Here is a 57671-nt window from a genome sequence, read left to right on the forward strand (position 1 = left end):
GGCCGGTGAGCCGAGGGCGTCCAGGTGGGCGCAGCGGATGCCGGTGAGACGCTCGGCCTCCGCCAGGTCCGGCCGGCGGCCCACCCAGAACTCCCCGTACCTGCGGTCCCGGAAGAACTCCTCGTTCCCGCCCGCCCGCGGCGAGCGCGGCCGCAGGTACAGCACCGCCTCGTGGGCGTGCGGGCCCGACGGCTCCATGACCAGGACGTGACCCGCCTGGTCCTCGCCCGTGAGGCCCGTCAGCCAGGCGTACGCGCTGTGCGGGCGGAACCGGTGGTCGCAGTCGTTGGAGCGGACCTTCAGCTCGCCGGCCGGGACGATCAGCCGTTCGCCGGGGAAGCGGGCCGAGAGCCGTGCCCGGCGGGCCGGGGTGACGGCGTACGCCGGTACGCGCGCGGAGTCGGGGAGCGGGGAGGCGGCCCAGTCGCCCGCCATGAAGCGGGACAACTCCGGGGAGACCGGGCGGTCGTGACTGCCCGTGTGGAGGATGGCGGGGGTCTCGGTCACGAGGCTCCTTCAAGAAAGATGCGAACTGATGGGCGCACAGGTCTTGTCAGTGCAATTTCACATTACTATGTTACAGCTCACACCGCGGCACGTTAACCCCCGTCAAACGCCGTGTGACCCAGGGCAGTTCACGCACCACCCCCCACCTCACCCTCTCCAAACAGGAGTTCTCGGTGTTCCAGCACAGAGCAGTGCGCTCTTCCCTCCTCGCCTCCGCCGTGGCCGTGACCCTCCTCGCCACCGCGGGTCAGGCCAGCACACAGGCCGCCACGCCGCAGGCCCCTGCCCCGGCCGCCTTCGCCGGCGCCCAGGCCGCGACCGCCCCCGGCCCCACGGGGAACCCGTTCGACGAGGTCGACCGCCTCGCCAACGCGAAGGACAACGCCCCGGCGCCCGCCCCGGCCCCCGGCGGACAGGCCATCACCGGCCAGGTGCCCGGCGCCGCGACCGCCGCCGCCCCCGCCGACGACCTGGAGAAGCGCGGCAAGGCCGCCAAGGCGGCCCCCACCGCGAAGAGCGTCGCAGCCGGCGTCCCCTGCACCCTCGACGGGATCACGAACCTCACCCCGGAGCAGTTCGCCGACTTCCTCGGCGACCAGGCCGTCCTCGCCGACGGCTGTTTGCGCGGTCTCATCTGGACCTGGGACGCCCGCCTCGCCCCGGTGATGTCGGACGCGCACGTCCAGGCCGTCTCCCGCCGGATATCCGCCCTGGCCGCAGCCCACGACGGCCGCAACTCCTCGCACCTGGAGGAGATGTTCACCTACCTGCACGCGGTCGCCTACCACGACTTCTCACGCGACGAGATCGACGTCACCGACGCCCCGACCGTCGCCGCGACCCGCAAGGCCATCGACGACTTCGGCAACGCCGCGCGGACCTTCGACGTCACCCCCTCCAACGCCCGCACGCTGCGCGAGGCCCTCTACGCCGCCGGCCCCGGCCTGCGCCAGCACCAGCTCGGCCTCATCAAGAAGGTCCTGGCCACCATGGACCCGGCGCACCCCGCCACGAACCTCGACGCCACCTGGGCCGGCGCCGTCCTCGCCGCGCTCTCCACCAACTACCTCGGCGTCTACCCGGGCAACCAGGACACCGCCTTCCACGCCGCCGTCTCCGCCGACCCCGCCTACCGCGCCGCCTTCAAGGCCTTCGCCGGCTACACCCACCTCAAGGGCACCGGCAACGCCTGGGTGGCCCGCGACGCGCTGGGCGAGTACGGCCGCTTCGGCCAGATCGACAGCCTGCGGGGCCAGGTCACCGCCGACCTCGGCGCGCTGCTCGGGCCCGTCAAGGCCGGCTTCGGCGACGGCAGCGAGCCGTGGGCCAAGCTCGTCTCCTGGCTGAACTTCTACGAGGCCTGCAAGCCGTACGGGGTGTGCAAGGAGGACATCGAGAAGCAGCTCTTCCCCTACACGTACTCCTACGACAACGGCGCCATCAAGGTCCGCACCGCCCTGGACCGGGCCACCGTCGACCAGCTGTACTACGCGAGCAAGCAGGTCAAGTCCCAGTACCACCGCGTGCTCGGCACCGAGCAGCCGCTCGCGGGCGACCCCAACACCACGCTCAACATCGTGCTCTACGCCTCCCGCGCCGACTACGTGAACTACCACCCGATCCTGACCGGCTACGGCACCGAGAACGGCGGCATCTACATCGAGAACGGCGCCACCTTCTACACCTACCAGCGCCGCGTCCCGCAGGACTCCTCCCTCACCCTGGAAGAGCTCTTCCGCCACGAGTACACGCACTACCTCAACGGCCGCTACGCCGTCCCCGGCTTCTTCGGCGAGGGCCCCTGGTACGAGAGCGACCGTACGACCGCCATGGACGAGGGCACGGCCGAGTTCTTCGACGGCGCCACCCGCGACAACGGCATCGCCGTCCGCAAGTCCCTCGTGAAGAGCATCATCAGCGACACCTCGGGCGGCGGCCCGCGCATGAGCGTCGAGCAGCTGCTGAACGCCACCTACGACGGCGACGGCTTCCGCTTCTACAGCTACGCCGGCACCTTCTTCGAGTTCCTGTGGACCGAGAAGCCCACCCTGCTGCGCGAGATGTACACCCACCTGCGCAACAACGACGTGGCCGCGTACGACTCCTGGCGCCACCGGATGGGCGCCGACACCTACCTCCAGCGCGACTACGACCGCTTCCTGGACGCGCAGATCGCCAAGGTCGACCAGCTCTACGTGCCGAACACCTCCTTCACCCCGAACGACCAGCTGCGCGACTCCGCGCTCGCGTCGGTGAAGTCGGCCTTCGCCACGGCCACGTACAACACCCCGGACTGCGTGGAGAACGGTGACGCCGGCAAGCGCCGGTTCACCTGTACCGGCCGGATCACCGCGAACCTGAAGAACTGGCGCAGCGACGACCAGAACTTCAAGGACGTGTCGGAGACGGTCGACTACTTCATCCTCGACCGGGCGGGCGCGGCCTCCAACAACCTCGCCGACATGAACTGCTCCTTCGGTCCGCTGGAGATCTGGACCAACCACAAGGCGGGCACCTCGAGTTACAGCTGCGAGGGACCGCTCCGCAGCTGACCCGGCACCGGACCGGTCCCGCACCCGAGGGGGGTGTGGGACCGGCCTGGGCAGCCATTAAAGAATGTGACATATTACTGCCGTGCTCAAGAGACACTCCCTGGACGCCGTGATCATCGGCGCCGGCGTCGTCGGGGCGGCCTGCGCGTACTACGCGGCCCGCGCCGGACTCTCCGTGGCCGTGGTCGACCGCGGGGCCGTCGCGGGCGGCACGACCGGCGCCGGCGAAGGCAACCTGCTCGTCTCCGACAAGGAGGCGGGACCGGAACTCGACCTCGCCCTCCTCTCCACCCGCCTCTGGACCGAACTCGCCGCGGTCCTCCCGCGCGCGATCGAGTACGAGCCCAAGGGCGGCCTCGTCGTCGCCCCGGACGACACCACCGTGCGGGCCCTGCGGAGCTTCGCCGAGGGCCAGCGCAAGGCCGGGGTCGACGCGGTGGAAGTGCCCGCCGACGCCCTGCACGAGCTGGAACCGCACCTGGCCCCGGGCCTGGCGGGCGGGTTCCACTACCCGCAGGACGCCCAGGTCCAGCCGGCCCAGGCGGCGGCGCGGCTGCTGGCCGCGTCCGGAGCCGAGGTGTACCTCGGCGAGGAGGTGACGGGCGTGCTGCTGGACCGGGGCGCCGTACGAGGGGTCAGCACCCCGCGCCGCGAACTCCTGGCCCCGGCCGTGGTGAACGCGGCCGGCACCTGGGGCGGCCGCATCGCCGAGCTGGCCGGCGTCACCCTGCCCGTCCTCCCGCGCCGCGGCTTCGTCCTGGTGACCGAACCGCTCCCGCGGGTGGTCCGGCACAAGGTCTACGCCGCCGACTACATCGCGGACGTCGCCAGCGGCTCCGCGGCCCTGCAGTCCTCGGCCGTGGTCGAGGGCACCCCCTCGGGCCCGGTCCTGATCGGCGCCACCCGGGAGCGGGTCGGCTTCGACCGCTCGCTCTCCACGGAGGCCCTGCGCCGGCTGGCCGCGCAGGCGGCGGCGCTCTTCCCGGTGCTGGCCGACGTCCGGGTCCTGCGCACCTACCACGGCTTCCGCCCGTACCTCCCCGACCACCTGCCCGCCATCGGCGCGGACCCCCGCCGCCCCGGGCTGCTGCACGCCTGCGGCCACGAGGGCGCCGGCATCGGCCTGGCCCCGGCCACGGGCGCCCTGATCACCGCCGCCCTGACGGGCGATGAGCCCCCGCTCCCGCCGGCCCCGTTCGACCCGGCCCGCTTCGACCAGGACCCGGCCCGATGACGGGCCGGGGAGCAGGCCCGCGCGGCGGAACCCGGAACCGGCCCACCACCCGCACCACGCCCAAGGAGAACCGCCGATGAGCCGGACCCCGCGCAGCCTCGTCGGCGGAGCCCCCTCGGCCACGTACGCCCTGCGCTTCGACGGCCGCGAGCTCACGGCCCAGGCGGGCCAGAGCATCGCCGCCGTGCTCTGGGGCGCCGGGATCCTGGCCTGGCGGACCACCCGCGAGACCGGCGCCCCGCGCGGCGCGTTCTGCGGGATCGGCAGCTGCTACGACTGCCTCGTCACCGTCAACGGCCGCCCGAACCAGCGCGCCTGCCTGGTCCCGGCCCGCCCGGGGGACACCGTCACCACCCAGGAGGGAACCGGCCGTGCCGACCTCGCCGTCTGACCCCGCCGCCCCGGCCTCGGCAGGGGCCTCCACCGGCGCTTCCACCGGCGCCGCCTTCGACCTCGCCGTCGTCGGGGCCGGGCCGGCCGGGCTGGCCGGGGCCGTCACGGCCGCCGGGCTCGGGCTGCGGGTCGCCGTGCTCGACGCGGGGGACCGCCCCGGCGGGCAGTACTACCGTCACCCCGCCCCGGGCCTGGGCGCGGCCCGCCCCGAGGCCCTGCACCACGGCTGGGCCGAGTTCGCCCGCCGCGAAGCCGCCCTGCGCGCCCACGAATCGGCGGGCCGGATCACGTACCTGCCCGCCCACCACGTCTGGGCCGTGGTCCCGGACGGCGGCCCCGGCTGGACCCTGCACGCCGTCGCCGGCCCCGAGGAGGCGGCCGCCGCCCTGCACGCCCGGGCCGTGCTCCTCGCCACCGGGTCCTACGAGCGGCAACTGCCCTTCCCCGGCTGGACCCTGCCCGGGGTGGTCGGGGCCGGCGGGGCCCAGGCCATGCTCAAGAGCGGGCTCGTCCTGCCCGGCAAGCGGGTCGTCGTCGCCGGCAGCGGCCCGCTGCTGCTCGCCGTCGCCGGGTCGCTCGCCGCCGCCGGGGCCCGGGTGCCGGCCGTGGTCGAAGCCGCGGCGTACACCGCGTACGCCGGCCATCTCCCCACCCTGCTCCGCAACCCCGGCAAGCTCGCCGAGGCCGCCACCCACGGCAGCGCCCTCCTGCGCCGCCACATCCGCCTCCTCACCCGGCACGCCGTGACCGAGGCGCACGGCACCGACCGGGTCGAGGCCGTCACCGTGGCCCGCCTGGACCGGGACTGGCGTCCGCTGCCCGGTACCGCCCGCCGGATCCCCTGCGACGCCCTCGCCGTCGGCCACGGGCTCGTCCCGCAGCTGGAGCTGGCGACCGGCCTCGGCTGCGCCACCCGCCCGACCGCCGACGGCGCCGTCGCCCTGGTACTGGACGCCGAGCAGCGGACCTCCGTCCCCGGCATCTGGTCCGCGGGCGAGACCGGCGGCATCGGCGGCGCCCAACTGGCCCTCCTCGAAGGGGAGATCGCCGCCCACGCGATCGCCGGCCGGCCCGCGCCCACCGCCCTCGCCGGCCGTCGCGCCCGCCTGCGCGGCTTCGCCGAGGCCATGGGCGCCGCCCACCGCCCCGGCGAGGGCTGGACCGGCTGGCTCCGCGACGACGCCGTCGTGTGCCGCTGCGAGGAGGTTCCGGCCGGCCGGATCCGCGAGGCCGTCGCCGACCTGGGCGCGCGGGACGCCCGTACGGTCAAGCTCCTCACCCGCTGCGGAATGGGCTGGTGCCAGGGCCGCATGTGCGGACCGGCCGTCGCCGCACTGGCCGGCGGCGAGGCCGGGCCCGACCGGCGGCCCCTGTCCTGCCCGGTCCCGCTGCGCCACCTCGCCGAACTTCCCCCGGCGGACGGCTGATCGGGCGGCCCGGGCCCTTGTGGCCGCTCCACACCCACTAGTAAAATGTCACACACCACTCTAGGGAGCTCTCTCATGACCGACGCGCACACCCCCGCGCCCACCACCGGTACGGACACCCGCACCCGCCCCTGGCACGGCATCATGGTCGCCACCGCACTCCCCCTGCGCGAGGACCTCACCGTCGACTACGACGCCTACGCCGAACACGTGGCCTGGCTGATCGCCAACGGCTGCGACGGCGTGGTCCCCAACGGCTCCCTCGGGGAGTACCAGACCCTCACCGACGAGGAGCGCGCGCGGGTCGTGCGCACCGCCGTCGAGGCCGCCGGCGACGGCGCCCGCGTCATGCCCGGCGTCGCCGCCTACGGCAGCGCCGAGGCCCGCCGCTGGGCCGAACAGGCCGCCGAGGCCGGCGCCGGCTCCGTACTCCTCCTGCCGCCCAACGCCTTCCGGGCCGACGAGGAGACCGTACGCGCCCACTACGCCGAGGTCGCCCGCGCCGGGCTGCCCGTCGTCGCGTACAACAACCCGTACGACACCAAGGTGGACCTGACCCCGGCCCTCCTCGCCCGGCTGCACACCGACGGCTCCATCGTCGCCGTCAAGGAGTTCAGCGGGGACGTGCGCCGCGCCTACGAGATCGCCGAGCTCGCCCCCGGCCTCGACCTGCTCATCGGCGCCGACGACGTCCTCCTCGAACTCGCCCTCGCGGGCGCCGTCGGCTGGATCGCCGGCTACCCCAACGCGCTGCCGCAGTCCTGCGCCACCCTCTACCGGGCCGCCGTCGCCGGGGACCTCACCACCGCCCTGCCGCTCTACAAGTCCCTGCACTCCCTGCTGCGCTGGGACTCCAAGACCGAGTTCGTCCAGGCCATCAAGCTCTCCATGGACCTGGCCGGGCGCCCCGGCGGCGCCACCCGTCCGCCCCGCTTCCCGCTCACGGGCGAGACCGAGGCCGCCGTCCGGGCCGCCACCGAGAAGGCCCTCGCCGAGGGCCTCAACTAACCGACCGGAGGGGACGCGCCAGATGCGTACGCGCCACGTCTACCACGCGGTGGACTCGCACACCGAGGGCATGCCGACCCGGGTGATCACCGGGGGAGTCGGGGTGATCCCCGGTGCCACCATGGCCGAGAAGCGGCTCCACTTCATCGAGCACACGGACCACGTCCGCACCCTGCTCATGTACGAGCCGCGCGGGCACTCCGCGATGAGCGGCGCCATCCTGCAGCCCCCCACCCGCCCGGACGCCGACTTCGGCGTCCTCTACATCGAGGTGTCCGGCCTGCTCCCCATGTGCGGGCACGGCACCATCGGTGTCGCCACCGTCCTCGTCGAGACCGGCATGGTGCCCGTCGTCGAGCCGGTCACCACCGTCCGGCTCGACACCCCCGCCGGACTGGTGAGCGTCGACGTCCGCGTCGAGGACGGTGCGGCCACCGCCGTCACCCTCACCAACGTCCCATCCTTCAGCGTCGGCCTCGACCTCAAGGCCGAGGTCCCCGGCTTCGGCACGGTCACCTACGACCTCGCCTACGGCGGCAACTTCTACGCCTTCGTCGAACTCGACGCCCTCGGGCTCCCCTTCGACCGCGCCCGCAAGGACGACCTGCTCGCCGCCGGACTCGCGGTCATGGACGCGATCAACGCGGGCGACGACCGTCCCGTCCACCCCGAGAACCCCTCCATCGCCGGGGTCAAGCACGTCTACCTCGCCGCCCCCGGCTCCGACGCCCGCCGCTCCCGGCACGCCATGGCCATCCACCCCGGCTGGTTCGACCGCTCGCCCTGCGGTACGGGCACCAGCGCGCGGATGGCCCAGCTGCACGCCCGCGGCCTCCTGGAGCTCGGCACGGACTTCGTCAACGAGTCCTTCATCGGCACCGAGTTCACGGGCCGGCTGGTCGCGGAGACCGCCGTCGGCGGACTCCCGGCCGTGGTGCCCACGGTCACCGGCCGGGCCTGGATCACCGGCACCGCCCAGTACTTCCTCGATCCGGCCGACCCCTTCCCCGGAGGCTTCCTCCTGTGATCACCGTCAGAACGGCGGACTACCACACCGCCGGCGAACCCTTCCGGATCGTCGACTGCGGCACGCAGGGCCCGGCCGTGCCCGGTGACACCGTCGCCGAGCGCTGCGCCACCGCCATCGGCCCGGGAGGGTCGGGGACCGCCCCGCGCCGGGGCGCACTGGACGACGTACGGCGCCTGCTCGTGCAGGAGCCGCGCGGACACGCCGGGATGTACGGGGGGTTCGTGGTCCCGGCCGACGACGACGGGGCCCACTTCGGCGTGCTGTTCTGGCACAAGGACGGCTACTCCACCGCCTGCGGCCACGGCACCATGGCCCTCGGGGCCTGGGCCGTGGACACCGGCCGGGTCGCCGCCCCGGACCACGGCGACGCCCAGGTGCGCATCGACGTACCGTCCGGGCGGGTCACCGCGACCGTGCACCGGGACGGCGGCCGCACCACCGGGGTCACCTTCCGCAACGTGCCGGCCCGGGTGGGCGCCCGCAAGGTCCCCGTCGCCACCACCCTCGGCCTCGCCGAGGCGGACATCGCGCACGCCGGGGCCTGTTACGCCTCCGTCCGCGCCCGCGACCTCGGCCTGGACGTCTCCCGGTCCTCCCTGCCCGCCCTGGTGCGGGCCGGCCAGGAGATCCGGGCCGCGCTCGCCACGCACCCCGCCACCTGGCACCCCGACGGCCCGCTGCTGTCCGGGGTGTACGGGGTGATCCTCCACGAGGAGCTCCCCGGCACTCCCTTCGGGCCGCACGAGCGCAACGTCACCGTGTTCGCGGACGGCCAGATCGACCGCTCGCCCTGCGGCTCCGGCACCTCGACGCGGCTCGCGCTGCTCGCGGAGGACGGGCGGCTCGGCCCCGGCGAGGACCTGCTGAACGAGTCGGTCACCGGCACGATGTTCACCGGGCGGATGCTGGACGGCGGGGTCACCGAGGTCACCGGCACCGCCTACCGCACCGGCGAACACACCTTCGTGCTCGACCCGCACGACGCCCTCGGCAGCGGGTTCTCCCTGTGAAGGGGCCCGTTCTCCCCGTGCAGGGGACCGCCGCCGGCGGCCTGCGGCAGTTCGGCGCCGAGGAGACGGCCGCCCTGCTCACCCCGGCCGGGGCGATCGAGGCCCTGGCCGCCGCCCTGCGCGGCGGCCTCGACCCGGAGAGCTGTCCGCAGCGCAGCGTGGTCTCCGTACCGGGCGGTGGCGAACTGCTGCTGATGCCGGCCGCGTCCGGCTCGTACGCCGGGGTGAAGATCGCCGGGGTGGCGCCCGGCAACCCGGCCCGCGGGCTGCCCCGAATCACCGGCTCCTACCTGCTGCTGGACGGGCCCACCCTGCGCCCGGTGGCCCTGCTCGACGCGGCCGCCCTGACCACCCTGCGCACGCCGGCCGTCTCCGCCCTCGCACTGCGCCACCTGGCTCCGGCCGGGCGCCCGCTGCGGCTGGTGCTCTTCGGCTCCGGACCGCAGGCGTACGGGCACCTCGAAGCGGCTTTGTCCGTACGGGAGTTGGCCGAGGTGGTGGTGGTCGCCCGCGACCCGGCGGGCGCGGAGCGGCTCGCCGCGCACGCCCGCGGCCTGGGGCTGCCCGCCCGGACCGGCACCCCGAAGGCGGTGGCCGACGCCGATCTGGTCATCTGCTGCACCTCCGCCCGGGAACCGCTCTTCGACGGGCGCCTCGTCGGCCCGGGCGCCACCGTCGTCGCCGTGGGCTCGCACGAGCCGACGGCCCGGGAGACGGACACGGCCCTCGTGCGACGCGCGGCCGTGTACGTGGAATCCCGTGCGGCGGCCCTGCGCGAGGCCGGTGACCTGCTGATCCCGGAGGCGGAAGGGGCGATCGGGCCCGGCCACATCACCGGCACCCTCGCCGACCTGGTCGCGGGGCGGATGCCGGCGGGCGGAGCGCAGAGTTGTCCACAGCTCTTCAAGAGCGTGGGCATGGCCTGGGAAGATCTGGCCGTGGCGGTCGCCCTGTGGGAGGCCGCCGGAGTGTGAGCAGCGCAACGTGACATTGTACGCTGTTCCTCTGCGCGTCGGTGGTGTCGGGGGTCTCGGAGGAAATGCAATGGGTGACCTGAAGCAGCACAGTCTGATCAAGGCCCAGGAACGGCTCCGCGACCAGGTCGGCCACGCCCTCCGAGCCGCCCTGATAGCGGGTGAGCTGCGCCCCGGCAGCGTGTACTCGGCTCCCGGCCTCGCGGCCGAACTCGGCGTCTCGGCCACCCCGGTGCGCGAGGCCATGCTCGACCTGGCGCGGGAGGGGCTGGTCGAGCCGGTCCGCAACAAGGGCTTCCGGATCACCGAGGTCAGCGAGCGCGACCTGGACCAGTTCACCGAACTGCGCACGATGATCGAGGTGCCGACCATCGGCCGGATCACGAAGATCGCCACGACGGAGCAGCTGGAGGCGCTGCGGCCGATCGCGGAGGAGATCGTCACCAGCGCGCGCGAGCACAACCTCATCGGGTACCTGGAGGCGGACCGCCGCTTCCACCTGTCCCTGCTGGCCCTGGCGGGCAACGACCGGCTCGTCGAGACCGTCGGCGACCTGCGCAAGCGCTCCCGGCTGTACGGGCTGACCGGTCTGGACGAGGCCGGCAAGCTCGTCTCCTCGGCGGAGGAGCACATCGAGCTGCTCGACCTGATGATCAGCGGCGACGCGGCGGCGGCGGAGGCCTGCATGGTCCGCCACCTCGGCCACGTCCGCTCGCTCTGGGCCCAGGGTCGCGACGAACCGGTGGGCCGCACCCCGGGCGGCCTCGGCTCCGGCCTCTAGCCCCTGGCCTCCGGTCTCAGGCCTCAGGCTCCAGACCTCTGTTTCCTCGGCTCCGAAGGGGCCCGCTGCGGCGGGCCCTTTCGCGTATCCCGGCCCAACTGCCCTACAGGTAGCCGGATTTGGACACGGCTGGATAACGGGCCGCTCAACCCCTTGTCAGTACAATTTCACATTACTATGTTACCGGTCACATCCTAGAGCGCGGCCCTTCACTGGAGTGACCCATGACCAAGCGCACCCAACTCGCCCTCGCCACCGCCCTGGTGGCAGCACTCGCACTCGGCGCCTCGGGCTGCTCCGACACCAAGAAGGGCTCCGCGGGCGGCGGCGCGTCCAACCCGGCCGCCGCCAACGACGGCAAGATCCTCGGCGGCACCCCGGTCAAGGGCGGCACCCTCACTGTCCTGTCCAATCAGGACTTCGCCCACCTCGACCCCGCCCGCAACTGGGTCATGCCGACCATGGACTTCGGCACGCGCCTCCTCTACCGCACCCTCGTCACCTTCAAGGCCGAGCCGGGCAAGGCCGGCAGTGAGCTGGTCCCCGACCTCGCCACCGACCTCGGCACCCCCTCCAACGGCGGCCGCACCTGGACCTTCACCCTCAAGGAGGGCCTGAAGTACGAGGACGGCACGCCGATCAAGGCCCAGGACGTCAAGTACAACGTCGAGCGCTCCTTCGCCCCCGACCTCACCGGCGGCCCCGACTACGCGGCCCAGTACCTGGCCGGCACCGAGGGCTACAAGGGCCCCCTCCAGGGGCAGCACCTGGACTCGGTGAAGACCCCCGACGACCGCACGATCGTCTTCGAACTCAAGCGCCCGGTAGCCGAGTTCTCCGCGACGGCCACCCTGCCGACCTTCTCGCCCGTGCCCCAGTCCCAGGAGAAGGGCACCCAGTACGACGCCCGCCCGTTCTCCTCCGGCCCGTACAAGATCGAGTCGTACGACCGAGACAAGAAGCTGGTCCTGGTCCGCAACGAGCACTGGGACGCGAAGACCGACACCGTGCGCAAGGCCTACCCCGACAGGTTCGTCGTCGTCATGGGACTCAAGGGCGGCCAGGTCGACGACCGCATCATCGCCGGCGAGGGCGCCGACGCCTCCACCGTCCAGTACGCCGACATGCGCCCCGAGAGCGCCCCCAAGGTGCTGCCCAAGCCGGACGTCAAGGCGCGCCTGATCGCGGAGTCCAAGGGCTGTACCGAGATGCTCTTCCTGAACAACTCCCGCGCCCCCTTCGACGACCCCAAGGTCCGGGAGGCCATGCAGTACGCCGTCGACAAGGAGGCCGTGGTCACCGCGGGCGGCGGCCCGGCCCTCAACGAGATCGCCACCGCCTACCTGCCCCCGGCACTGACCGGCGGCAAGCAGGCCGACACGCTGAAGATCGCCCCGGCCGGCGACCCGGCCAAGGCCAAGGAACTGCTGAAGGCCGCCGGCAAGGAGAAGCTCAAGGTCTCCCTGTCCGTCTCCACCGGGGACAAGGGCGCCGCCGAGGCCATTCAGCAGGGCCTGTCCCGCGCGGGCATCGAGGTCGTCATCGACACCGTCGACCCGGGCGCGTACTACGACGTCATCGGCGACCTCTCCACCACCCCCGACATGACCTTCACCGGCTGGTGCCCCGACTATCCGTCCGGCTCCACCTGGATCCCCTTCGTCTTCGACGGACGCACCATCAAGGAGAAGGGAAACCAGGGCAACTACAGCCAGTTCCGCGACGAGGCGACCATGAAGCGGATCGACGAGATCAACAACATGGCCGACGCGAAGCAGGCCAACCAGGCCTGGATCGACCTGGACGCCGAGCTCATGAAGAAGTCCCCGTCCATCCCGGTCCTGCTGGAGCGCAAGCCGCTGCTCGTCGGCCCCAACATCGCCGGCGCGTTCGGCCACCCCGTGTGGACCGGCGAGATCGACTACGCGACGGTCGGCCTCAAGGACCCGTCGAAGAGCCAGGGCTGAGGACGACGGAACCCCCGACACCATGACCACCACCGCACCCGGCGCCGGCGGCCAGGAGGCCCCGGCTCCGGTCTCGGCCCCGGGCGGGGCACCGGCCCCCGACGCCGTCAAGGACGGTCCCGCGGCAGCGACCGGCAGCAGCCCCTGGCAGCTCGCCCGGCGGGAACTCCGCCGCCGCCCCGCCGTCCGCGTCAGCCTCGGCGTCGTCCTCCTCTTCGTCCTGATGGCAGCGACCGCCCCCTGGCTGGGCGCCCTCGGCGGCTGGTCACCCGAAGAGTTCGACAAGTCCGCCATCGACCCCTACCTCGGCGGCCAGCCCCTCGGCTCCTTCGGCGGGATCAGCCCCGAGCACTGGCTCGGCGTCGAACCCGTCACCGGCCGCGACCTGTTCGCCCGCGTGGTCCACGGCGCGCAGGTCTCCCTGCTCATCGCCTTCGCCGCGACCGCCATCGTGGTCGTCGCCGGCACCGCCGCCGGAATCGCCGCCGGCTACTTCGGCGGCCGCACCGACGCGGTCCTGTCCCGGCTCATGGACCTCACCATGTCCTTCCCCTCCCTCATCTTCATGATCGCGATGCTGTCCGTGGCCAAGGACGTCAACCGGATCGTCCTCATGACCTCCGTCATCGGAGTCTTCGGCTGGCCCGGCGTCGCCCGCGTCGTCCGCGGCCAGACCCTCTCCCTCAAGCACCGCGAGTACGTCGACGCCGCCCGCGTGGGCGGCGCCGGCCCCTGGCGGATCCTGACCCGAGACATCCTCCCGGGCGTCTCGGGCCCGGTCATCGCCTACACCACCCTGCTCATCCCCGGGATGATCAGCACAGAGGCCGCGCTGAGCTACCTCGGCGTCGGAGTCCGCCCGCCCACCCCCTCCTGGGGCCAGATGATCGCCGAGTCCGTCGCCTACTACGAGACCGACCCCATGTACTTCGTCATCCCCAGCGTCTTCCTCTTCCTCGCGGTCCTCGCCTTCACCCTGCTCGGCGACGCGCTGCGCGACATCCTCGACCCGAGGGGCGGCCGCACGTGATCGCCTACCTCGCCCGCCGGCTGCTCGCCCTCGCCGGCGTCCTCCTCGCCATCGCCGCCGTCACCTTCCTCATCTTCCACGTCCTGCCCGCCGACCCGGCCGCGGCCGCCTGCGGCAAGACCTGCAGCGTCGAGCGCCTGGCCGACGTACGGACGTACCTGGGCCTCGACCAGCCCCTGTGGCGGCAGTTCGCCGACTTTCTGACCGGCATCTTCACCGGCCGCACCCTCGGCAGCGGCCAGTACGCCGTCGCCTGCGACTTCCCGTGCCTGGGCTACTCGTACGAGAACTCCCTGCCCGTGTGGGACCTGCTCATGGACCGGCTCCCGGTCTCCGCCTCCCTCGCCGTCGGCGCCGCCGTGCTGTGGCTGGTCCTGGGGCTGGGCGCCGGCGTCACCGCCGCCCTGCGCAAGGACACCGCCACCGACAAGGCCCTGATGGTGGGGGCGGTCGCCGCCGCCTCGCTGCCCGTGTACTTCACCTCGGTGATGCTCATCTACGGGGTCATCCGCATCGCCGGCCTCCTGCCCTACCCCACCTACCAGGCCTTCACCGACAACCCCTTGGGGTGGGCCTCTAACCTGCTCCTGCCCTGGACCGCGCTCGCGCTGCTGTACGCCGCCATGTACGCACGCCAGAGCCGCGGTTCGATGATCGAGGCGATGGCCGAGCCGTACATCCGCACCGCCCGCGCCAAGGGCATGCCCGAACGGACCGTCGTCGTCAAACACGGGCTGCGCTCCGGGATGACCCCGATCCTCACCATCTTCGGCATGGACCTCGGCGGCCTGCTCGCCGGCGCCGTCATCACCGAGTCCATCTTCGGACTCCCCGGCATCGGGCGGCTGTTCTACGGCGCCCTGGTCAGCTCCGACCAGCCCGTGGTCCTCGGGGTCACCCTGCTCGCCGCGTTCTTCATCGTCGTCGCCAACCTCCTGGTCGACGTCCTGTACGCCGTCATCGACCCGAGAGTGAGGTACTGATGGCAGCCGACACCGGCGCTCCGCTCCTCGAAGTGCGCGACCTGCGCGTCACGTTCACCACCGAGCGCGGGACCGTACGGGCCGTCGACTCGATCGGTTTCACCGTCGAGGCGGGACGCACCCTCGGCATCGTCGGCGAGTCCGGCTCCGGCAAGTCCGTCACCTCGCTCGCCGTCATGGGCCTGCACCGCGGCCCGGTCGAGGTGGGCGGCTCCGTGCGGCTGTCCGGACAGGAACTGACCACCCTGTCCGAGCGCGAGCTCTCCCGGGTCCGCGGCCGCCGCATGGCCATGATCTTCCAGGACCCGCTCTCCAGCCTGCACCCCTACTACACGGTCGGCGAGCAGATCGCCGAGCACTTCCGGGTGCACTTCAAGGCCGGCCGGGCCGCCGCGCGCAAACGGGCCGTCGACATGCTCGGCGAGGTCGGCATCCCGGAACCGGCCCGGCGCGCACGGGAGTACCCGCACCAGTTCTCCGGCGGCATGCGGCAGCGGGCGATGATCGCCATGGCCCTGGCCTGCGAGCCCGACCTGCTGATCGCCGACGAACCGACCACCGCCCTGGACGTCACCGTGCAGGCGCAGATCCTGGAACTGATCGCCCGGCTCCAGCAGGAACGCGGCCTCGGCGTCGTGATGATCACCCACGACCTGGGCGTCGTCGCCCGCGTCGCCCACGAGGTACTCGTCATGTACGGCGGCCGGGCCGCCGAACAGGCCCCGGCCGACGACCTGTTCGCCGACCCCGCCCACCCCTACACCCGCGGCCTGCTCGACTCGCTGCCCCGCCTCGACACCGCCGACGACGAGCCGCTGCCCTTCATCCCCGGCTCCCCGCCGTCGCTGCTCGCACCGGCCCCCGGCTGCGCCTTCGCCCCGCGCTGCCCCCGGGCGGCCGCGCGCTGCACCGACGTACGGCCCGAGCCGGCGGCCTACGGGGACGGACCGGAGCGTACGGTCGCCTGCCACTTCGCCGGGGCCCCGACCCGTACCGCCGAGGAGGCGGCCCGATGACCGAGACCGCCGCACACGAGAGCACGGGACGAGGCACCGCCACCCCGCTGCTGTCCGTACAGGACCTCACCATGACCTTCCCCGGCAGACGATCCGTGACCGGGCGCCGGGGGGCGCCCGTGCGCGCGGTCGACGGGATCTCCTTCGACCTGGCGGCCGGGCAGACCCTCGGCCTGGTCGGGGAGTCGGGCTGCGGGAAGTCCACCACCGGACGGATGCTGGTACGGCTGCTGGAACCCACCTCGGGCCGGATCGCCTTCGACGGCAAGGACATCAGCCGGCTGTCCCAGGGCGCCCTGCGCCCGCTGCGCAAGAACATCCAGATGGTCTTCCAGGACCCGCACTCCTCGCTCAACCCGCGCCAGACCGTGGCCCGGATCATCTCCGACCCGCTGCTGGTACAGGGCTGGAGCGCGGCCGACGCCCGCCGCCGCGCCGCCGAACTGATGGAGCTCGTCGGGCTGATCCCCGAGCACATCGACCGCTACCCGCACGAGTTCTCCGGCGGCCAGGCCCAGCGCATCGGCATCGCCCGCTCGCTGTCCACCAGCCCCCGGCTGATCGTCGCCGACGAGCCGGTCTCCGCGCTGGACGTCTCCGTACAGGCCCAGATCGTCAACCTGATGGAGCGGCTGCGCACCGAACTGGGCCTCGCCTACGTGTTCATCGCCCACGACCTGTCGGTGGTCAAACGGGTCAGCGACCGGGTCGCCGTCATGTACCTCGGCCGGATCGTCGAGATCGGGGACAAGAAGTCCCTCTACGAGAACCCGCAGCACCCGTACACCCGGGCGCTGCTGTCCGCCGTCCCGCTGCCCGACCCGGCGGCGGAACGGCGGCGGGAGCGGATCGTGCTGCTCGGCGACCCGCCGAGCCCGGCCGCTCCACCCCCCGGCTGCACCTTCCACCCCCGCTGCCCCAAGGCACAGCCGATCTGCCGCACCGAACGACCCCTCCTGCGGCCCACCGCCGCCCGCGAGGTGGCCTGTCACTTCCCGGGAGACTGACGGGGATCCAGGGGAAGGTGAGGGCCCCGGAGACAAAGGCGTCTCCGGGGCCCCTCCCGCCGTCCGCGGCCGTACTCGGCCCGGTGCGCGTCGGCGCAGCTCGCGTCAGCCCAGTTCGCGGCGGAAGAACTCCAGTTCCAGGGCCATCAGCTTTTCGCGGGTGCCGCCCGGGGTCATGTGGGTGATGCCCGGCAGGGCCAGGAGCTGGTGGGGGCGGCCCGCGTCGGTCAGGGCCTGCGAGAGGCGCAGGGTGTGGGAGGGGTGGACGTTGTCGTCGGCCAGGCCCGTGATCAGCAGCAACGGGCGGGAGAGCCCGGGGGCGTCGGGGATGAGGGAGTCGCGCGCGTAGACGTCCGGGTGCTCCTGCGGGAGGCCGAGGTACCGCTCCGTGTACGCGGTGTCGTAGTGCCGGAAGTCCGTCGGCGCGGCGCCGGCCGCCGCCGCGTGGAAGACGTCCGGGCGGCGCAGCACCGCCATGGCCGCGAGGTAGCCGCCGTAGGACCAGCCGCGCACCCCCACCCGGCCGAGGTCGAGGTCGCCGTGGCGGGCCGCGAGCGCGTGGAGGGCCGCGACCTGGTCGTCGAGGGTGACCTCGGAGAAGCCGCGGTACATCGCCTGCGTGTAGGAGGGGGAGACGTGCGGGGTCCCGCGGTTGTCCACGGTCACCACCGCGAAGCCCTGATCGGCCCACCACTGGCGGAGCTGCCAGCGGCGCGGGTCGACGGTGATGTCCTGCATGCCGGGACCGCCGTAGCTGTCCATCAGGACGGGCAGCTTCCGGCCCGGCACGTGGTCGCGGGGCAGGACGAGGGCCGTGGGGATGCCGTGCTCGGTGACCCGCTCCAGGAGGGGCGCCGTCCGGTAGGGCAGCGGCTGGGACAGGTCGGCGGGGGTGAACTCCCGCCCGTCGGGGGTGCGGAGGGTGCGCCGGACCCCGTCGGCACCGGCCGAGGTCAGCAGCAGGATCCCGGCCGAGGCCTGGACGCTGTGCACCCCGGGCCCGTCGGCCACCGGGGTCAGCTCGCCGGTGGCCGGGTCCAGCAGCAGCACCTGTTGCTCGGCGGGGTCGCGCAGACCGGCCTCGATCAGCAGCCGGTCCTGGTGGACCCCGGCCACGCGGCGGACCTGGATCCCGTCCCCGGTGAGCAGCCGGCCGTCCACCGCGAGGGCCCGGGCGGCGCCGCCCTCGGTGTCGGCGGCGGTCAGCATCCGCCCGTCGGCGAGCCGGGCCGGGGTGCCGGGGAGGTCCGGGTCCACCCACTGCGGGTGCGTGGTGCGCGACAGTTCGGTGGTGCGGCCGGTGGCCGGGTCGGCGGAGAGCAGCAGCACGTTCTGCTGGAGCCGGTCCTGGACGGTCAGCAGGATCTCCCCGTCGGACTCCCAGCCCGCGTCGGAGACGTAGGGGTAGGTCTCGGCGTCCCAGTCGAGCCGGATCCGGGCCGGGCGGCCGGCCCGGCCTTCGCCCGAGCCTTCGCCTTCGCTTTCGCCTTCGCCCGCGCGGAGCACCCACAGCTGGACGTCGGCGTTGGGCCCGCCCGCCTCGGGATAGGCGAAGTCCTCGGCCGGCAGCTCGGGGTGCGCCGGGTCGGCGAACCAGCGCCGCTGGAGGGCGGATTCGTCGACCCGGGCGGCCAGCAGGGTGACCCCGTCCGGGGACCACCAGTGGCCCCGGGAGCGGCCCAGTTCCTCGGCGGCGGCGAATTCGGCGAGCCCCCAGCGTGCCCCGTCGTCCGGGCTGACCCGCCCGCCCGGGGCGACGTACAGGACGTCGTCGGCCACGTAAGCGGTGCGCGAACCGTCGGTGTCGGGCCGAGGGTCCACGACGGGTCCGGCGGCCGGGATCTCCTCGGGCTTCCCGTCTCCGGCGGCGGTGACCCCGTAGAGCCGCCCGTACAGCGCGAAGACGGCGCGCCGGCCGTCGCCGGAGAGGGCGTACGAGCCGATCCCGGCGGCGACGAGCCGGGTCCGCTCGCGCAGCCGGCGTTCGGCGTCCGGGAGGGGCCCCGGCTCGGGGCACAGCTCGCGCGGATCGGCAAGCCGGGTCTCGGCTCCGGTGGTGGTGTCGAGCACCCAGAGGCCGTCGAAGGCGTCGGTGGGACCGGTGGAGCGGAGGAACCAGAGGAGCCGGCCGTCGTCCCCGAAGGAGAACGCGCGCGGGGCGCCGTAGGAGAAGCGGGCCGTGCTCGCGGAGAGCCTGAGGAAGTCATCCATGATCGTAGTGTGACATGTGCAATGTCACCACCACTAGGCCGTTCGAGTGGTGACCCCAGGGGCGCGGGCTTAGCGTCGAAAGGGTGGACCCGAACGTATCGCCGAGCAGCAACGGGACCGATGGCAAGGTCCGAGGGGGCGGCCACGGACTCGCCCTGTTCGTCATCGCCTCCTGTCAGCTCATGGTGGTGCTCGACATCACGATCGTGAACATCGCGCTGCCACACATCCAAACCGCGCTCGACTTCTCCACCGAGAGCCTTTCCTGGGTCGTCAACGCCTACACCCTCGCCTTCGGCGGCCTGCTGCTCCTCGGCGGCCGCACCGGCGACATCCTCGGCCGCAAACGGGTCTTCATCTTCGGTGTCCTGCTGTTCGGTCTGGCCTCCTTCCTCGGCGGACTCGCCCAGAACGAGGGTCAGTTGATGGCGGCCCGCGCCCTCCAGGGCGTCGGCGGAGCCATCGCCTCCCCGACCGCCCTCGCGCTGATCACCACCACCTTCCACGAAGGCCCCGCCCGCAACCGGGCCTTCGGCGTGTTCGCCGGAGTCTCGGCGGCCGGCGGCGCGATCGGTCTGCTCGCGGGCGGCATCCTCGTCGAATGGCTCGACTGGCGCTGGGTGCTCTTCGTCAACGTCCCCATCGCCGTGGTGATCGCGGTACTGGCCACGAAGGTCCTGCGCGAGTCCGAACGCCATCCCGGACACTTCGACTTCGCCGGCGCACTGCTGTCCACCCTGGGCATGGTCGCGCTGGTCTACGGCTTCATCCGGGCCTCCCAGGAGGGCTGGCGCGACCCGGTGACCCTCGGCTCCTTCGGCGCCGCCGTCGTCCTGCTGACCCTGTTCATCCTCAACGAGCGGCGCTCGCCCCAGCCCATCACCCCGCTGCACATGTTCGCCGACCGCAACCGGGCCGGGACCTACGGGATCATGCTCATGCTCGCCTGCGCGATCTTCGGCATGTTCTTCTTCCTGACCCTCTTCGTGCAGATCGTGCTCGGCTTCAGCCCGATCCAGGCCGGCCTCGCCTTCCTCCCGGTCAGCGTGATGATCGCGGTGGGCGCCGGGCTCACCTCGCAGCTGCTCCCGAAGTTCGGGCCCAAACCGTTCATGGTCGGCGGCGCCCTGTTCTCGGCGGCCGGGCTTGCCTGGCTGACCCAGACGGACGTCCACTCCACGTACCTGGGCAGCATCCTGGGCCCGATGCTGCTCTTCGCCCTCGGCATGGGCCTGCAGTTCGTCTCGCTGACCCTGATGGCGCTGTCCAACGTCCCCGAGCGGGAGTCGGGAGCCGCGTCCGGACTGCTCAACACGATGCAGCAGGTGGGCGGTTCCCTCGGCCTGTCCATCCTGGTCACGGTCTTCGGCACGGCCAGCCGCAACGAGGCCAAGGACCAGGTGGCCGGCTTCCTCGGCACGGCCACCCCCGCACAGCGGCTGGCCTTCCGGCAGACCGGCCAGGTCCCGAAGCCGTGGAGCGACCAGATCCTCACCTCGGGCATCAGCGCGGCCTTCATCGTGGCGGCGATGTTCACCCTGATCGGGGCGGCGATCGCGCTGCTCGTCATCCAGGTGCGCCCCTCGGACCTCGCCCGCCTCCAGGGCAACCACACCCCGGCGGCGGACCGCACGTAGTGGAACCCGTGCAGGGCCGGCGCGAACCGGCCCGCCTCGCCCGCCGGACGGCAGGACGGCCGCTACCCGTCCACGCGACGGACCCGGCAGCGCGCCGGGCCGTCCGTCCGCAGGGTGATCCCGGCCCCGACCGGGATCTCGGTGTCCACGGCCTCGAACGCGTACGCACGCAGGATCATCGCCAGCGCGACCACCGACTCCAGCATCGAGAAGTGCTGCCCGATGCAGGCGCGCGGGCCGCCGCCGAAGGGGAACCACGCGTAGCGCGGCCGCGCCGCCTCCGCCTCCGGGGTGAAGCGCTCGGGGTCGAAGCGCTCCGGGTCCGGCCAGTGCTCCGGGTGGCGGTGCGTCACCCAGGGCGCCACGATCACGTCCGCGCCCGCGGGGACGGTGTGCTCCCCGATCCTCGTGTCGACGACGGCCTTGCGGCCGATGACCGGCGCGGCCGGATACAGGCGCATGGCCTCTTTGAGCACCCGGGTGAGGTACGGGAGCCGGTCCAGGTCGGCGGCCTCGGGCGTACGGTCGCCCAGGACGCGGGAGATCTCCTCGCGGGCCCGGCTCTGCTCCTCCGGATGGCGGGCCAGCAGGTGCAGGGCGAAGGAGAGGGAGGTGGCGGTCGTCTCGTGCCCGGCGAGCAGGAAGATCAGCACCTGGTCGCGCAGCTCGGAGGCGTCGAACTCCTTGTCGTCCGAACTCCGGGCGGCGGCGAGCAGCGTCAGCAGATCGTCACCCTCGCCGTCCTGACCGGCGGTGTCCGCGCCGGCCCCGCCCCGCCGCTCCGCGATGATCTTGTCGCACACCCCGTAGAGCTCGTCCATCGCGGCGGCCGCCCGCCTGTTGCCCGGGGTGGGCCAGTGCCGCGGGATGTTGGCGGGGGAGTAGCCGCGGCGCAGCACGTAGTCCGTGATGACCGGAAAGCATCGGGCCACGACGTCGGCGGTGGCCTCGACGTCGGTGCCGAAGAGGATCCGGGCCACGGCGCGCAGGGCGAGGTGCGTCATCTCGTCGGAGACGTCGACGACGCCGTCCACGGCCTCCTCCCACGCGGTGATGACCGACGCGGTCTCGGCGGCGACTGCCCCGGCGTAGCCGTCCACCCGGCGCCGGGTGAAGAGCGGCTGCACCAGCCGGCGCTGGCGCAGGTAGTCCTCGTCCTGGCTGGTCAGCAGCCCGTTGCCGAAGGAGTCCCGGACCTCCTGGTAGAAGGCGTTGTCCTTGCGGAAGTTGGCCGAGTCGGAGGCGAGCACCTGCTGGGCGCCCTCGGGCGAGAAGACGCAGTACAGCTCGGCCCGCATCCCGGGCGGGCCGGCCGTGACCCGTACGACGTCGCCGTGCCGGTGCTGCGCCCGCAGATAGGTGCCGAGGGAGTCCGACCTCAGGTCGAAGAGCGACCCGAACAGCGGAACCCCGACGAGTTCGGGAACCTCCGGCCCCGGACCGGCCCCTGCGTCCGCACCACCCGCCATGCCCGCTCCCTCGTCCCGCTCCCACGCCCGGTACCGGTACCGGAGGCCCGATTCTGCCGGTCCCCCGGCCCGTATGACCAGGAGTCCCGCCCCATCCGGCCGAATACCGACGAGCCCCCGGGACCCCGTGCGTGACGCGGCATCACCTACCCTGGCCCAAAGTCGGCCAGCGTCAGGAGTTCCCGATGTCCGTCGTCGTCACCGCCGTGGTCCACCCGAAGCCCGGGCTGCTGGAGGAAGCGCTGGCCGTGTACGCCCGCCACATCGACGCCGTGCACGCCGAACCCGGCTGCGAGCTCTACGCACTGCACACCGACGGGACTTCGATCGTGGTCATCGAGAAGTGGGCCGGCCGGGCGGACCTCGACGCACACGCGAGCGGCGAGGTGATGGCGAAGCTCGGACCCGAGCTGAACGCCCTGCGCGACCAGCCCGCCGACGTCACGATCCTCCAGCCCCACCCGACAGGCACCACCGCACAGGGCGCGCTGTAACCGGGCGCGAGGTCAGGGACGCCAGCGCTCCTGGCCCGGGCCCTTGCAGGTGTAGAGCCTGCCGTTCTTCTTGCCGATCCCGGTCGCTCCGGGCGTCGAGCAGAAGGCGCCCGGGGTGACGGTGCCGGCGCTTCCGCCGCCCGTACTCGATCCGCCGGACGAGGTGTCGTCGTCGTCCTCAGGCGTCGGCGTGGGCGCCGGCGGGGGTGTGGGCGTGGGAGTGGGCTTCGGGCGGAGGGTGGTGTTCTTCTCGGCCGGACACCGCGTGCCGGGCGCGACGAGGTGCACGCTCGTGTCCGCGTCCTTCGGAACGAGCATCGTGCCTTCCCCGGGGCTCTGGAAGCAGGCGATCCAGTCCGTGTAGGCGGCGGGGAGCTCCACGTCGTTGTACGCGCTGAGCGCGGTGAGTTCCTTGTCGATCAGGTCCTCGACGGCCTTCTCCGCCTCCCGGAAGGGCTTGCCCACGACGGCGGGCATCTGCGGGTCCGGGCTCTTCGTCGGCGTGGGTGCCGTCGAGGCGGCGGCCGGAGGCGTGGCCGTGGCGGCCACCGGCTGGGTCGCGGCGGGCTGCGGCTTGGCATCGGCGGCGGTCTTCTTCGGTGGATCGCCCAGGAACGGGGTCAGGAACCAGAGGCCTGCCAGCACCGTTGCGACGACCTTCTTCACCTGGCTCCACGGACTCAGCCAGGCGAGGGCTATGCCGACGGGCGGTATGAGGACCAGCAGGGAAATGATCAGTGCCGGATGCTGCCACCAGCGCCGTACGGGCGCTTGTGCCTGCGGGTTCGGGTAGTACGGCGGCGGGTAGGTCACGTGGCGTCCTTCTGGCGGTACCTGATGGGCCCGGCGAGCGTACAAAAGATTGAATCTTGTACCGGTGGGTACGCGGAATGAGCTCTGGGAACGGGCCGTCACCCCCGAAAACGGCGAAGGCCCGGCGGGCTGCAGACGACGTCGTCGCCGGCTCCGAGCCTCCGAGCCTTCGGGGGAAATCGGGCAAGCCCGTGGTGCTGCTCAGCTGTAGGCGCCACAATCGGTCGGATGATCGGACAGCTGTGCGCCATCGTCATCGACTGCCCCAACCCATCCGAGCTCGCCGACTTCTACGGGAAGTTGCTGTCGCTCTCACGGATCGATGACACTCCGGACTTCGTCGTGCTCGGCACCCCGGAGCGCAAGGAAGTCGTCTCCTTCCAGCGGGTCCCCGACTTCCGACCGCCACGGTGGTCCGTCCCCGGCCATCCTCAGCAGATGCACATCGACGTGATGGTCGCGGATCTCGACGTGGCCGAGCCGCAAGTCCTGGCGTTGGGCGCGACCTTGCTCGACGGGTCGGACAAGCCGGTGGGATACCGGGTGTACGCCGACCCCGTCGGCCACCCCTTCTGCCTCCTCACACCAATGGAGTGAACGGCAGAGCGCCTGCACCACCGGTCAGGCACCGACGAAGGTGATCAACAGCCGCCGGTTGGGGTTCGTACAGGGGTTGGGCTTCTCGAACCACTGCCCGTAGACCGGGCCTGAGGTGACGACGTTCCCGACGAAGGCGCGCATCCTTGCCCCGGTGTCGGGGCGCCGCAGACCGGACTCGGTGCCGGTCAGCTCGATGATCAGGCGGACGAGGCCGCCGGCGGTGAACAGCACGTGATCGCACGCCTCGACCTTCGCGGGGTCGAAGGCCCAGATCCCGCGGCTGCTGCGGTAGATGTCCTCCAGGGCCATCCCGTCCTCCCAACCGTTGACCTCACGGCCGAGCGGGTCCTGCTCGGCGCTCCACGGGAGCGGTGCGACGTGGGCGTGGAGCTTGACGACGGCGATCTTCTTGTTGCTGTTCATCAACGGGTTCCGTAGGTCGAGGTTCGGGAGGGCGCGGGTTCTTCGTCCGGGCCGTCGCAGGCGCTGCTGATCAGACCGATAACGATCAGGATGCCGAAGAGGACCCCGAGGCAACTGTCGCGGTCCTTCTTGGCCTGGCGCTTGGCCTCTTCGGCGGCGACCACGGCGGCGAGGCCGAGGGCGGCCACGCCCATGATCGCGTCGCCGACGGTGAGGTGGCCGTCCTGCTTGGGGTCGTTGCCCGGCTCGGGCTTCGTGGGGTCCGGGGGAGGCTTTTGGGAAGGAACCCCGGACATGTTGAACGGGTCGTCAGAAGTCACTGCCGGAGGCTGGCTTCCGCAGGTCGAAGAGGGGAGCCCCGTCCCAAGGGGCGGTCCGCCGGCACATCGCTTGACTAAGGGGTTTGACGGTCCGACGGCCTCAGGCGCACCCCTGCCGTGGCGCGGCGTCTGCCACGTGAGGGAGGGGCTTCTGATGCTCCGCCAGGCCTTTCGACAAGTCGTGTGGTGGCAGCGGATGGGGGCCACGCCGCCACCTACCTGGTGGTGAGTGGTTCAAGGTCTCGCGGCCGCGGTACTTGCCCGTGGAGACGCGTGGGGACAGGGCAGTCGCGGACGGCCTTACCTCCGACGTGTCCCACGCCTTCGGTAGCTCCGGCATGACGTTGTGCGGGATCCAGGAAGCCGGCATGTCGCCGTCCTGCCGGGAAGCGGCGGGCGTCATCGATGGCCGCCGGCCGCAGGCGATGAGGGGCGAGCAAGCGCGCGTCAGCGTGGCTCGGCGGCGAACCGGCGCGACCTCCGGCCGGCGGCTTCATCCCTCGTCGGATGTCTGACGCAAGGCGGTGAAACGCCAGTCGAGGAGGTCCACGCACTCGTGAATCCCCGGCTGGGGGCCGTCGGCGTACTCGCGCATCACCAAGATGGCCTGCACGTTGCGCCCCGTGGTGATCAGGCGGTCTACCTCCCGCCGGCCCTCGGCCGACAGCCGGCACCACAGAGACCGGATAACCGCCTCCCGCGGCCGGCCAGAAGGCAAAACGCTCCTTCAGTCTGCGTCAGGCCCGGCCTTCAGGCCTTCGGGCTTTCGTGTCGAGCGTGCCCACTCCCACACCGTGTGCGCTACGAGAGCCACGGCCGTGAGGACGGCGAGCACGCGGATCGTGCTCCAGGTGACTTCGACGAAGTGTCCCGCAGTGGCCGCTTCCACCTTCAGGCGGGCGGAGGTCTCGACATAGGCGATGAGCGGGACGAGGAGGCGGAAGGCGAGTCCGCCGATTCCGGGGATCCGTGCCAGGTTCCCGAAGAGGCCCATCGGGGCGCCGAAGAGAAGGGCGGCGATTCCCCAGGCCAGAATTCCCGACGAGATGCCCTCCCCGCTCATTCCGTCGGATGTCATTCCGATCGGTGCGGCGGGCCTCAGATGTTTGAGCACGTAGTAGACGGTCACACCGATGGCCAGTGCCGAAGCGGCCAGCCACGCCGACTCCGTCTTCGACGGCCGGGTGTATCCGATCAGGAAGGCCAGGCACGCCCACGACCATCCCGCGGAGAACACGAGGTTCACGATGTGAAAGACCGGGCCGTCGAAGGTGCCCGCGAGCGCGCCCAGCGTGCCTATCGCCGCGCCTGCTCCGAGAGCTGAAAGTAAGGACATGGTGCGCGTGCGCGGAAGATTCACTCTACGTTCCCTGTCTGCGATCGCCCCGGGCCGGCGACGGCCCACAGGCGCAGGCGGGCCAGGGGACGGGAAAGCGTCCCCTGGCCTGCGGTTCGGCGGTCAGATGTCGCGGAAGATTTCGATCTGGGCGCCTACCGAGTTGAGGCGTTCCGCCAGTTCCTCGTAGCCGCGGTTGATCACGTAGACGTTGCGCAGGACCGAGGTGCCCTCCGCGGCCATCATCGCGAGGAGGACGACCACCGCCGGGCGCAGGGCCGGGGGGCACATCATTTCCGCGGCGCGCCAGCGGGTGGGGCCCTCCACCAGGACGCGGTGGGGGTCCAGGAGTTGGAGGCGGCCGCCGAGGCGGTTGAGGTCGGTCAGGTAGATGGCGCGGTTGTCGTACACCCAGTCGTGGATCAGGGTCTGGCCCTGTGCGACGGCGGCGATGGCCGCGAAGAACGGGACGTTGTCGATGTTCAGCCCGGGGAACGGCATCGGGTGGATCTTGTCGATCGGGGCTTCGAGCTTCGACGGGCGGACGGTGAGGTCCACCAGGCGGGTGCGGCCGTTGTCCGCGACGTACTCCGCCGAGCGGTCGTGGTCGAGGCCCATCTCCTCCAGTACCGCGAGCTCGATCTCCATGAACTCGATCGGCACCCGGCGGATGGTCAGCTCCGACTCCGTGACGACCGCCGCGGCGAGCAGGCTCATCGCCTCGACCGGGTCCTCGGAGGGGGAGTAGTCCACGTCCACGTCGATGTTCGGGACGCCGTGGACGGTGAGGGTGGTGGTGCCGACGCCCTCGACCTTGACGCCCAGCGCCTCCAGGAAGAAGCAGAGGTCCTGGACCATGTAGTTGGAGGAGGCGTTGCGGATGACGGTGACGCCGTCGTGCCGGGCGGCGGCCAGCAGCGCGTTCTCGGTGACCGTGTCCCCGCGCTCGGTCAGGACGATCGGACGGTCGGGGGAGACCCCGGCCTCGACCTTCGCGTGGTAGATCCCCTCGGTCGCGGTGATGTCCAGGCCGAAGCGGCGCAGGGCGATCATGTGCGGCTCGACGGTGCGGGTGCCGAGGTCGCAGCCGCCGGCGTACGGGAGGCGGAAGCTGTCCGTCCGGTGCAGCAGCGGGCCCAGGAACATGATGATGCTCCGGGTCCGGCGCGCCGCGTCCGCGTCCATGGCCTCCAGGTCGAGGCGGGCCGGCGGGATCAGCTCCAGGTCCACGCCGTCGTTGATCCAGCGGGTGCGGACGCCGATGGAGTTGAGCACCTCCAGGAGGCGGTAGACCTCCTCGATGCGGGCCACCCGCCTCAGCACCGTGCGGCCCTTGTTGAGGAGCGAGCCGCAGAGCAGGGCGACACACGCGTTCTTGCTCGTCTTGACGTCGATGGCGCCCGACAGCCGGCGGCCGCCGACCACTCGCAGGTGCATCGGGCCGGCGTAGCCGAGGGAGACGATCTCGCTGTCGAGCGCTTCGCCGATGCGGGCGATCATCTCAAGGCTGATGTTCTGGTTGCCGCGCTCGATCCGGTTCACGGCACTCTGGCTGGTGCCGAGTGCCTCGGCGAGCTGACTCTGTGTCCAGCCCCGGTGTTGACGGGCGTCACGGATGAGCTTGCCGATGCGTACGAGGTAGTCGTCTGCCATGGGGGCACGTTATCTCAGATATGAGATGACTCCCGCGCTGGGTATGCCAGATGGGTGTGTCAGATGGTCGATTTGGGGGTTATTGACCGTCAGGTCCCATAGTCGCTCCCCGTGTGTGTGATGCCTCGGCGGTCCGGCCGGGCAGACGGGTGAGCCGCTGTGCCGCCCCCTGTGCGCGTGGTCGCCGCCCCCCTGTGCGTGAGGGGGAGGGGTCGGCGGCTCCCCCCGGGTCGCGTCGAGGAGGCGCCGCGGCGGCGTGCCCGACACGCCCTCGCGTGTCGGCGGGGCGCGCGCCCGACGCGGCCCGAAGCGCCCCCTCGGCGGCGGGCCGGCGGCGGGGCAGCGGCGCGTCGGCGGCAGGCCGGAGCCGGTCCGCAGGTGCGCGCCTCGTCCCCGGACCCGGACATGTACTAGAGTTATCTCGACATCGAGATATCTGCCGAAGGCGTACCGCAGCCGCCCCCGCTGGTAAGGGTTACCTAACTTAGCCCTACCTTAGCGGATTGGCCAAGGGGCGTGGCGGCAGGATGCGGTTATACGCGCGAATTCATGCATGAAGGAGACTGTCGTGTCGGCGAACAGCTTCGACGCCCGCAGCACGCTGCAGGTGGGCGACGAGTCGTACGAGATCTTCAAGCTGGACAAGGTCGAGGGCTCCGCCCGCCTTCCCTACAGCCTGAAGGTCCTGCTGGAGAACCTGCTCCGTACCGAGGACGGCGCGAACATCACCGCCGACCACATCCGGTCGCTCGGGAACTGGGACTCGCAGGCCCAGCCCAGCGAGGAGATCCAGTTCACGCCGGCTCGCGTGATCATGCAGGACTTCACCGGCGTCCCCTGCGTCGTGGACCTCGCCACCATGCGCGAGGCCGTGAAGGCCCTCGGCGGCGACCCGGCGAAGATCAACCCGCTCTCGCCCGCCGAGATGGTCATCGACCACTCGGTCATCGCCGACAAGTTCGGCACGAAGGACGCCTTCGCGCAGAACGTCGAGCTGGAGTACGGCCGCAACAAGGAGCGCTACCAGTTCCTGCGCTGGGGCCAGACCGCCTTCGACGACTTCAAGGTCGTCCCCCCGGGCACCGGCATCGTCCACCAGGTCAACATCGAGCACCTGGCCCGCACGGTCATGGTCCGGAACGGCCAGGCGTACCCCGACACCCTCGTCGGCACCGACTCGCACACCACCATGGTCAACGGCCTGGGCGTGCTGGGCTGGGGCGTCGGCGGCATCGAGGCCGAGGCCGCGATGCTCGGCCAGCCGGTCTCCATGCTGATCCCGCGCGTCGTGGGCTTCAAGCTGACCGGCGAGCTGCCCACCGGCACCACCGCCACCGACCTCGTGCTGACGATCACCGAGATGCTGCGCAAGCACGGCGTCGTCGGCAAGTTCGTCGAGTTCTACGGTGAGGGCGTCGCCGCCACCTCCCTCGCGAACCGCGCCACCATCGGCAACATGTCGCCGGAGTTCGGCTCCACCGCCGCGATCTTCCCGATCGACGACGAGACCCTGAAGTACCTGCGCCTGACCGGCCGCGACGCCCAGCAGGTCGCGCTCGTCGAGGCGTACGCCAAGGAGCAGGGCCTGTGGCTGGACCCGGCCGCCGAGCCGGACTTCTCCGAGAAGCTGGAGCTCGACCTCTCCACGGTCGTCCCCTCCATCGCCGGCCCGAAGCGCCCGCAGGACCGCATCGTCCTCGCGAACGCCTCGCAGCAGTTCGCGCTCGACGTGCGCAACTACGTCGAGGACGACGACGAGGCGGGCAAGGAGTCCTTCCCGGCCTCCGACGCCCCGGCCTCCGCCAACGGCGTCCCGAGCCGCCCGACCCAGGTCACCCTGGCCGACGGCACCTCCTTCGAGATCGACCACGGCGCCGTCACCGTCGCCGCGATCACCTCGTGCACCAACACCTCGAACCCCTACGTCATGGTCGCCGCGGCGCTCGTGGCCAAGAAGGCCGTCGAGAAGGGCCTGACCCGCAAGCCGTGGGTCAAGACCACCCTGGCCCCGGGCTCGAAGGTCGTCACCGACTACTTCGACAAGGCCGGCCTGACCCCGTACCTCGACAAGATGGGCTTCAACCTCGTCGGGTACGGCTGCACCACCTGCATCGGCAACTCCGGTCCGCTGGACGAGGAGATCTCGAAGGCGATCAACGAGCACGACCTCGCGGTCACCTCGGTCCTCTCGGGCAACCGCAACTTCGAGGGCCGGATCAACCCCGACGTCAAGATGAACTACCTGGCCTCCCCGCCGCTGGTCGTCGCGTACGCCATCGCGGGCTCCATGAAGGTGGACATCACCAAGGACGCCATCGGCACCGACACCGAGGGCAAGCCGGTCTTCCTCGCGGACATCTGGCCCTCCGAGGCCGAGGTCAACGACGTCGTGGCGAACGCCATCGGCGAGGACATGTTCAGCAAGTCCTACCAGGACGTCTTCGCGGGCGACGCCCAGTGGCAGGCGCTGTCCATCCCCACCGGCAACACCTTCGAGTGGGACCCGCAGTCCACCTACGTCCGCAAGCCCCCCTACTTCGAGGGCATGACGATGGAGACCACCCCGGTCTCCGACATCGCCGGCGCCCGCGTGCTGGCGAAGCTGGGCGACTCGGTCACCACCGACCACATCTCCCCGGCCGGTGCGATCAAGGCCGACACCCCGGCCGGCAAGTACCTCACGGAGCACGGCGTCGAGCGCCGCGACTTCAACTCGTACGGTTCCCGCCGCGGCAACCACGAGGTCATGATCCGCGGTACCTTCGCCAACATCCGCCTGCGCAACCAGATCGCGCCGGGCACCGAGGGCGGCTTCACCCGCGACTTCACCGTCGAGGGCGCGCCGGTCGCGTTCATCTACGACGCCTCGCAGAACTACCAGGCCGCCGGCATCCCGCTGGTCATCCTGGCGGGCAAGGAGTACGGCTCCGGCTCCTCCCGCGACTGGGCCGCCAAGGGCACCGCGCTGCTCGGCGTCAAGGCCGTCATCGCCGAGTCCTACGAGCGCATCCACCGCTCCAACCTGATCGGCATGGGCGTCCTGCCCCTGCAGTTCCCGGAGGGCGCCACCGCCGCCTCCCTGGGCCTCACCGGCGAGGAGACCTTCGCCTTCACCGGTGTGGAGGAGCTGAACAACGGCACCACCCCGCGCACCGTCAAGGTGACCACCGACACCGGTGTGGAGTTCGACGCGGTCGTCCGCATCGACACGCCGGGTGAGGCGGACTACTACCGCAACGGCGGCATCATGCAGTACGTGCTCCGGAACCTCATCCGAGGCTGAGGACCGTAGCGGCACCAAAGGGCCGTATCCCCGTTAAGGGGGTGCGGCCCTTCCGCCTTTTCCGGCCGGGGCCAGGTTTCGGGGAGGTCTCAACTCGGAAAAGCTGACAGGTAACCGTGTGCATGATCTTGCTCACACGAGCGGAAGTGGACTATACCTGTGCCCGTCCGGATCGCCGCGGTACTGGGCGGCACCGGACCGGGGGATGGCGGGGACCTGCGGTGATGTCCGCATGCGCGGTGCCGTCGTGATTTCCGGCCTCCTTCACACTTCTGACGAAGGCGAGGACATGAGCATGGGATCCACTGGTGAGGGCCTCGGCCGCCGTGACCTGATCAAGCGCTCCGCGGCGCTGGGACTGATCTCGGTGCCCACGATGAGCTTCCTGTCCGCCTGCGCCTCCGGCGGTGAGGACACGACGAAGGGGCCGGACAAGGCCGCGGTGACCAAGGAGAACCCCTTCGGCGTCGCCAAGGGCGGCAAGCTCGACGTCGTCGTCTTCAAGGGCGGGTTCGGTGACGACTACGCGAAGGCCTGGGAGGCCGCCTTCGACAAGAAGTGGGGCACCACCAGCTCCCACCTCGGCACCCAGGAGATCACCGGCAAGCTCCAGACGCGCTTCAACGGCGGGAACCCGCCGGACGTCGTCGACGACTCCGGCGCCCAGAAGATCAAGCTGGACGTGCTCTTCAAGAGCAACCAGCTCGCCGACCTCACCCCGGTGCTCGACGCGCCCTCGCTCGACGACCCGAGCAAGAAGGTCCGCGACCTGCTGATCGCCGGCACCATCGAACAGGGCACGCAGGGCGGTAAGTTCGTCTCCCTGAACTACGTCTACACCGTCTTCGGCTTCTGGTACTCCGGGAAGCTCTTCAAGGAGAAGGGCTGGACGCCGCCCAAGACCTGGGACGAGTTCCTCGGGGTCTGCGCGAAGGCCAAGGAGGCCGGCATCGGCGGACTGGCCCACCAGGGGAAGTTCCCGTACTACATCAACGTCGTCATCATGGACCTGATCGCCAAGAAGGGCGGTCTGGACGCCATGAAGGCGATCGACAACCTGGAGCCGAACGCCTTCGAGGGCAGCGCGGCCGCCCTCGCCGCCGTCGAGGCGGTCTACGAGGTGGTCGAGAAGGACCTGCTGCTGCCGGGCACCAACGGCCTCACCCACACCGAGTCCCAGACCGCGTGGAACCAGTACAAGGCGGCTTTCATCCCCTCCGGCTCCTGGCTGGAGAACGAGCAGCTCAAGCAGACCCCCGACGACTTCGACATGCAGTTCCTGCCGGTCCCGCTGCTGGCCGACAGCAAGCTGCCCTTCGAGGCCATCCGGGCCGGCGCCGGCGAGCCCTTCATCGTGCCGGAGAAGGCGGCCAACAAGGCCGGCGGCCTGGAGTTCATCCGCTCGATGCTCTCCCGCGAGTGGTCGACGATCTTCGCCCAGCAGGCCAACTCGCTCACCGTGGTCAAGGACGGCGTGGATCCGAACGTCAAGCTGCGGCCGGGCACCCAGTCCGCGGTGACCGCCCTCAAGGCGGCGGGGACGAACACCTTCAACTACCTTTACCCCGACTGGTACAGCGAGATGGACACGGCCCTCCAGGACGCGTCCAATGAGCTGATGGCCAAGCGGATTCAGCCGAAGGAGTGGATCAAGCGGGCTCAGGCTGCGGTAGACAAGGCGGCGCAGGACCCGAACGCCAAGAACAACCGTCGCAGCTGATCGCGCGCCCCACCGGTCACCGGCACACCAGGGACGGACACCATGAGCCAAGTAGCCCAGGGCAGAGGACGGAGCGGCTTCATCGCCGGCTTCCTCCTCGCACCCCTCGCGCTGTACCTGACCTTCGTCATCTGGCCGTACGTACAGACGTTCGGCTACTCCTTCACCAACTGGACGGGCCAGTCGCCGACCTTCGACTTCGTCGGGGTGGACAACTACACGGCCCTGATGAAGGACGAGGTCTTCCGCGGCGCCCTGTGGCACAACCTGCTGCTCCTGGTGTTCGTCCCGGCGGTCACCATCCTGCTCGCCCTCTTCTTCGCCTTCATGGTGAACGCGGGCGGGCGGGGCGGGGCCGGCGGGGTGCAGGGCGTGCGGGGATCGGGCTTCTACAAGATCGTCTACTTCTTCCCGCAGGTGCTCTCGCTCGCCATCCTCGCGGTGCTCTTCGGGGCCGTGTACCGCACCGACGAGGGCGGCCTGCTCAACGGCGTCCTCATCAAGCTCGGCCTGGTCGACCGGCTGCACCCCATCGAATGGCTCAATGAGCCGAGGCTCGTGCTCTGGTGCCTGCTCCTCGTGGTCGTCTGGCACGGCGTCGGCTTCTACCTCGTGCTCTTCTCGGCGGCCATGCAGTCCGTCCCCAAGGACATCTACGAGGCCGCCCTGCTCGACGGGGCGGGGCGCGCCCAGACCTTCTTCAAGGTCACGCTGCCCCTGCTGTGGGACTCCGTGCAGACCTCCGCGGTCTACCTGGGCATCGCCGCGATGGACATGTTCGTCCTCGTGTCGACCATGACCTCGGGCCAGTTCGGCGGCGGCCCCGACCACCACAGCGAGGTCATGGCCACGGTGCTGATGAGGAACTTCCTCTACTTCGGCAAGAGCGGCTACGCCTGCGCCATGGGCGTGGTCATGCTCGTCCTCACCATGATCCTTTCCGTCATCACGCTGCGCGCCACCCGCCGCGAGCGCATCGAGTTCTGAGCGGGAGACCCTCATGACCACAGTGATCAAGGCTCCGGGCGAAAAGGCCGCGGAGCGGTCCGGGGGAGCCGGCCCGAGCGGGGAACGGGGCGGCAAGGGCTCCGAGGGCATGGTCCTCAACGTCTTCTCCCACGGCTTCCTCGCCGTCTGGGCCATACTGATCGTCCTGCCCCTGATCTGGCTGGCGCTCGGCTCCTTCAAGACCGACGCGCAGATCGGCGGCTCGGCCCTCAGCTGGCCCTCCAACTGGAACGTCGACGCCTTCGGCCGGGCCTGGGACAAGGGCATCGGCGACTACTTCGCCAACACGCTGATCGTGATGGTGTTCTCGGTCCCGCTGACGATGCTGCTCGGCTCGATGGCGGCGTACGTCCTGGCCCGCTACCCCTTCCCGGGGAACCGGTTCATCTACTACTTCTTCGTCAGCGGGGCGATGTTCCCCGTGTTCCTCGCGCTGGTCCCGCTGTTCTTCATGGTCAAGCGCTTCGACATGCTGAACACGTACCAGGGCCTGATCCTCGTGTACGTCGCCTACTCGATGCCGTTCACCGTCTTCTTCATGCACTCGTTCTTCCGCACGCTGCCGACGGCGGTGCACGAGGCGGCGGTGATCGACGGGGCCTCCGACACCCGGATCTTCTTCCAGGTGATGGTGCCGATGGCCAAGCCCGGCCTGATCAGCGTCGGGATATTCAACATCCTGGGCCAGTGGAACCAGTACATCCTGCCCTCCGTGCTGATGCAGCCCCAGACGGGATCGGACCCCGAGCGCTACCTGCTCACCCAGGGTCTGATCCAGCTCCAGCAGCAGCAGGGCTACGAGACCGACCTGCCCGTGCTGTTCGCCGGCGTGACGATCGCGATGATCCCGATGCTGGTGGTCTACCTCTCCTTCCAGCGCCAGATCCAGGCCGGCCTGACCTCCGCCACCCTGAAGTAGGTCACGCGGGGACCACCGACCAGCCGACCGCCGAGACCGAGGGGTCGAGCGAGAGGGTGCTGACGGCCTCCTCCAGCGCCCGGGCCCCCTCGCCCTCGGCGGTCAGCAGCGCGGACACGGTCACCTTGCCGGGGTCCGGCCCGTCCGCACTGCGGATCTCCCGGAGCTGGTACCCCGGCCGGGCGAGCGCGTCCGCCAGCCGGTGCCGGATGTGGGCCTCCTCCGTCTCCAGGCACACCGCCTCGAAGTGGTAGTCGGTGGCCACCTCGGCCCCGCCGCGCGGCTCGCGGTCCAGCCGCCGGCCCAGCGGGCGCAGCAGGAGGTTCGCCCCCACCACGCCCACCGTGCCGAAGGCGGCCAGGACGAACAGTGCGGCGCCGCCCGCCACCAGGGCATTGGTCCGCAGCCCCGCCATGCGCGCCCGCCACTGCCGCTCCACTCCGATCGCGGCCCCGAACCCGAGGGCCGCGGCCATGTGACCGGCCATGATCCACTCGCTGGTCATCGGCTTTTCCTCCTCTCGGGGATCTCGGGGTTCTCAGAGCCAGGTGTCGAAGGTGCGGATGTACCAGGTCTTCACGAGCTGGGTGAGCGTGCAGTAGGCGAGCAGCACGCCGATCAGCCACGGGAAGTAGCTCGCCGGCAGGGCCACGAAGCCGAGCGTGGGAGCCAGCGGGGAGAAGGGCAGCCAGAGCCCGGTCAGCACCGCGAGGACCGTCGTCACCATCACCGGCCAGGAGGCGCGGGACTGGATGAAGGGGATCTTCCGGGTACGGATCATGTGGACGATCAGGGTCTGCGAGAGCAGGCCCTCGATGAACCAGCCGGACTGGAAGAGGGACTGGCTCGCCTCGCTGTCGGCCGCGAAGACGTGCCACATGATCAGGAACATCGAGATGTCGAAGATCGAGCTGACCGGGCCGATGGTGATCATGAAGCGGCCGATGCCCTTGGCGTCCCAGTTCCGGGGCTTGCGCAGGTACTCCTCGTCCATCCGGTCCCACGGGGTCGCCAGCTGCGAGATGTCGTAGACCAGGTTCTGGACCAGCAGCATGATCGCGAGCATCGGCTGGAAGGGGATGAAGGCGCTGGCCACCAGCACCGAGAAGACATTGCCGAAGTTCGACGACGCCGTCATCTTGATGTACTTGATCGTGTTGCCGAAGGTGGTGCGGCCCTGGACCACGCCCTGCTCCAGGACGGTCAGGTCCTTCTCCAGCAGGATGATGTCCGCCGACTCCTTGGCGATGTCGACGGCGGTGTCCACCGAGATGCCGACATCGGCGTCGCGCAGCGCGGCGGCGTCGTTGATGCCGTCGCCGAGGAAGCCGACCGTGTGGCCGTCGGCCTGCAGCGCCCGGACGATCCGGGCCTTCTGGACCGGGTTGACCTTGGCGAAGACCGTCGTACGGGCGGCCAGCGCGCGCAGTTCCGGCTCGTCGAGGCCGTCGATCTCGGTGCCGAGCACCACGTGCCCGACCTCGATGCCGACGTCGGCGCAGACCCGGGCGGCGACGAGGTCGTTGTCGCCGGTGACCACCTTGACGGCGACGCCCTTGTCGGCCAGGCCCTGCAGGGCGCGTCCGGCGTCGGCCTTCGGCGGGTCGAGGAAGGCGAGGAAGCCGACCAGGGTCAGCCGGTCCTCGTCGGCGACCGTGTAGGTGTCGCGCGGAGTGCCGACGGTGCGGGTGGCGACGGCGAGGACGCGCAGGCCCCGGCGGTTGTTGTCCTCCGCGATCCGGGTGACGTGCCACCGCAGCTGCTCGGTCAGCTCTACAACGGTGCCGCGGTCGGTCATGTGCGTGCAGAGGTCCAGGACCTCCTCGACGGCGCCCTTGGTGATCATGACGTGCTCGGCGCGGCCGGCGTCGCCCACCATGCTGTTCCGGTTGAGGATCACGGACATCCGGCGCCGGGCGAAGTCGAAGGGGATCTCGTCGACCATCGAGAACCGTGCGTCGACGACAACCTCCTCGGCCTCGTTGACGCGGTCGATGACCGCCTGGTCCATGAGGTTCCGCAGGCCCGTCTGGAAGTGCGCGTTGAGGTAGCCGTACTCCAGGACCTCGTTGTCCTCGTTGCCGTGCACGTCCAGGTAGCGGTCCAGGACGATCCGGTCCTCGGTGAGGGTGCCGGTCTTGTCCGTGCAGAGCACGTCCATCGCGCCCAGGTTCTGGATCGCGTTGAGCCGCTTGACGACCACCTTGCGCTTGGCCATGGCGACCGCGCCGCGCGCCAGGTTGGCTGAGACGACCATCGGCAGCATCTCGGGGGTCAGGCCGACGGCGACGGCGATGCCGAAGAGGAAGGCCTCGTCCCAGTCGCCCTTGGTGAAGCCGTTGATCATGAAGACGACGGGGACCATCACCAGCATGAAGCGGATCAGCAGGAAGCTGACCTTGCGCACGCCGGTGTCGAAGTTGGTCTGCGGGCGCTCGCCCACCAGCGAGCCGGCCATCGAGCCGAAGTACGTGTCGGCGCCGGTGGCGACGACGACGCCGGTGGCGGTGCCGGAGGTGACCGAGGTGCCCATCAGCACCAGGTTGTCGGCCTCGACCGGGTCGGTGGCCGGCTGCCGGCCGAGGTCCTCGCCGCGGGTGCCCGTGTCGGCCTTGGCGACCGGCAGGGACTCGCCGGAGAGGGCGGCCTGGCTGACCATCAGGTCCTTCGCGCTGATCAGCCGCAGGTCGGCCGGGGCCAGGTCGCCGGCGGCCAGCCTGACCACGTCGCCCGGGACCACCCGGTCCATGGGCACCTCGAAGGTGGTGGGCCCGGAGCCGCTGCCGGCCCGGCGCTGCACCGCGCAGGTGGTGGTGACGAGCCTCTTCAGCGCGTCGGCGGCGCGGCCCGAGCGGTACTCCTGCCAGAAGCGCAGCAGCCCGCTGATCCCCACCATCACGGAGAGGATGACGACGCCCGGGTCCGCGGGGTCCTGCCAGTACATGACCGCGGCCAGGAAGACCAGGACGGCGATGAACGGGTTCCAGAAGGCCTTCGCCAGCTGGACGTACCAGCGCGGGGCGCGCTCCTGGGCGACGACGTTGGGACCGTGGCGCTCCAGGCGCAGCGCGGCCTCGGCGTGGGTGAGGCCGTGGTGCGAGGCGTCCACGGACTGCAGGACCCGGACGACGGGCCGGGCGCTCGTCTCGGCGAGGCGCTCGCCGACGAGCCGGGTACGGGACTCCAGCTCGGCGCTCCTGCGCTCGCGGCGGGACCGGCCCGGCGGTGCGAGCTTCGTCGGGGTACGGGGGGTGAGCATGGTCATGACGAATACCTCCCTCCACGGCGTCCGGGCAGCGCGAAGCCGCGCGGTCACGTGGAGTGATCACAGGTCGGCGCGGAGCGGCCGGGAGGGCCGCGGGGCGCGCCGGTGGGCATGGTGAGTGGTCCCGGGACACGCCTCGGCGACGGCCGAGGGGGGAGCCGGGGGTGAGCGTGGCCGACGGAGCTGCCGGGGCACGCGGAAGGAAGAGAATGGAAAGAAACGCGACCGCGCACGGGACAGCGGTGATCCGCGGCCGTGCGCACTCGGGTACGGGTCAGCTGATCAACAGGTCAGCCGACGAGAGCGCGGCAAGGACTTCGATCGGGACTCATCCCGAACACCTCCTCGCGTAGCGCTGTCATGACGGGCGCCCGATCCGGCCGGAAAGGCCGCAGAGGACCGGCGCCTCAGCGACCGTAGCACGATCCAGGGGGACGGTTCCCTCCCCCTTTCGGCCAGTACGGCCGTTTCGTGCCGTGTCAGCCTCTTGACGTGTGGATGCGCAAAGGCTCGACTTAAGGTTCACAAGTTGGAGAGACGCCGGGGTCTCGAAGCGCGAAACCGCGACGTGTCCCGGCCGGGGGGCGACGGCTTGCCGTCGCTTATGGGCAGGAGTGGATGAGTCGTGCAGACTCCCGGATCGCAGTCCTCGCTGCATCGCGCGAATCTCGAACGGGTCGTGCGGGCGGTGCGGCTCGCGGGATCGCTGACCCAGGCGGAGATCGCCCGCACCACCGGACTGTCGGCGGCCACGGTCTCCAACATCGTCCGGGAACTGAAGGAAGGCGGGACCGTCGAGGTCACCGACACGTCGGCGGGGGGCCGGCGTGCGCGCAGCGTCTCGCTCAGCGGTGACGCGGGGATCGTCATCGGCGTCGACTTCGGCCACACCCACCTGCGGGTGGCGGTGGGGAACCTGGCCCATCAGGTGCTGGCCGAGGAGTCCGAGCCGCTGGACGTCGACGCCTCCTGGGCGGACGGCTTCAACCGGGCGGAGGCCCTGGTCGGGCGGTTGATCGCGGACATCGGGGTGGGGCTGGAGAAGGTCATCGGCGTCGGTCTCGGCGTGCCGGGCCCGATCGACGTGGAGTCCGGGACCCTGGGCTCGACCGCGATCCTGCCGGGCTGGGCGGGCATCAACCCCCGCCAGGAGCTCTCGCAGCGCCTCGGCGTGCCGGTGTACGTGGACAACGACGCGAACCTCGGCGCCCTCGGTGAGCTCGTTTGGGGGAGCGGGCGGGGAGTAAAGGACCTGGCGTACATCAAGGTGGCCAGCGGCGTCGGCGCCGGCCTGGTCATCAACGGCCAGATCTACCGCGGACCGGGGGGCACCGCGGGCGAGATCGGGCACATCACGCTGGACGAATCGGGCCCGGTCTGCCGCTGCGGCAACCGCGGATGCCTGGAGACCTTCACCGCCGCCCGGTACGTCCTGCCGCTGCTCCAGGGCACGCACGGACCGGAGTTGACGATGGAGCGGGTGGTCGAACTGGCCCGGGACGGGGACCCGGGCTGCCGCCGCGTGATCACGGACGTGGGCCGCCACATCGGCAGCGGCGTGGCCAGTCTGTGCAACCTGCTGAACCCCAGCCGGGTGGTGCTGGGCGGCTCGCTCGCGGAGGCCGGTGAACTCGTGCTGGCGCCCATCCGTGAATCAGTGGGGAGGTACGCGATTCCCAGCGCGGCGCGGCAACTGTCGGTGCTGACCGGGTCCCTGGGCGGACGGGCCGAGGTGCTGGGCGCGCTGGCGCTCGTACTCAGCGAGATGGGCGATTCGACGCTTTTGTCAGACCATGGAAGTGGAGTGCGAGCTCCCGCCGTCTTGCCTTCAGGTAGATAACGGATGGCACCGTTGTCATCTCGTTAAGGATTCACTCCTTGACGGCAAAACGCGGCCGGGGTTGACTCACATCCACCTCGGCCGCAGTGCTGCGGCCTCGTCAGGGAGGTTCAAGTAATGAACACGCGTATGCGCAGAGCCGCCGTAGCTGTTGCCGCCGGTGCCATGGCCGTTTCGCTCGCCGCTTGCGGCAGTGCGAAGGAGGCCGGCGACACGACGAAGGAGTCCTCCGGCGCTGCCAAGGGCGACGCGATCAAGGTCGGTCTGCTCCTGCCGGAGAACCAGACCGCGCGTTACGAGAAGTTCGACAAGCCGCTCATCGAGAAGAAGGTCGCGGAGCTCACCGGCGGCAAGGGCAAGGTCGTCTACGCCAACGCCAAGCAGGACGCGACCACGCAGAACTCCCAGGTCGACACGATGATCACCAACAAGGTGGACGTCCTGATCGTCGACGCGGTGGACTCCAAGGCCATCGCCGGCTCGGTCAAGAAGGCGAAGGAGGCCGGTATCCCGGTCATCGCCTACGACCGCCTGGCCGAGGGCCCGATCGACGCGTACACCTCCTTCGACAACGAAGAGGTCGGCAAGGTCCAGGGCAAGGCGCTGCTGGAGGCGCTGGGCGACAAGGCCAAGGACGGCCAGATCGTCATGATGAACGGCTCGGTCACCGACCCGAACGCCAAGCTCTTCAAGTCCGGCGCGCACTCCGTCCTCGACGGCAAGGTGAACGTCGGCAAGGAGTACGACACCGTCGAGTGGAAGCCGGAGAACGCCAACACCAACATGGCGGCCGCGCTCTCCGCGCTCGGCAAGGACAAGGTCGTCGGCGTCTACTCGGCCAACGACGGCATGGCGGGCGGCATCATCACCGCCCTCAAGGCCGCCGGCGTCGACCCCCTGCCGCCGGTCACCGGCCAGGACGCCGAACTCGCCGGTGTGCAGCGCATCGTCGCGGGCGAGCAGTTCATGAGCGTCTACAAGCCCTACGCTCCCGAGGCCGAGGCCGCCGCGAAGATGGCCGTCGCCCTCGCCAAGGGCGAGAAGCTCGACGGAATCACCACCTCCACCGTCGACAGCCCGACCACCAAGGGCGTCGCGTCCGTGCTGATCCCGGTCGTCTCGCTGACCAAGGGCAACATCAACGACACGGTCGTCAAGGACGGCGTCTACTCGGTCGCCGAGATCTGCACCGACAAGTACGCGGCGGCCTGCGCCGCGGCCGGTCTGAAGTAGCGGCCCCCGTCGCCTCCTCGCGAGGCGGCCCCCCGTGCCTGACCGGCGCCCCGCCCACTCATCCCCGCCACGCGGCGGGGCGCCGGGCAGAAACGATCCTCCCCCCATTCGCCCCGCTCCTGCTCTTTTGCACGACATCCCCGCCGGTCAGGCGGCGAAGGAGATGGTTCATGTGTCCGCTGCGCCCGTGCTGGCGTTGCGAGGGGTCTCGAAGCGGTTCGGCGCCGTTCAGGCCCTGACCGACGTAGAACTCGAGATCCACTCCGGTGAAGTGGTCGCCCTCGTCGGCGACAACGGTGCCGGAAAGTCCACGCTGGTCAAGACGATCGCCGGCGTGCACCCCATCGATGAAGGTGTCATCGAGTGGGAGGGCCGCCCGGTCTCCATCGGCAAGCCCCATGACGCCCAGAACCTGGGCATCGCGACGGTCTACCAGGACCTGGCGCTGTGCGACAACATCGATGTCGTCGGCAACCTCTTCCTCGGCCGCGAACTCAAGCGCCACGGCGTCCTCGACGAGGTGGAGATGGAGCGGCGCGCCCGCGAGCTCCTGACCACCCTGTCCATCCGGATCCCCAGCGTCCGTATCCCCATCGCCTCGCTCTCCGGCGGTCAGCGCCAGACCGTGGCGATCGCCCGCTCCATGCTGGGCGAGCCCCGGCTCGTCATCCTCGACGAGCCCACCGCCGCGCTCGGCGTCGAGCAGACCGCACAGGTGCTCGACCTGGTGGAGCGGCTGCGCGAGCGCGGTCACGCCGTCATCCTCATCAGCCACAACATGGCCGATGTGAAGGCCGTCGCCGACAAGGTGGCGGTCCTGCGGCTGGGCCGCAACAACGGTGTCTTCAACGTCGCCGACACCTCGCAGGAAGAGATCATCTCCGCCATCACCGGTGCCACGGACAACGCCGTGACCCGCCGGGCGGCCCGCACCTCGGAGGCCGGCAAGTGAGCACCCAGAACCCCGCCACCGACCCACTGGGCAAGGGCGGCCCCGCCGGATCGCAGGAGTACATCGACCCGGTCAACCCGGCGGCCGCCCACGACGCGATCCCGGCCGTGGACCCCCGCCTCCTCGTCAGGGAGCAGGGCCTCGCCGGGTACGTGGGCGAGTTCAAGCGCAAGATGAAGGCCGGCGACCTGGGCTCCATCCCGGTCGTCATCGGTCTGATCGTGATCTGGTCCATCTTCCAGGGCCTGAACTCGAACTTCCTCTCCCCGGAGAACCTCACCAACATCGCGATCACGATGACCGCCACCGGCATGATCGCCATCGGCATCATCTTCGTGCTGCTGCTCGGCGAGATCGACCTCTCGGTCGGCTCCGTCAGCGGCGTCTCGGGCGCGATCGTCGCGGTCCTCGCCGTCACGCACGGCGTGAACGAGTGGCTGGCGATCCTGGCGGCCGTGGCCGGCGGCGCCGTGATCGGCTCCATCCACGGCTTCTTCTTCGCCAGGATCGGCGCCCCGGCCTTCGCCGTCACCCTGTCGGGCCTGCTCTTCTGGCTGGGCGCGATGCTGCAGATCCTCGGCAGCAACGGCACGATCAACATCGACTCCGACGGCGTGGTCGGCCAGCTGACCACGTACTTCTTCTCGGACGTGGCCGTCGCCTACGGGCTGGCCGCGCTCGCGGTGGCCGGCTACTTCCTCGCGGCCTACTTCGACGCGAAGCGCCGCGACGCCGCCGGGATGCCCTCCCGGCCGCTCGCCGAGATCCTGCTGCGCACCGGCCTGCTCGCCGTGTTCACCTTCGGCCCCGCCGTGGTGTTCAACCAGTACAAGGGCCTGCCGCTCGCGGTGGTGCTCTTCCTGCTGGCGCTGGTCGTCACGGACTTCGTGCTCCGTCGCACGACCTTCGGGCGAAACGTTTTCGCACTGGGTGGCAGCGTCGAGGCCTCCCGCCGTGCGGGCATCAACGTCACCCGGATCCGGATCACGGTCTTCGCGATCTCCGGCACCTTCGCCGCCATCGGCGGTCTGTTCTGGGCCTCCAAGATCGCGGCGGCCAACCAGAGCGCCGGCGCCGGCGACCTGCTGATGAACGTGATCGCGGCGGCCGTCATCGGCGGCACCAGCCTCTTCGGTGGCCGGGGCCGGACCTGGAACGCCCTCCTCGGCGTCATGGTCATCATCTCGATCCAGTACGGTCTGGCACTGGAAGGCATCGCGACGCCGATCCAGTACATGATCACCGGTGCGGTGCTGCTGACCACCGTGGTGATCGACTCGGTCTCGCGCAAGACCCAGAAGACGGCCGGACGCGCCTGACGGCGCGGCCGACTGCCCGCCGGAGCGGCATCCGGCGGTAAGACCGGTCACAGTGCCCGGCGCCACTTCACGTGGCGCCGGGCATCCGTGCGTACATGTGCGGGTACTCCTGTGCGGGTATACGCCCGTATGTGATGTGTGGCCGCGCGGTCGTGCGTACATGTATGACAAAGGTGTGACTCCGCCGGGACGGCCCGATGACCGCGCCGCGCAGCGGAACATTAGACTCGACAGACCAGCAAGCAACTGCAAGGAGGCACGGGTGCTGCTGACCCGCATCAAGGGACCGCGCGATCTGGACCGGCTCAGCCAGGAGGAGCTCGACCAGCTCGCCGCAGAGATCAGGTCCTTCCTCGTCGACGCCGTCTCCAAGACCGGCGGGCACCTCGGCCCCAACCTCGGCGTGGTCGAACTGACGATCGCCCTGCACCGGGTCTTCGAATCGCCCAAGGACAAGGTCCTCTTCGACACCGGCCACCAGGCCTACGTCCACAAGCTGCTCACGGGCCGCCAGGACTTCGGCAACCTGCGCTCCAAGGGCGGCCTGTCCGGCTACCCCTCGCGCGCCGAGTCCGACCACGACGTGATCGAGAACTCGCACGCCTCCACCGTGCTGGGCTGGGCCGACGGCCTCGCCAAGGCCAACGAGGTGCTCGGCCGCGAGGACCACCACGTCGCCGCCGTCATCGGCGACGGCGCGCTGACCGGCGGCATGGCCTGGGAGGCGCTGAACAACATCGCCGCCGCCAAGGACCGCCCGCTGGTCATCGTCGTCAACGACAACGAGCGCTCGTACGGCCCCACCATCGGCGGCCTCGCGAACCACCTGGCCACCCTGCGCACCACGGACGGCTACGAGCGCTTCCTGGCCCGCGGCAAGGAGATCCTGGAGCGCACCCCGGTCGTCGGGAAGCCGCTCTTCGAGACCCTGCACGGCGCCAAGAAGGGCCTCAAGGACTTCATCGCCCCGCAGGGCATGTTCGAGGACCTGGGCCTGAAGTACATCGGTCCCATCGACGGCCACGACATCGTGGCGCTGGAGTCCGCCCTGCAGCGCGCCAAGCGCTTCAGCGGCCCGGTCATCGTGCACTGCCTCACCCAGAAGGGCCGCGGCTACACCCACGCGGAGCAGGACGAGGCCGACCGTTTCCACGGCATCGGTCCGATCCACCCCGACACCGGCCTGCCCGTCTCCACCGACGCCGCCAGCTGGACCTCCGTCTTCGCCGACGAGATGGTCAGGCTCGGCAAGGAGCGCAAGGACATCGTCGGCATCACCGCGGCCATGCTCCAGCCGGTCGGCCTGAAGAAGTTCGCGGACGCCTTCCCGGACCGGATCTACGACGTCGGCATCGCCGAGCAGCACGGCGCCACCTCGGCGGCGGGCCTGGCCACCGGCGGCGCCCACCCGGTCTTCGCGGTGTACGCGACCTTCCTCAACCGCGCCTTCGACCAGGTCCTGATGGACGTGGCCCTGCACAAGTGCGGGGTCACCTTCGTCCTGGACCGAGCCGGTGTCACCGGCACCGACGGCGCCTCCCACAACGGCATGTGGGACATGTCGATCATGCAGGTCGTGCCCGGTCTGCGGCTGGCCGCCCCGCGTGACGCCGAGCAGCTGCGCGCCCAGCTGCGCGAGGCCGTCGAGGTCAAGGACGCGCCGACCGTCGTCCGCTACTCCAAGGGCGTCGTCGGCCCGGCCGTGCCGGCCGTCGGCAAGGTCGGCGGCATGGACGTGCTGCGCGCTCCCGGCGCCGACGTCACCCGCCCGGACGTACTGATCGTCTCGGTCGGCGCGCTCGCCCCGATGTGCCTGGAGATCGCCGACCTGCTCGACAAGCAGGGCATCACCTCGACCGTGGTCGACCCGCGCTGGGTCAAGCCCGTGGACGAGGCGCTGCCCCCGCTGGCCGACCGCCACCGCGTGGTCGTCACCGTCGAGGACAACGGCCGCACCGGTGGCGTGGGCTCCGCCGTCTCGCAGGCCCTGCGGGACGCGGGCGTCGACGTACCGCTGCGCGACTTCGGCATCCCGCAGCGCTTCCTCGACCACGCCTCCCGCAAGGAGGTCATGGCCGAGATCGGGCTGACCGCTCCGGACATCGCACGGCAGGTCACGGGCCTGGTGGCGAAGCTGGACGGGCGCTACGACAGCGAGCCGGCCGCCGCCGTCGACTAGGACGGGTACCGGCCACTAGATCGCCGCGCGGTTGCACGTCACGGGCCGGGAGATCACCCTTGAAGGGGTGGGCCTCCCGGCCCGTTCGCGTGCGTCGACACCTGTTTCGGAGGTGCGTCGGTGAGTAGGGATATGAACAGCCCCTTCCGCACCAAGACGGTGGAGCAGTCCATCCGCGACACTGAGGAGCCGGAACACGCGCTCCGGAAGTCGCTCTCCGCCTGGGACCTGACGGTTTTCGGTGTGGGTGTCATCATCGGCACCGGCATCTTCGTCCTGACGGGCATCGCGGCCCGCAACAACGCCGGACCCGCCACCGCCCTCGCCTTCGTGGCGGCGGGCATCGTCTGCGCTCTCGCGGCGCTCTGCTACGCCGAGTTCGCGTCCACCGTGCCGGTGGCCGGATCCGCGTACACCTTCTCGTACGCCTCCATCGGTGAGCTGCCCGCGTGGATCATCGGCTGGGACCTGGTGCTGGAGTTCGCCCTCGGCACCGCCGTCGTCGCGGTCGGCTGGTCCGGGTACGTACGCCACCTGATGCACACCAACCTGGGCTGGGACCTGCCCACCGCGCTGTCCGGACCGGACGCCGGAGGACACTTCGACCTGCTGGCCTTCCTGCTGATCCTGGCGCTGACGGCGATCCTGGTCGTCGGCACGAAGCTCTCGGCGCGGATCACCGCGGTCGTGGTCGCCATCAAGGTCTTCGTGGTCCTGCTGGTGATCATCGCGGGCCTGTTCTTCATCAAGGCCGACAACTACTCGCCGTTCATCCCCCCGGCCCAGCCACAGGAGGCGGGCAACGGCCTGCACGCGCCACTGGTCCAGCTGATGTTCGGGTACGCGCCCACCAACTTCGGCGTCATGGGCATCTTCACCGCGGCCTCGCTCATCTTCTTCGCCTTCATCGGCTTCGACGTCGTGGCCACCGCCGCCGAGGAGACCAAGAACCCCCAGCGGGACATGCCGCGCGGCATCCTCGGTTCGCTGCTGATCTGCACGGTGCTCTACGTCGCCGTGACGCTGGTGGTCACCGGCATGCAGAAGTACTCGGAGATGTCACCGACGGCGCCACTGGCCGAAGCGTTCAAATCGGTGAACCAGCCCTTCTTCTCCGGTGCCATCAGTCTGGGTGCGGCCGTCGGCCTGATCACCGTGAGCATGATCCTGCTGCTGGGCCAGACCCGCGTGTTCTTCGCGATGAGCCGTGACGGACTGCTCCCGCGCGTCTTCTCGGTCACCCACCCCAAGTACCGCACCCCCTACCGGGCGACCCTCCTGCTCGGCTGCATCATCGCCGTCGTCGCCGGCTTCACCAGTCTGGAGAAGCTCGCGGAACTGGTGAACATCGGCACCCTGTTCGCCTTCGTGCTCGTCGCCCTCGGCGTGATCATCCTGCGCCGGACCCGCCCCGACCTGCACCGGGCGTTCCGCTGCCCGTGGGTGCCGGTGATCCCGATCCTGTCGATCGCGGCCTCGTTCTGGCTGATGCTCAACCTGCCGGCCGAGACCTGGATCCGCTTCGGCGTCTGGATGGCCATCGGCGTCGTCGTCTACTTCGCCTACGGACGCTCGCACAGCCGCCTCGGCAAGGTCGGCGCCAACGCGGAGTTCTAGAACACGGGATTCCGCCGGTGGAACGACGGAAGCCGGCCGTACGGGTCACCCGTACGGCCGGCTTCCGTGTGCGCGGGCCCGTCAGCCCTTGGCGGGGGAGTCCTTCGCCGAGGCGGGGACCTTCTCGTCCTTGCGCAGGGCGTCCCACAGCTGGGTGGCCTGCGGCTCGGCGACGACCACGCGGTTCGGGTCCACCTTGTCGTAGGCGACCGGCAGCATGATCGTCTCCATCGTGTCCGGGTTCACGCCCTTCATGCTCTGCGCGAAGTCGGACAGCGCGGTGAGCGAGGCGAGGTCGGAGTCGGTGGTCAGCGACTTGGTCCCGGCGTCCGCGAGCTTGTACAGCCGGGCCGGGTTGCCGAGGGCGTCCTGCTTCTTGATCTCCGACAGCATCGCCAGCATGAACTGCTGCTGCAGGCCTATGCGCCCGAGGTCGCTGCCGTCGCCGTAGCCGTAGCGGGTACGGACGAACTTGAGCGAGTCGGTGCCGTTCAGCCGGTGCGTGCCCGCGTCCAGCTTCAGGCCGCCCTTGGCCCCGCTCATCGGCTTGTCGAGGGTGACGGTGACCCCGCCCAGCGCGTCCACCAGGCCCTTGAAGCCGGCGAAGTCGACCTCGACGAAGTGGTCCACGCGTACGCCGGACATCTGCTCCACCGTGTTGACCACACAGGCCGGACCGGCGAGCGAGTACACCGAGTTGAACATGACCCGCTTGGCGGACGGCAGCGTCTTGCCCTTGCCGTCCTTGCACTCGGGCCGGGTGATCAGGGTGTCGCGGGGGATGCTCACCGCGGTCGCCTTGGCCCGGCCCTCGGGTATGTGCACCAGCATCGCGGTGTCCGAGCGGGCGCCGCTCACGTCGCCGTGGTCGAGATCGGCATTGGCGCCGGCGCGCGAATCGGAACCGAGCACCAGGATGTTCTGCGCGTTCGCGACCACCTTCGGGGGGCGGTTGTCCCCGATCGCCTGATCCAGGTCGACGCTGTCGATGTTGCCGTTGAGATGGCTGTACGTCCACCAGCCTGCCCCGGCCGCGCCCAGGATCAGCACGGCGACCAGCAGCAGGGTGATCCGCAGAATGCGGCGTCGGCGGCGCCTGGGCCGCGCGTGCGTTTCCGTCATGGGGGTGAATCTTAGACAGATATTCGAACGGCCGAAGCCCGCCCCCCGAAGGGGGCGGGCCAGGCCGTGGAACGCCCGTCTGCGACCCGGACTAGGCCGGGACGCTCGCCAGGCCGGGAGCGAGGAACTTCTTGCCGTTCACGCGCTCCGAGACGCCTTCACGGTCCAGGTACGGCGTGATGCCGCCCAGGTGGAAGGGCCAGCCGGCACCGGTGATGAGGCAGAGGTCGATGTCCTGGGCCTCGGCCACGACACCCTCCTCCAGCATCAGGCCGATCTCCTGCGCCACCGCGTCCAGGACGCGGTCGCGGACCTGCTCCTCGGTCAGGACGGAGTCGCCCTGTACCAGGAGGGCGGCGACCTCGGGGTCCAGCTCCGGCTTGCCGGAATCGTAGACGTAGAAGCCGCGCTTGCCGGCCTTGACGACGGCCGCGAGGTTCGGGGAGACGGTGAAGCGCTCCGGGAAGGCGCGGTTCAGGGTCTCGGAGACGTGCAGACCGATCGCCGGGCCCACGAGCTCCAGGAGCACCAGCGGGGACATCGGCAGGCCGAGCGGCTCGATGGCCTTCTCCGCCGTGACGACCGGGGTGCCCTCGTCGATGACGTTCTGGATCTCGCCCATGAAGCGGGTCAGGATGCGGTTCACGACGAACGCCGGGGCGTCCTTGGTGAGGACCGCGGTCTTCTTCAGCTTCTTGGCGACACCGAAGGCCGTGGCCAGCGAGGCGTCGTCGGTCTGCTCGCCGCGGACGATCTCCAGCAGCGGGAGGATCGCGACGGGGTTGAAGAAGTGGAAGCCGACCACGCGCTCCGGGTGCCGCAGCTTCGAGGCCATCTCCGACACCGACAGCGAGGAGGTGTTGGTGGCGAGGATCGCGTGCGCCGGGGCGACCGCCTCGACCTCCGCGAACACCTTCTGCTTGACGGACATCTCCTCGAACACGGCCTCGATGATGAAGTCCGCGTCCGCGAAGCCCTCGGCCTTGTCGAGCACACCGGTCACCAGGGCGGTCAGGCGGTTGGCCTTGTCCTGGTTGATGCGGCCCTTGCCGAGCAGCTTCTGGATCTCGGCGTGGACGTAGCCCACACCCTTGTCCACGCGCTCCTGGTCGATGTCGGTGAGGACCACCGGCACCTCCAGGCGGCGCAGGAAGAGCAGCGCCAGCTGCGAGGCCATCAGGCCCGCGCCGACGACGCCGACCTTGCTGACCGGACGGGCCAGGGACTTGTCCGGGGCACCGGCCGGGCGCTTGGCGCGCTTCTGGACCAGGTTGAAGGCGTAGATGCCCGAGCGCAGCTCGCCGCCCATGATGAGGTCGGCCAGGGCCGTGTCCTCGGCGTCGAAGCCGGCCTGGAGGTCGCCCGACTTGGCCGCGGCGATGATGTCCAGCGCGCGGTAGGCGGCCGGAGCGGCGCCGTGCACCTTGGAGTCCGCGATGAAGCGGCCCTTGGCGACGGCCGCGTCCCAGGCCTCGCCGCGGTCGATCTCGTCGCGGACGACCTCGGTGGTGCCGTTCAGGACGTTCGCGGTCCACAGGAGCGACTGCTCCAGGAAGTCCGCGCCCTCGAACAGCGCGTCCGCGATGCCCAGGTCGAAGACCTGCTTGCCGCGCAGCTGCTTGTTCTGGTTGAGCGAGTTCTCGATGATCACCGAGACCGCGCGCTCGGCGCCGATCAGGTTCGGCAGGATGGCGCAGCCGCCCCAGCCGGGAACCAGGCCGAGGAAGACCTCGGGCAGCGAGAAGGCCGGGATGGCCTTCGAGACGGTGCGGTAGGTGCAGTGCAGGCCGACCTCGACGCCGCCGCCCATCGCCGCGCCGTTGTAGTAGGCGAAGGTCGGGACCGCGAGCGCGGAGAGGCGCTTGAAGACGTCGTGGCCGCCCTTGCCGATGGCGAGCGCCTCGTCGTGCTTCTTCAGCAGCTCGACGCCCTTGAGGTCGGCGCCGACCGCGAAGATGAACGGCTTGCCGGTGATGCCCGCGCCGACGATGGAGCCGGCGATGGCCTCCTGCTCGACCTGGTCGATCGCCGCGTTCAGGTTGGCGAGGGACTGCGGACCGAAGGTGGTCGGCTTGGTGTGGTCGAAACCGTTGTCCAGCGTGACGAGCGCGAAGCGCCCGGCGCCGAACGGCAGGTCCAGGTGGCGGACGTGCGCGGCGGTGACGACCTCGTCCGGGAACAGCTCGGCCGCACCCTTCAGGAGCTCGGCGGTGGTGCTCACTTGGCGTCTCCCTCGGCGGTGAAGTGCGGGTTCTCCCAGATGACCGTGGCGCCCATGCCGAAGCCGACGCACATGGTGGTCAGGCCGTAGCGGACGTGCGGCTGCTCCTCGAACTGACGGGCCAGCTGCGTCATCAGGCGCACGCCCGAGGAGGCGAGCGGGTGACCGAAGGCGATGGCGCCGCCGTACTGGTTCACGCGGGCGTCGTCGTCGGCGATGCCGTAGTGCTCCAGGAAGGCGAGCACCTGCACGGCGAACGCCTCGTTGACCTCGAACAGGCCTATGTCCTCGATGGACAGGCCGGCCTGGGCGAGGGCCTTCTCGGTGGCCGGGATCGGGCCGTAGCCCATGACCTCCGGCTCGACACCGGCGAAGGAGTACGACACGAGGCGCATCTTGACCGGGAGGTTGTTCTCGCGGGCGAAGTCCTCGGACGCGATGATCGCGGCGGTGGCACCGTCGTTGAGACCGGCGGCGTTGCCCGCGGTGACCCGGCCGTGCGTACGGAACGGGGTCTTCAGGCCGGCCAGGTTCTCCAGCGTGGTGCCCGGGCGCATCGGCTCGTCGGTGGTGACCAGGCCCCAGCCCGTCTCACCGGCCGCCTCGTTGGTGTTGCGCACCGAGATCGGGACCAGGTCCTGCTGGATCTTGCCGTCGGCGTACGCCTTGGCGGCCTTCTCCTGCGAGCGCACGGCGTACTCGTCGGCGCGGAGCTTGGTGATCGTCGGGTACCGGTCGTGCAGGTTCTCGGCGGTCATGCCCATGAACAGGGCGGACTCGTCGACCAGCTTCTCGGAGACGAAGCGCGGGTTCGGGTCCACGCCCTCGCCCATGGGGTGGCGGCCCATGTGCTCGACACCGCCGGCGAGGGCGACGTCGTACGCACCGAAGGCCACACCGCCCGCGACGGCGGTCACGGCGGTCAGCGCGCCGGCGCACATGCGGTCGATGGAGTAGCCCGGTACGGACTGCGGGAGGCCCGCGAGGATGCCGGCCGTACGGCCCAGCGTGAGGCCCTGGTCGCCGATCTGCGTGGTCGCGGCGATGGCGACCTCGTCGATCTTCGCGGGGTCCAGGTCCGGGTTGCGGCGCAGCAGCTCCCGGATCGCCTTCACGACGAGGTCGTCGGCGCGGGTCCCGTTGTAGATGCCCTTCGGGCCCGCCTTGCCGAACGGGGTGCGGACGCCGTCGACGAAGACGACGTCCCTGACGGTACGAGGCACGTTGGCTCTCCTCCAGGTGCGGGTGTGCACTGCTGCGCGCGGGGGCGTTCGGCATGCGTTGCTGAGCGCCCGCTCACCCGACCATGCTACTTGCGGGTAACCATTGTGGACACCCCCTCCCCCAGGAGCGGTGAAGGTCACACTCCGCCCGCATCGGCGCGATCGCGCGCCCCCGTCCGATCGGACCCGGCGGGCCAACCCGTTCAGGTCACGTGTGGTGGGTGCCCGGCCGTGGTCGTGGCATTTCCCCCGGACCGTCCCGATCCTGACCCGGCCGGAGCGTCCCTCCTCCGGCTGAGTCGACGGATCGGATGCCAGAGATGCCCCCCACCACCCCGGCCGTGAACCACCAGGTCCCGCACACTTCGACCGTCCCCGCCAACAAGGGGCAGGCCGTCAAGCTGTTCGTGCGCGAATACGACGGCACCCCGACGGGCGCCAACGCGCAGCGCAAGGCCGTTCTGATGCTGCACGGCCGGAGCGTTCCGTCGGTCGTGGCCTTCGACCTCCAGCACGACGGAGGCAAGTACAGCTGGGCGCGGTTCCTGGCCGACGCGGGATTCGACGTCTTCCTCATGGAGCTCACCGGATCCGGCCTGTCGCCGCGGCCGGAGATGGACAAGCCCCGCAACGCCAACCCGCTGCACCAGGCCATCCTGATCCCGAACCCGCTGCCGGACGCCAGCCCGCCGCCCTACCCGCACGAGCTGGGCAACTCGGAGAGCGAGTGGGGCGAGGTCGACACGGTCGTCGAGTTCATCAGGAGCCTGCGGGGCGTGGCCAAGGTGTCCCTCGTCGGCCAGTCGGCCGCCGCCTTCGTGTTCGGGCCGTACGCGATCCAGCACCCCGGGAAGGTGGAGAGCCTGCTCCTCCTGGCGCCGATCTATCCGCCCGACGGCCGGGCCGGCGTACCGCCCCACGGCTTCGGCGCGCCCGTCCCGATGTTTCCCGTGTCCGAGCCGCCGTCCCTGTTCGGCTTCCCGATGAACCTGACGAGCCGGACGGGTCTGGAAAGCGCCTGGGACAAGGAGGTGCACGGCAAGAAGCAGCGGGCGGCCGGCATGGTCGAGGCGGTGTGGAAGGAGTGCATGGACATCGACCCGGTCGGCCGGACCTGGGGCGGCCCGGTCGCCGGGTCGCCCGAGGGCGTCCTGCGGTTCCGCAACTCCTACTGGTGGGGCTGGAACAAGGACACCGTCCCGATCGGCGGCGTGCTCGGTGAACAGGTCCCGGTGATGATCGTCTACGGGGAGCACGACCAGACGGCGAACTCGCCCACCTTCTCCGTCCCGGCGTTCTACGACGCGATCCCCGGCGTCCGCAAGCTGATGTTCCGGGTGGCCGGCGCCGGACACTCCATGGTCTGGGAGCGCCAGCACAAGGTCCTGCACCGGCTGTCCAAGCGGTGGCTCAAGCACACCAAGGTCGACGACCTGGAGAAGGGCAGCTTCTACGTGGACGAGGACGGCGCCTACACGGACACGGTCTGACGAGGCCCCCCGGCGCCGAGCCGAGGGGCCGGACCGGGGGGTTCCACCGCGTCGGGGCGGGTCAGGCCGTGGCCGCCAGGGCCGGGACCAGGACCGGCGTCACCTGTTCGATCTGCCAGGCGCGGGCGCCGTAGCCGGCCAGGGCCTGTGCCACCGTGTCCGCGTCGAGCCGCTGCGGCGGCTCCCAGCACAGCCGGCGGACCGTGTCCGGGGTGATCAGGTTCTCCTGGGGCAGGTTCAGCGCCTCCGCGAGCGCCGAGACGGCGGCGCGGGCCGCCGACAGCCGGGCCGCAGCGGCCGGGTCCTTGTCCACCCAGGAGCGCGGCGGCGGCGGACCGGCCGGGGTCGCCCCCGGCTGCGGCAGCTCGCTCTCGGGCAGGGCCTTCGCCCGGTCCACGGCGGCCATCCACTGGTCCAGCTGGCGCCGGCCCATCCGCTGCCCGTAGCCGGGCAGGGCGGACAGGGTCTGCACGTTCGCGGGCAGGGCCAGCGCGGCCTCGACGATCGCGGCGTCGCCCAGCACCTTGCCGGGTGACACGTCGCGCCGCTGTGCGATCCGGTCCCGGGACTCCCACAGCTCCCGTACGACCGCCATCTGACGGCGCCGGCGCACCTTGTGCATGCCCGACGTACGGCGCCAGGGGTCCTTGCGGGGCGGCGCGGGCGGGGCGGAGGCGATGGCGTCGAACTCCTGGTGGGCCCACTCCAGCTTGCCCTGCCGGTCCAGCTCCTTCTCCAGCGCGTCCCGCAGGTCCACCAGCAGCTCCACGTCCAGAGCGGCGTAGCGCAGCCACGGCTCGGGGAGCGGGCGGGTGGACCAGTCGACGGCGGAGTGGCCCTTCTCCAGCGCGTAGCCGAGCACGCTCTCGACCATCGCGCCGAGTCCGACCCGGGGGAAGCCGGCGAGGCGGCCGGCCAGCTCGGTGTCGAAGAGGGAGGTGGGCACCATGCCTATTTCCCGCAGGCAGGGCAGGTCCTGGGTGGCGGCGTGCAGGATCCACTCGGTGCCGGACAGGGCCTCGCCCAGCGAGGACAGGTCGGGGCAGCCCACGGGGTCGATCAGCGCGGACCCCGCACCCTCGCGGCGCAGCTGCACCAGGTAGGCGCGCTGGCCGTAGCGGTATCCGGAGGCTCGCTCGGCGTCGACGGCGACGGGGCCGGTGCCCGCGGCGAAGGCCGCGACCACTTCGGCGAGGGCGTCCGCGTCGGCGACCACCGGCGGGATCCCCTCACGGGGCTCCAGCAACGGAATCGGCAGCCCACCGGGCGGAACAACGACGTCGTCCGGGGGGCCGCCCCCGGTGGTGGTGCGCAGGTCTGCTGCGGTCTCTTGGGCGTCGGTCACCGGTCAAGGGTATCCGTGTATACGACGCGCCCGTCGCCGGAACGTTCCGGCGACGGGCGCGAGCAGTATGCGGGGAGTTTTCCGGGGGTATCCCGGGAGGTTCCCCCGGACCGGGTCCGGGGGTCGGTATCCGGGAGTTCCGCCCCGCGCTCAGTGGATGATCCCGGTGCGCAGCGCGACGGCGACCATTCCGGCACGGTCACCGGTGCCCAGCTTGCGGGCGATCCGGGCGAGGTGGGACTTGACGGTCAGGGCGGACAGGCCCATCGAGACGCCGATGGCCTTGTTGGACTGGCCCTCCGCGACGAGGCGCAGGACCTCGACCTCGCGGCCGGAGAGCTCGCGGTAGCCGCCCGGGTGGCTCGGGGCACCCGGGGGGCGGCGGTGCATACGGGCGGCCGCGGCGCCGATGGGGGCGGCGCCAGGGCGGGTGGGGAGCCCGATGTTGGTCCGCGTACCGGTGACGACGTAGCCCTTCACTCCGCCCGCGAGGGCGTTGCGCACGGCGCCGATGTCGTCGGCGGCGGACAGGGCCAGGCCGTTGGGCCAGCCGGCGGCGCGGGTCTCGGAGAGCAGGGTGAGACCGGAACCGTCGGGCAGGTGTACGTCGGCCACGCAGATGTCGCGCGGGCTGCCGACGCGGGGGCGGGCCTCCGCGATGGACGACGCCTCGATCACGTCACGTACTCCGAGGGCCCACAGATGGCGGGTCACGGTGGAGCGGACGCGCGGGTCGGCCACGACGACCATGGCCGTCGGCTTGTTCGGGCGGTAGGCGACCAGGCTTGCGGGCTGCTCGAGAAGAACGGACACCTAGGCCTCCTGGGGGAGTGGCGGGACGGCCGGCTCGGGGAAGGAAGCCGGTGCGAACCGTACGGATGGTCACTGACTCCTTCGGCACGTCACCCGCCCGGCTTTAGGGAATGATCACGATTTGGTGAGTAACAATTCGGGCAATTCGGACGCACGATCGATCATCGGGTGATCAGAAGCCCGCATCGGACGCCGCCTTCCGACACCCACGGCGCGAGGTGGTCGGCGGAGGCGGCCGTACAGCCCTGCGGCTACGGGTGGTGCGGACCGCGCCGCTGTGGCAGGGAGACGACACCCGTGACGGTGTCCGTCGGACCCGTCGGCGGCAGTCCCGCGATCTGGCACAGCAGCTCGCACCACGCCGACAGGTGCGCCGAGGTGTCCGGCACCCCGCCCACCCCCTCGCGGGGCGTCCACGAGGCTCTGATCTCGATCTGCGTGGCCGGGCGCCGCTCCGCGAGCCCGCCGAAGTAGTGCGAGCCGGCCATGGTCACGGTCCCGCTCGCCTCCCCGTACGTCAGCCCGCGCGCGTCCAGCGCACCCGTCAGCCAGGACCAGCACACCTCGGGGAGGAGCGGGTCCGCGGCCATCTCGGGCTCCAGCTCCGCCCGTACGAGCGTCACCAGCCGGAAGGTCCCGTGCCAGGCGTCGTGCCCGGCCGGATCGTGGAGCAGGATCAGCCGCCCGTCGGCGAGATCGTCCTCACCGTCCACCACCGCGGCCTCCAGCGCGTAGGCGTGCGGCGCCAGTCTCTGGGGCGGTTTCGTCGGGTCGATCTCGATGCCCGGGCGCAGCCGCGCCTTCTTCAAGCCGTCGACCGCCCGGCGGAACGGGAGCGGGACGGAGCTCTCCTTCGCGCTGTCCGTACCGTCAGCGCCATCTGAAAATCGTCCCTGAGCCGCAGCCATGCGGGGAAGACTAGGCGGTATGTGCGGCCGTACGGCGCAGGGACACCCGCGCCGGGTCGGGCACTTCTTCATACGTGCGAAGATTTGGGTCGTGAGCGCCAACGAACGCCCCACGGGCCAGCCGAGTCAGACGTACGATTCCGCCTTCCTGAAGGCGTGCCGGCGCGAGCCGGTGCCGCACACCCCGGTGTGGTTCATGCGGCAGGCCGGGCGCTCGCTCCCGGAGTACCGCAAGCTGCGCGAGGGCACGCAGATGCTGGAGTCCTGCATGCGGCCCGACCTGGTCACCGAGATCACCCTGCAGCCGGTGCGGCGCCACAAGGTCGACGCGGCGATCTTCTTCTCGGACATCGTGGTCCCGCTGAAGGCCATCGGCGTCGACCTGGACATCAAGCCGGGCGTCGGCCCGGTCGTCGCCCAGCCGATCCGCCGCCGCGAGGACCTCGCACAGCTGCGCGACCTCACCCCCGAGGACGTCTCGTACGTCACCGAGGCGATCGGCATGCTCACGGGTGAACTGGGTGCCACGCCGTTGATCGGATTCGCGGGCGCGCCTTTCACCCTTGCGAGCTACCTCGTCGAGGGCGGCCCCTCGAAGAACCACGAGCACACCAAGGCCCTCATGTACGGGGACCCGGAGCTGTGGGCCGACCTGCTGGACCGCCTCGCGGAGATCACCTCCGCCTTCCTGAAGGTCCAGATCGAGGCCGGCGTCTCCGCCGTCCAGCTCTTCGACTCCTGGGTCGGCGCGCTCGCCCCGGCGGACTACCGCCGCTCGGTGATGCCCGCGTCCGCGAAGGTCCTGGAGTCCGTCGCCTCGTACGGGGTCCCGCGGATCCACTTCGGCGTGGGCACGGGCGAGCTCCTCGGCCTCATGGGCGAGGCCGGCGCCGACGTCATGGGCGTCGACTACCGGGTCTCGCTGGACGAGGCCGTCCGCCGCGTGGGCCCCGGCAAGGCGCTCCAGGGCAACCTGGACCCGGCGGTGCTCTTCTCCACGCCGGAGGCGGTCGAGGCCAAGACGGACGAGGTCCTCGCGGCCGCGGCCGGCCTGGAGGGCCACGTCTTCAACCTGGGCCACGGCGTCCTCCCGACGACCGACCCCGACGCGCTGACCCGCCTGGTGGACTACGTCCACACCAAGACGGCCGTCTGACCCGAGCAGGACCGAAACGTCGGCTCGTGCACGGCACGGGCCGACGTTTCGCATGTCCGACGGAGATGCGGGCTAGACCCCCGCCGAGCGGACCGCCGAGACGGCCTTCCGGGCCGCTACCAGGACCGGGTCCCAGACCGGGGAGAACGGGGGCGCGTAGCCCAGGTCCAGCGATACCACCTG

The 57671-nt window shown here is 70.8% G+C and carries 46 protein-coding genes (2 of these 46 only partly in view); 29 read left to right on the forward strand and 17 right to left on the reverse strand.

The genetic code is table 11. From position 1 onward, the window contains the following. Positions 1 to 507, reverse strand: partial view of an aminopeptidase P family protein gene (locus ACFYZ4_RS18090; RefSeq protein ID WP_390784325.1) — the 5' portion only. It extends 873 nt beyond the left edge of the window; 507 of the gene's 1380 nt are visible here — the first part of the coding sequence; its start codon is at positions 505 to 507; the stop codon falls past the left edge of the window. A gap of 173 nt (positions 508 to 680) precedes the next feature. Here ACFYZ4_RS18090 and ACFYZ4_RS18095 point away from each other — a divergent pair, with 173 nt between their 5' ends. The 14 genes from ACFYZ4_RS18095 to ACFYZ4_RS18160 all read left to right on the forward strand — a co-directional run bounded on the left by ACFYZ4_RS18095 (position 681) and on the right by ACFYZ4_RS18160 (position 16919). Next, positions 681 to 3059 carry a collagenase gene (locus ACFYZ4_RS18095; RefSeq protein WP_384340445.1) on the forward strand — a complete coding sequence of 793 codons (2379 nt, stop codon included), beginning with the start codon at positions 681 to 683 and terminating at the stop codon, positions 3057 to 3059. A gap of 82 nt (positions 3060 to 3141) precedes the next feature. Then, positions 3142 to 4293, forward strand: coding sequence for an NAD(P)/FAD-dependent oxidoreductase (locus ACFYZ4_RS18100; RefSeq protein WP_390784326.1), 1152 nt, complete (start codon positions 3142 to 3144; stop codon positions 4291 to 4293). Between the two features lie 76 nt (positions 4294 to 4369). Next, positions 4370 to 4684: a (2Fe-2S)-binding protein gene (locus ACFYZ4_RS18105; protein ID WP_384340449.1), complete on the forward strand. Its 315-nt coding sequence runs from the start codon at positions 4370 to 4372 to the stop codon at positions 4682 to 4684. Continuing rightward, positions 4665 to 6113: an NAD(P)/FAD-dependent oxidoreductase gene (locus ACFYZ4_RS18110; protein WP_390784327.1), complete on the forward strand. Its 1449-nt coding sequence runs from the start codon at positions 4665 to 4667 to the stop codon at positions 6111 to 6113. Before ACFYZ4_RS18105 ends, ACFYZ4_RS18110 begins: the two co-directional genes overlap by 20 nt. A 75-nt stretch (positions 6114 to 6188) precedes the next feature. Beyond that, on the forward strand, positions 6189 to 7121 hold the full coding sequence (locus ACFYZ4_RS18115) for a dihydrodipicolinate synthase family protein (protein WP_351287430.1): 933 nt from the start codon (positions 6189 to 6191) through the stop codon (positions 7119 to 7121). Positions 7122 to 7143: 22 nt separating this feature from the next. Further along, complete coding sequence (locus tag ACFYZ4_RS18120) at positions 7144 to 8148, forward strand: proline racemase family protein (RefSeq protein ID WP_390784328.1); 1005 nt, start codon at positions 7144 to 7146, stop codon at positions 8146 to 8148. Then, complete coding sequence (locus tag ACFYZ4_RS18125; protein WP_390784329.1) at positions 8145 to 9161, forward strand: proline racemase family protein; 1017 nt, start codon at positions 8145 to 8147, stop codon at positions 9159 to 9161. The genes ACFYZ4_RS18120 and ACFYZ4_RS18125 overlap by 4 nt, the downstream gene beginning before the upstream one ends. 17 nt (positions 9162 to 9178) lie before the next feature. Further along, entirely contained in the window at positions 9179 to 10135 is a 957-nt protein-coding gene (locus ACFYZ4_RS18130) for an ornithine cyclodeaminase family protein (protein WP_390784330.1), read from the forward strand. A gap of 70 nt (positions 10136 to 10205) precedes the next feature. Further along, entirely contained in the window at positions 10206 to 10916 is a 711-nt protein-coding gene (locus ACFYZ4_RS18135) for a GntR family transcriptional regulator (protein ID WP_362799643.1), read from the forward strand. A gap of 224 nt (positions 10917 to 11140) precedes the next feature. Next, positions 11141 to 12883, forward strand: coding sequence for an ABC transporter substrate-binding protein (locus ACFYZ4_RS18140; RefSeq protein WP_390784331.1), 1743 nt, complete (start codon positions 11141 to 11143; stop codon positions 12881 to 12883). A gap of 22 nt (positions 12884 to 12905) precedes the next feature. Beyond that, positions 12906 to 13913: an ABC transporter permease gene (locus tag ACFYZ4_RS18145; RefSeq protein ID WP_384340459.1), complete on the forward strand. Its 1008-nt coding sequence runs from the start codon at positions 12906 to 12908 to the stop codon at positions 13911 to 13913. Beyond that, a complete protein-coding gene (locus ACFYZ4_RS18150) occupies positions 13910 to 14896 on the forward strand; it encodes an ABC transporter permease (protein WP_390784332.1) in 987 nt (328 codons plus the stop codon). The genes ACFYZ4_RS18145 and ACFYZ4_RS18150 overlap by 4 nt, the downstream gene beginning before the upstream one ends. Then, a complete protein-coding gene (locus ACFYZ4_RS18155; protein ID WP_390784333.1) occupies positions 14896 to 15912 on the forward strand; it encodes an ABC transporter ATP-binding protein in 1017 nt (338 codons plus the stop codon). Before ACFYZ4_RS18150 ends, ACFYZ4_RS18155 begins: the two co-directional genes overlap by 1 nt. After that, complete coding sequence (locus tag ACFYZ4_RS18160) at positions 15909 to 16919, forward strand: ABC transporter ATP-binding protein (RefSeq protein WP_390784334.1); 1011 nt, start codon at positions 15909 to 15911, stop codon at positions 16917 to 16919. The genes ACFYZ4_RS18155 and ACFYZ4_RS18160 overlap by 4 nt, the downstream gene beginning before the upstream one ends. A 105-nt stretch (positions 16920 to 17024) precedes the next feature. Here the strand turns inward: ACFYZ4_RS18160 and ACFYZ4_RS18165 are convergent, their stop codons facing one another. Next, complete coding sequence (locus ACFYZ4_RS18165; protein WP_390784335.1) at positions 17025 to 19130, reverse strand: prolyl oligopeptidase family serine peptidase; 2106 nt, start codon at positions 19128 to 19130, stop codon at positions 17025 to 17027. A gap of 83 nt (positions 19131 to 19213) precedes the next feature. On the opposite strand from ACFYZ4_RS18165, the gene ACFYZ4_RS18170 reads away from it, so the two are divergent. Beyond that, a complete protein-coding gene (locus tag ACFYZ4_RS18170; RefSeq protein WP_351287447.1) occupies positions 19214 to 20767 on the forward strand; it encodes an MFS transporter in 1554 nt (517 codons plus the stop codon). Between the two features lie 62 nt (positions 20768 to 20829). Here the strand turns inward: ACFYZ4_RS18170 and ACFYZ4_RS18175 are convergent, their stop codons facing one another. Then, a complete protein-coding gene (locus ACFYZ4_RS18175) occupies positions 20830 to 22236 on the reverse strand; it encodes a cytochrome P450 (protein ID WP_390784336.1) in 1407 nt (468 codons plus the stop codon). Between the two features lie 185 nt (positions 22237 to 22421). Here ACFYZ4_RS18175 and ACFYZ4_RS18180 point away from each other — a divergent pair, with 185 nt between their 5' ends. Then, complete coding sequence (locus ACFYZ4_RS18180; RefSeq protein WP_351287451.1) at positions 22422 to 22730, forward strand: putative quinol monooxygenase; 309 nt, start codon at positions 22422 to 22424, stop codon at positions 22728 to 22730. A gap of 12 nt (positions 22731 to 22742) precedes the next feature. On the opposite strand, the gene ACFYZ4_RS18185 is transcribed toward ACFYZ4_RS18180, so the two are convergent. Next, on the reverse strand, positions 22743 to 23543 hold the full coding sequence (locus tag ACFYZ4_RS18185) for a hypothetical protein (RefSeq protein ID WP_390784337.1): 801 nt from the start codon (positions 23541 to 23543) through the stop codon (positions 22743 to 22745). 228 nt (positions 23544 to 23771) lie between these two features. Between ACFYZ4_RS18185 and ACFYZ4_RS18190 the strand changes: the two genes are divergently transcribed. Further along, on the forward strand, positions 23772 to 24140 hold the full coding sequence (locus tag ACFYZ4_RS18190; RefSeq protein ID WP_390784338.1) for a VOC family protein: 369 nt from the start codon (positions 23772 to 23774) through the stop codon (positions 24138 to 24140). Between the two features lie 24 nt (positions 24141 to 24164). Here ACFYZ4_RS18190 and ACFYZ4_RS18195 read toward each other — a convergent pair whose 3' ends face one another. From ACFYZ4_RS18195 to ACFYZ4_RS18210, 4 genes are all read right to left on the reverse strand, one after another. Beyond that, on the reverse strand, positions 24165 to 24566 hold the full coding sequence (locus ACFYZ4_RS18195; RefSeq protein WP_390784339.1) for a hypothetical protein: 402 nt from the start codon (positions 24564 to 24566) through the stop codon (positions 24165 to 24167). Further along, entirely contained in the window at positions 24566 to 24886 is a 321-nt protein-coding gene (locus tag ACFYZ4_RS18200; protein WP_390784340.1) for a hypothetical protein, read from the reverse strand. The genes ACFYZ4_RS18195 and ACFYZ4_RS18200 overlap by 1 nt, the downstream gene beginning before the upstream one ends. 727 nt (positions 24887 to 25613) lie before the next feature. Continuing rightward, positions 25614 to 26246: a hypothetical protein gene (locus tag ACFYZ4_RS18205; protein WP_390784341.1), complete on the reverse strand. Its 633-nt coding sequence runs from the start codon at positions 26244 to 26246 to the stop codon at positions 25614 to 25616. 99 nt (positions 26247 to 26345) lie between these two features. Beyond that, the gene (locus tag ACFYZ4_RS18210; RefSeq protein ID WP_351287460.1) at positions 26346 to 27875 is read right to left on the reverse strand and encodes a UDP-N-acetylglucosamine 1-carboxyvinyltransferase; all 1530 of its coding nucleotides are present in this window, start codon (positions 27873 to 27875) and stop codon (positions 26346 to 26348) included. Between the two features lie 553 nt (positions 27876 to 28428). Between ACFYZ4_RS18210 and acnA the strand changes: the two genes are divergently transcribed. The 4 genes from acnA to ACFYZ4_RS18230 all read left to right on the forward strand — a co-directional run bounded on the left by acnA (position 28429) and on the right by ACFYZ4_RS18230 (position 34805). Continuing rightward, complete coding sequence (gene acnA, locus ACFYZ4_RS18215; RefSeq protein WP_390784342.1) at positions 28429 to 31158, forward strand: aconitate hydratase AcnA; 2730 nt, start codon at positions 28429 to 28431, stop codon at positions 31156 to 31158. A 295-nt stretch (positions 31159 to 31453) separates the two neighbouring features. Next, a complete protein-coding gene (gene ngcE, locus ACFYZ4_RS18220; RefSeq protein ID WP_384340481.1) occupies positions 31454 to 32878 on the forward strand; it encodes an N-acetylglucosamine/diacetylchitobiose ABC transporter substrate-binding protein in 1425 nt (474 codons plus the stop codon). 42 nt (positions 32879 to 32920) lie between these two features. Next, positions 32921 to 33865: a sugar ABC transporter permease gene (locus ACFYZ4_RS18225; protein ID WP_351287465.1), complete on the forward strand. Its 945-nt coding sequence runs from the start codon at positions 32921 to 32923 to the stop codon at positions 33863 to 33865. 13 nt (positions 33866 to 33878) lie between these two features. Further along, a complete protein-coding gene (locus tag ACFYZ4_RS18230; RefSeq protein WP_351287467.1) occupies positions 33879 to 34805 on the forward strand; it encodes a carbohydrate ABC transporter permease in 927 nt (308 codons plus the stop codon). 1 nt (position 34806) lies between these two features. On the opposite strand, the gene ACFYZ4_RS18235 is transcribed toward ACFYZ4_RS18230, so the two are convergent. Both ACFYZ4_RS18235 and mgtA read right to left on the reverse strand, forming a co-directional pair. Continuing rightward, positions 34807 to 35310, reverse strand: a complete 504-nt coding sequence (locus ACFYZ4_RS18235) for an MgtC/SapB family protein (protein ID WP_390784343.1) — start codon at positions 35308 to 35310, stop codon at positions 34807 to 34809. Positions 35311 to 35343: 33 nt separating this feature from the next. Continuing rightward, positions 35344 to 38070, reverse strand: a complete 2727-nt coding sequence (gene mgtA / locus ACFYZ4_RS18240) for a magnesium-translocating P-type ATPase (protein WP_390784344.1) — start codon at positions 38068 to 38070, stop codon at positions 35344 to 35346. A 625-nt stretch (positions 38071 to 38695) separates the two neighbouring features. Here mgtA and ACFYZ4_RS18245 point away from each other — a divergent pair. The 6 genes from ACFYZ4_RS18245 (at position 38696) to ACFYZ4_RS18270 (ending at position 47210) form a co-directional block, all read left to right on the forward strand. Continuing rightward, the gene (locus tag ACFYZ4_RS18245; protein ID WP_351287472.1) at positions 38696 to 39910 is read left to right on the forward strand and encodes an ROK family transcriptional regulator; all 1215 of its coding nucleotides are present in this window, start codon (positions 38696 to 38698) and stop codon (positions 39908 to 39910) included. A gap of 117 nt (positions 39911 to 40027) precedes the next feature. Next, positions 40028 to 41143, forward strand: a complete 1116-nt coding sequence (locus tag ACFYZ4_RS18250) for a substrate-binding domain-containing protein (protein WP_351585532.1) — start codon at positions 40028 to 40030, stop codon at positions 41141 to 41143. A 163-nt stretch (positions 41144 to 41306) separates the two neighbouring features. Beyond that, positions 41307 to 42095, forward strand: coding sequence for an ATP-binding cassette domain-containing protein (locus ACFYZ4_RS18255; protein WP_351287476.1), 789 nt, complete (start codon positions 41307 to 41309; stop codon positions 42093 to 42095). A 26-nt stretch (positions 42096 to 42121) separates the two neighbouring features. Continuing rightward, positions 42122 to 43414: a sugar ABC transporter permease gene (locus ACFYZ4_RS18260; protein ID WP_390784380.1), complete on the forward strand. Its 1293-nt coding sequence runs from the start codon at positions 42122 to 42124 to the stop codon at positions 43412 to 43414. A 262-nt stretch (positions 43415 to 43676) separates the two neighbouring features. Continuing rightward, on the forward strand, positions 43677 to 45593 hold the full coding sequence (gene dxs, locus ACFYZ4_RS18265; RefSeq protein WP_351287478.1) for a 1-deoxy-D-xylulose-5-phosphate synthase: 1917 nt from the start codon (positions 43677 to 43679) through the stop codon (positions 45591 to 45593). A 132-nt stretch (positions 45594 to 45725) separates the two neighbouring features. Beyond that, positions 45726 to 47210 (forward strand): amino acid permease, encoded by a 1485-nt coding sequence (locus ACFYZ4_RS18270; RefSeq protein WP_351287479.1) that lies wholly within the window; start codon positions 45726 to 45728, stop codon positions 47208 to 47210. Between the two features lie 81 nt (positions 47211 to 47291). On the opposite strand, the gene ACFYZ4_RS18275 is transcribed toward ACFYZ4_RS18270, so the two are convergent. From ACFYZ4_RS18275 to ACFYZ4_RS18285, 3 genes are all read right to left on the reverse strand, one after another. Beyond that, a complete protein-coding gene (locus ACFYZ4_RS18275) occupies positions 47292 to 48332 on the reverse strand; it encodes an LCP family protein (RefSeq protein WP_351287481.1) in 1041 nt (346 codons plus the stop codon). Between the two features lie 91 nt (positions 48333 to 48423). After that, the gene (locus ACFYZ4_RS18280; protein ID WP_390784345.1) at positions 48424 to 50553 is read right to left on the reverse strand and encodes a 3-hydroxyacyl-CoA dehydrogenase NAD-binding domain-containing protein; all 2130 of its coding nucleotides are present in this window, start codon (positions 50551 to 50553) and stop codon (positions 48424 to 48426) included. Beyond that, positions 50550 to 51776 (reverse strand): acetyl-CoA C-acyltransferase, encoded by a 1227-nt coding sequence (locus ACFYZ4_RS18285; RefSeq protein WP_351287485.1) that lies wholly within the window; start codon positions 51774 to 51776, stop codon positions 50550 to 50552. The genes ACFYZ4_RS18280 and ACFYZ4_RS18285 overlap by 4 nt, the downstream gene beginning before the upstream one ends. 320 nt (positions 51777 to 52096) lie before the next feature. Here ACFYZ4_RS18285 and ACFYZ4_RS18290 point away from each other — a divergent pair, with 320 nt between their 5' ends. Beyond that, complete coding sequence (locus ACFYZ4_RS18290; RefSeq protein WP_351287486.1) at positions 52097 to 53266, forward strand: alpha/beta fold hydrolase; 1170 nt, start codon at positions 52097 to 52099, stop codon at positions 53264 to 53266. A gap of 61 nt (positions 53267 to 53327) precedes the next feature. Here the strand turns inward: ACFYZ4_RS18290 and ACFYZ4_RS18295 are convergent, their stop codons facing one another. The 3 genes from ACFYZ4_RS18295 to ACFYZ4_RS18305 form a co-directional block, all read right to left on the reverse strand. Further along, positions 53328 to 54611 carry a ribonuclease D gene (locus ACFYZ4_RS18295; protein ID WP_351287488.1) on the reverse strand — a complete coding sequence of 428 codons (1284 nt, stop codon included), beginning with the start codon at positions 54609 to 54611 and terminating at the stop codon, positions 53328 to 53330. A gap of 150 nt (positions 54612 to 54761) precedes the next feature. After that, positions 54762 to 55424, reverse strand: a complete 663-nt coding sequence (locus tag ACFYZ4_RS18300) for a response regulator transcription factor (RefSeq protein ID WP_007267191.1) — start codon at positions 55422 to 55424, stop codon at positions 54762 to 54764. Between the two features lie 251 nt (positions 55425 to 55675). Continuing rightward, a complete protein-coding gene (locus tag ACFYZ4_RS18305) occupies positions 55676 to 56332 on the reverse strand; it encodes a DUF3000 domain-containing protein (RefSeq protein WP_351287489.1) in 657 nt (218 codons plus the stop codon). 91 nt (positions 56333 to 56423) lie between these two features. Here ACFYZ4_RS18305 and hemE point away from each other — a divergent pair, with 91 nt between their 5' ends. Continuing rightward, positions 56424 to 57488: a uroporphyrinogen decarboxylase gene (gene hemE, locus ACFYZ4_RS18310; RefSeq protein WP_351287490.1), complete on the forward strand. Its 1065-nt coding sequence runs from the start codon at positions 56424 to 56426 to the stop codon at positions 57486 to 57488. Between the two features lie 72 nt (positions 57489 to 57560). On the opposite strand, the gene ACFYZ4_RS18315 is transcribed toward hemE, so the two are convergent. Next, a protein-coding gene (locus tag ACFYZ4_RS18315) for an FAD-dependent oxidoreductase (protein WP_351287492.1) crosses the window boundary here: on the reverse strand, positions 57561 to 57671 show its final stretch. 1272 nt of this gene lie beyond the right edge of the window; 111 of the gene's 1383 nt are visible here — the last part of the coding sequence; its start codon lies beyond the right edge, outside the window — the gene reads right to left on this strand; its stop codon occupies positions 57561 to 57563.

It is taken from the genome of Streptomyces sp. NPDC001513, assembly GCF_042894695.1.
Lineage (GTDB): Bacteria > Actinomycetota > Actinomycetes > Streptomycetales > Streptomycetaceae > Streptomyces.

Coding starts and splice junctions, on each gene's coding strand:
- mgtA (WP_390784344.1), bottom strand. CDS start 38,070: ATGACCATGCTCACCCCCCGTACCCCGACGAAGCTCGCACCGCCGGGC.
- ACFYZ4_RS18230 (WP_351287467.1), top strand. CDS start 33,879: ATGACCACAGTGATCAAGGCTCCGGGCGAAAAGGCCGCGGAGCGGTCC.
- ACFYZ4_RS18195 (WP_390784339.1), bottom strand. CDS start 24,566: ATGAACAGCAACAAGAAGATCGCCGTCGTCAAGCTCCACGCCCACGTC.
- ACFYZ4_RS18140 (WP_390784331.1), top strand. CDS start 11,141: ATGACCAAGCGCACCCAACTCGCCCTCGCCACCGCCCTGGTGGCAGCA.
- ACFYZ4_RS18115 (WP_351287430.1), top strand. CDS start 6,189: ATGACCGACGCGCACACCCCCGCGCCCACCACCGGTACGGACACCCGC.
- ACFYZ4_RS18270 (WP_351287479.1), top strand. CDS start 45,726: ATGAACAGCCCCTTCCGCACCAAGACGGTGGAGCAGTCCATCCGCGAC.
- ACFYZ4_RS18160 (WP_390784334.1), top strand. CDS start 15,909: ATGACCGAGACCGCCGCACACGAGAGCACGGGACGAGGCACCGCCACC.
- ACFYZ4_RS18275 (WP_351287481.1), bottom strand. CDS start 48,332: ATGACGGAAACGCACGCGCGGCCCAGGCGCCGCCGACGCCGCATTCTG.
- ACFYZ4_RS18180 (WP_351287451.1), top strand. CDS start 22,422: ATGTCCGTCGTCGTCACCGCCGTGGTCCACCCGAAGCCCGGGCTGCTG.
- ACFYZ4_RS18120 (WP_390784328.1), top strand. CDS start 7,144: ATGCGTACGCGCCACGTCTACCACGCGGTGGACTCGCACACCGAGGGC.
- ACFYZ4_RS18250 (WP_351585532.1), top strand. CDS start 40,028: ATGAACACGCGTATGCGCAGAGCCGCCGTAGCTGTTGCCGCCGGTGCC.
- ACFYZ4_RS18305 (WP_351287489.1), bottom strand. CDS start 56,332: ATGGCTGCGGCTCAGGGACGATTTTCAGATGGCGCTGACGGTACGGAC.
- ACFYZ4_RS18165 (WP_390784335.1), bottom strand. CDS start 19,130: ATGGATGACTTCCTCAGGCTCTCCGCGAGCACGGCCCGCTTCTCCTAC.
- ACFYZ4_RS18235 (WP_390784343.1), bottom strand. CDS start 35,310: ATGACCAGCGAGTGGATCATGGCCGGTCACATGGCCGCGGCCCTCGGG.
- ACFYZ4_RS18135 (WP_362799643.1), top strand. CDS start 10,206: ATGGGTGACCTGAAGCAGCACAGTCTGATCAAGGCCCAGGAACGGCTC.
- ACFYZ4_RS18290 (WP_351287486.1), top strand. CDS start 52,097: ATGCCCCCCACCACCCCGGCCGTGAACCACCAGGTCCCGCACACTTCG.
- ngcE (WP_384340481.1), top strand. CDS start 31,454: ATGGGATCCACTGGTGAGGGCCTCGGCCGCCGTGACCTGATCAAGCGC.
- ACFYZ4_RS18105 (WP_384340449.1), top strand. CDS start 4,370: ATGAGCCGGACCCCGCGCAGCCTCGTCGGCGGAGCCCCCTCGGCCACG.
- ACFYZ4_RS18210 (WP_351287460.1), bottom strand. CDS start 27,875: ATGGCAGACGACTACCTCGTACGCATCGGCAAGCTCATCCGTGACGCC.
- ACFYZ4_RS18225 (WP_351287465.1), top strand. CDS start 32,921: ATGAGCCAAGTAGCCCAGGGCAGAGGACGGAGCGGCTTCATCGCCGGC.
- ACFYZ4_RS18255 (WP_351287476.1), top strand. CDS start 41,307: ATGGTTCATGTGTCCGCTGCGCCCGTGCTGGCGTTGCGAGGGGTCTCG.
- ACFYZ4_RS18155 (WP_390784333.1), top strand. CDS start 14,896: ATGGCAGCCGACACCGGCGCTCCGCTCCTCGAAGTGCGCGACCTGCGC.
- ACFYZ4_RS18145 (WP_384340459.1), top strand. CDS start 12,906: ATGACCACCACCGCACCCGGCGCCGGCGGCCAGGAGGCCCCGGCTCCG.
- ACFYZ4_RS18175 (WP_390784336.1), bottom strand. CDS start 22,236: ATGGCGGGTGGTGCGGACGCAGGGGCCGGTCCGGGGCCGGAGGTTCCC.
- acnA (WP_390784342.1), top strand. CDS start 28,429: ATGAAGGAGACTGTCGTGTCGGCGAACAGCTTCGACGCCCGCAGCACG.
- ACFYZ4_RS18190 (WP_390784338.1), top strand. CDS start 23,772: ATGATCGGACAGCTGTGCGCCATCGTCATCGACTGCCCCAACCCATCC.